Here is a 57,671-nt window from a genome sequence, read left to right on the forward strand (position 1 = left end):
TGGGGATAACAGCGATCGGAAGGTTGTTCTGTCATCGGAAAATAAAATTAATCTGCCATATGTCCTCTTTAAGCCTTCAAGAATCCCGCAATTCTGACGATGAATATACAATACATCAAGATAATACGCTCACATATATAGGAGTTGATCCAATTGAATATTGTTGAAGCACTTGTTGCAGCAAGCCCGTATTTTAAAATCATGCTCAAGGAAAATGATTTGATGATTGCCGTTACCGATATGGAGCAGTTCCGGTATTACGTACGGAGCGAAGATCTTGATCTGGGTATCAAGGCTGGAGATCCGATCTCGCTTGAAGATCCTACACTACGCCGGGCACTTATGCATGGTGAGACTTCAGCCAATCGTATTGAAGCGCATCACTACGGGACTCCCATTAACTCGGCGGCTACCCCGCTTCGCGATGAGGCAGGCCAGATCGTAGGCGCATTGGCCATTGGATTTTCACTCAAAAACGAGGAAAAACTGGAGCACTTCACCGAATTGATCGGGGAAATCAGCGGTAAGTTAACCGATATGGTTCAGACCGTAGCGGCTCAATCCCAGCAACTGACCGCTTCATCTTCACAGATTTTGGACAACACACGGATGGCGGTGCAAAATTCCAGTGAAGTCACCAAAGTGGCTTCATTCATTCGTGAAATTTCGGAGCAAACGAACCTGCTAGGCCTGAACGCTGCTATTGAGGCGGCTCGAGCAGGAGAAGCAGGCGCTGGCTTTGGCGTTGTTGCTACCGAAGTACGCAAATTATCCACCGGAACCAAAGAAGCTACAGTGAACATTGAACGCTCCTTGAAGGAAGTACAGCATTCCATTCGTCAGATGGAACAGGAGATTACATCCATCGCCCAATCCAGCAACCAGCAGGCCGAACTCGTCACCGAGTTCAGCGAGGTGATTGATCAACTGAACAACGCATCCAAGGATCTCAAGTCTTTCATTGAATCCATGCTATTGCAGGCAGAATAAGATAGAATACTCATTTGGCGCATTAACTATAAGGCCAGCATATAAACAATAGGGATGTCCCATAAGTCATGAATATGACAGGGACATCCCTTGTTCGTGTTATTTTGTTTGAATGAACCTGAGACACGCTATTCGCTTCCATTGGCCCAGATCTGAGATCTAACGAATCACAGAGACGTTATTTCGTCGATTTTTAGGTTTTGACAACGTGTTATGACGAAATAGCGTTACGGAGGTTCGTTAAATCTTGCAAACGTTGATGATCCGCCTTTTAAGGTACGGTAGGTTCGTTAGCGCTTGGAGCGAGGCAGAATTCCTTCTGAGACAGCCTCATTCTTTTCTATTTTTACGAGAAGATCAGCTTCCACAGCATCATGCCTGCCATTCCGACCATGACTACAGCGGACAATCGATTGAAGAAAATACTAATCCGGCCTGTACGATCTGTTCTACCTACTAGCCTGCCTGCACCTGCCAGTCCCAGAAACCATACCCATGATACCACTGCTGCCGTTATCGCAAAATAAAAGCGTGTCACCCCCTCGTATTGAAGTGAACTGGTGCCGATTACGGCTACTGTGTCCAGCAGGGCATGCGGGTTAAGCAAGGAAACGGAAGCAGCAAAAGCGATCTGTCTTCCCGCAGACAGCACTGCTGCTGAACTATTCGCAGTCCCGGATGACCGCCATATGCTCCATGCCATATAGAGCAAAAACACACTCCCTCCTGCATACAATACATTCGCCAGCAGCGGCCATTGCAGCAAAATGAGGGACACCCCTCCGACTGCTGCTCCAATCAACAACGTATCACTGAGTCCTGCGGTTACTATAGCTGGCAGCGCCCGCGCATAACTTCGCTGACTCATGCCCTGATTAAAAATAAACACATTTTGTACACCAAGTGGCAAAATCAGGCCAAACGCCAGCACCACCGCGTGAATAATTACCCCCATCGTTCATCCCCCTTAGACATGTCTCCATAGTAGTAGAGATAACGTCAGGCGTAACCAACCACTTGGATGGCATTGGACCCAACCAAATGATATAGTGTTCAAAATAAGAGAAAACGTATATCCCATCACTCATTCTATAAAGGAGGCAAACCTGCCTATGAATCGTTCCGATTCACGACAGGGGGGCAGCTGGAAGCCGGACCCCTCCCATTCCTTACCTCTGTACCGACAGATTGAAGTCTATATCAGCGAGAAAATTACTGCCGGGGAATGGACAGCTGGATATCGGCTTCCTTCACAACGAACATTGGCTCAATCCATGGGTGTGAATCGCAGTACGCTGGTTACTGCACTGGAAAACCTCGCGGCCGCAGGCATGATTGAAGGAAGACATGGTGGCGGAACCTATGTCTGCGGCTCCGGCTGGCATGCGCTGGCTCACGGAGCTCTACCCAACTGGGAGGAAGCCATCGAAGAAGGCTGGTATTATCCCAATCTGCCAGAGGTACAGCAGATTAACCGGGCTGAGTTCCAGCCAGGCATCATCAGGCTGGGTACAGGTGAGCTTGCACCTGAGCTGATGCCCCAGGAGGCTTTTAACGACATCCTCCATGCTCTATCCAGTCGTTCTCGTACACTAAACTACCTCGAACCTCAGGGTAGTCTGGAGCTCCGACAGGCTTTGTCCGTTTACTTGCAAGCAAAGTGCATCCAAGCCTCCCCTGACTCCATTCTGATCGTATCCGGCTCTCTCCAGGCACTGCATCTTATTTCAGTTGGGCTTCTGCCCCGCGGATCGGCAGTCCTGCTGGAGAAACCGTCTTATCTGTATTCCATTCATGCCTTCCAATCCGCCGGATTGAAAATGAGTGGCATTCCGATGGATGCCCAAGGATTACACACTCCGCGTCTGGAAGATGCCGTACAGAACAATGCAAACAGGGACAGCATCTCGCTGCTCTATACGATTCCGAGCTTCCACAATCCTACCGGCTCCGTCATGAGTGACAGCCGCCGGGAAGAACTGCTCGCCACAGCGCGGAACACCGGCATCTCCATATTGGAGGATGCCGCCTACAGCGACCTGTGGCTGGTCGAGCCCCCGCCGCCATCGCTGAAGGCGCGTGATAAAGAAGGAAGGGTGCTGCACATGGGCACCTTGTCCAAGGCGGTCAGCCCAGGTCTGCGCCTCGGCTGGCTGGTTGGGCCGGAGCCGGTCATCCGTCGCCTCGCAGACATCAAGATGCAGACGGATTATGGCACCAGCTCCCTCGCTCAGGAGGCTGCTGCACTCTGGTTTGCCGATGGATACCACAAGCAGCATATGGATCGCCTGCGGCCAGAACTGCGCAGACGCAGGGACTTTATGCTTGAGCTTCTGCAACGCAATTTCGGTGAACTCGCCGAGTGGAGCATACCTGCCGGAGGCTTTTATATCTGGCTCCGATTTACCGCCAGTCCTCTATCCATTCGCGAACTGTTCCATGCCTGTCTGGAGAATCATGTGCTGATTCATCCGGGTTATCTCTATGACCGCCTGGATGCAGAGCACATTCGTCTGTCCTATGCCTACGCTTCACCGGATGAGATGGAGCGTGGTCTTCACTTTCTGGCACAGGCAGTCAACAAGCTGATGTCATCATGAAATAAAAAACCGCCTTGACCGGAAGGAATATCATCCCTCAGATCAAGGCGTTTCTTTTGAGTTTTTGTATTCATAAGACAGATACGTCTCGTCTTGATCGCAAGTAGGTTTTCTTTACCCTTTTACCGCACCTTCTGCAATACCCTCCATGATGAACTTTTGGAAGAACGCATAGATGAGAACCACTGGAATCGCAGTCAGTACCAGAGAGGACAGGATCAACGGCCATTCCTTATTGTACTCGCCAAACAGCATGTTCGTGGACAGAATCAGCGTATAACGATTCACATCCGTCAGCATGAGCAGTGGCAGCAGGAAGTCATTCCAGATCCACAGGAAGTCCAAGATGGCGATGGTGACCGTAATTGGCAGCAACAATGGGAAGATGATCTGGAAGAACGTCTGGAACTCATTACATCCATCCATCTGTGCCGACTCTTCCAATTCACGCGGGATGGACTTAACAAACCCGTGATACAGGAAGATCGCCATGTTCACACCAAGTCCGATATAGATCAGGGCCAATCCGTATGTGCTTCCTTGGACATGAAGTCCTTTGGCAACCCGTGTCAGCGGAATCATGATCGAGTGAAAAGGAACGAGCATGGATGCCACGAACAGGAAGAAGATCAGGTTGCTCAATCTGCCTGAAGTACGCGACAGCTTGTATCCGGCCAATGAAGCGCAGAATACAATACCGCCAATCCCCAGGAAGGATACAATCGCCGAGTTCAATGAACTGCCCAGCAGGTTGATTTTGTTAAACGCATCGGAATAGTTTTCCCAATGAAATGTCGTTGGGAGAGCTATAAAAGACTGGAACATTTCGCCTTGTGTTTTGAATGAGTTCACAATCGCCATGTAGATTGGCAGCATTGCGACGAGGGAGCCCAGCACCAGCAGAAGTCGAATCAGGTAGCTGTTAATTCGTTGCATCCTCATGCTTCCACCTCTTTCTTCTTCATCACCGTAATCTGAATGAGCGTGAAGATGAGCACGATGACGAATAACACAACCGACTTGGCACTGGCATATCCGTATCTAAAATTGTTGGAGAATGCCTCTTCATAAATATTCATCGTAATGACCTGAGTGGCTCTGCCTGGACCGCCACCTGTCAGACCGTACACAACTTCAAATACTTTGAAGGCACCGTTCAGTGTCAGGAAGAAACAAATTGTCACGGCATGAGTAATCATCGGCAATACGACATTACGAAGTACCTGGAACGCATTGGCTCCATCAATAACAGCCGCTTCCTTCAGACTCTTCGGCACACCCTGGAGTGCTGCCAGATAGATGATCATCATATACCCCACACCATTCCAGAGCGATACGATCAGAATGGAGTAGAATGAAAATTTCGGATCACCCAGCCACTGTTGGTCCAAAAAGGAGACCGCCAACTTCTCGGCCAGCTGCGGCAGCACCTGGGAGAAGATGAATGTCCACATAAAGGCGCTGATGATTGTACTGATCATGTTCGGCATGAAAAACAGGGTCCGGAATAACCCCTTGCTGCGCGTCCGTGTCTCAATGAACACGGCGAGCAGCAAGGCAATTCCGTTTTGCAGTACCAGCATAAACACCACATATTTTAACGTGAACCACAGGGAATTCAGAAAGTCGGGATCTTCCTTGAACAGCTCCACGAAGTTTCCCAGACCGATAAAACTGTAATCCCGGTTCAGACCATTCCAGTCCGTCAAGCTGTAGAACAAACCGCTAAATGTGGGATACAGCAGGAAAATCGCATAGATGACAAAGGCAGGCGCAGTGAACGCTAGCAGCGACAGATACTTCTTGAATACATTCGTAGCCATTGGTTCTCCCCCTTTTCACTATAAGCAGACTCGCGGAAACGGGGGAACGAAGACCGTTCTGCCAGCCGTTTCATCTGCTTACTTGTTGACTTTGTTGTAGGATTTCCACGCCTTGTCGAGCGCATCGATCACCTGCTGCTGGTTCAGTTGTCCGGAGTAGTAACCTTGCAGCGCTTTGCCTGATTCATCTTTAACCGCTTGAGGAATGGATGGATCTTGATACGCTTTGCCTTCATTCACATATTTCAGGGCATCGTCTACCCAAGGGAAACTTTTGAAGTCATGAATTTTGGCAACCGGATTGAATTTCAGTGCTTCGTAGAATGCACTTGAATCCTTGTCATCGAGAATATAGTTTACGAAGTCGAGCGCCACTTCTTTGTTTTTGCTGGAGGAAGATACCGCCAGTGAAGTCGATGTGCTCAGGTTGATTTTGGTATCATCCGGGTTGTCATTGATCGGCAGTGGAGCTACGCCGAAGTTGATATCCGGATTGGACTTCAGGATGGTTTCCGCGAACCAAGGTCCTTGAATCCACATTGCTGCTTTGCCTGTTGCAAAGGCTGCTGAACCATCATCGCCGCCCACTTCAAGCGCTTTCTCCGTTCCATTGGCATTGACGAGATCGAAGATGTCGAACAAGGCTTTCATATCCGAGAAGGAACCTTGATCCTGATTCATCTTATCCAAGAAGTCTTTATGCTCTGACTGAGTCAGTGCACCTACGGTAAGTGGCAAGAACAGTTGCGGAATCCAGGCCTCTTTGTACGAAAGTTCAAACGGTGTGATGTTGGCTGCTTTCAGCTTTTCCACGACTGCTTTCATTTCCGTCAAAGTGGTTGGAACCTCTAGCCCCTGCTCTTTGAAAATATCCTTATTGTACAGGTATCCCCAAGATAACGTTTCCAAAGGAACGGCCACGACTTTGCCCGACGCATCTGTTACGGAAGGCTTAACGGAATCCAGTAATTTATCGACAAAAGGCTGACCCGACAGGTCTTCCAGATAACCTGCTTTGCTGAACGGTGGGATTTCATTGACCGCATGAAGTGCGAACACGTCCGGTGCATCATTGGAGGCAAGTCGTGTTTTCAGAATCTGCGGCGCATTATCTGCTGGCGGCATCTCCAGTTGTACGTTGACCTCAATATTCTTTTCGGCTTTCTCCTTGGCTTTGAACTGTTCTATATATTTATCGTAATGTTCTTTCAGCCGCGGCTGTGCAATGAATACTTTGAGGGACACCGTACTGCCTGATGCATTTCCCTCTTCCTTACCATCCGTACCCGCATTGGAACCGCAGCCTGCGAGCAGAACACTCACCAGTACCGCACTTGCTACGCTTTTCCATACTTTCATCTCTTATGACCTCCCGGTGTAACTGGTTTGTCTTTCATAGGATCATTATATATCACGAAATGAAAGCGCTTCATTGGACATTATTAGACTCGTTTATTGGATTATTTTAAACCTTAATCCAATAAGTAAACTGTCTGTGAACGAATTATTTGGGGCTGTTATCTGATTTACGAGGTTGTCCCTTTCGCATCTCTCCAGGCGAAATCCCGAAGTGTTTCTTGAATACCCGATAAAAGTACGATACATCCTCATACCCCGTCATCTCGGCAATATGTTTGAATGGAATCTGATCATCGAGCACCCACTCCCTGGCTCTTGCCATGCGTAACTGGACAATATAGTCGGTCACATTCACGCCGTATTCTTTTTTGAACACCTTGCTGAGATATTCTTTGCTGACAAAAAAGATCTGGGCAAGCTGCTCCAGTGTAATCATCTCCATGCAGTGCTGCTCAATGTATTGCTTCACCTCATCCAGGTTCAGCTTGTTCTTGAATTTGCGCTGCGCAATCAGCTGCTCCAACGAAGTATAATAAGGCGCTGATATCCAGTCCACTGCCGATGTGATGGACGCCAGAGCCGTTGGCGGCGGGAGTACAGCTGCTACAGGTTGCTCGCATAAGCCGTTGGAAACACACAGCTCGCCCAGCAGCGTCTGCAATTCGTATGCGACCCGTCCAAGCTGTTGCGGTCTTCGGATATCACTGGTATCAAGGCGGTGCTCCAGCTGCCCGAACAGCTCATGCAATCCCTGAACGTTCAAGTCGTTAAAACGTAAGCGCGCCTGCTGCTGAAACAGCGAGAACTCGCCAGAAAAAGCGGAAGGATAAGGTTCCCAGGATTCCGGCCCGGACTCGGTCTTTTCCAATTCACGTTTACACTTGGCCAGAACGTTATTCAATTCATCGGGATTCACCGGCTTGAGCAGATAATCAGCGGCACGGTGGCGAATGGCATGTTTCGCATAATTAAAATCATCATAACCGCTGACCACAATCACTTTGATATGCGGATATTTTGCACTCAGCGTCTGGAGCAGTTCCACGCCATCTTTACCCGGCATACGCATATCTGTAATGATAATATGGGGCTGATGCTGCTCAACCAGCCGGATCGCCTCTCCGCCATCCTCTGCCTCACCTGCTACCACCATGCCAAGCTCATCCCACGTGCCCAAATTGCGCAAAATATCTCTGTTCCATGGCTCGTCGTCCACTATTAGCACTCTATAATGATCCTTGTTCACGTGATCTCGCCTCCTGTATGGCAAGGAATTCGAACAGTGACACGGGTTCCCTGTCCTTCCCCACTCTCCATGTTCATACCGTATGCAGGCCCAAAGTGCATCACGATGCGTGATGCGGCATTGACCAGGCCAATGCTGGTGCCCGAGCTCCATACTCTGTCTCCTTGCCGGGACAGCTTGGACAGTCTCGATTGCATCTCGGCCAGCCTCTCTTGATCCACACCCACCCCATTATCGGAAATACGGATGGTTACCTCATGATCTAGTCGGACAACATGAATGTTCAATTTCCACTCTCCCTGCTTTTTCTCCAGACCATGGACAAATGCATTCTCCACAATCGGCTGCAGGGACAACTTCGGAATGTAGCAGTCACTGAGCACGCCTTCAATCTCCAGTTTATATTCAAGTCTGCTGCCAAAACGCTGCTTCTGGATGAGCATATAATGCTCCAGCTGGTCCAATTCGGACTGCAATGGCACGAGTCCATCCGGCGCTCTGACAATATATCGGAACATCTCACTTAATGCACGAATCACTTTATAACTGTCTGCCGGCTTCTGCGAGTACACCATACCTCCGATCATCTGCAGCGTATTTTGCAGAAAATGCGGGTGAATCTGAGACTGAAGCGCTTTGAGCTCGGCCGTCTGTTTCTCCAGATTCATGAGATAGTTATCCCGGATATGCTCCCGAATGCGGCTTGCCATACCATGCAGATTTTTCTCCAGCAGGCCAATCTCATCCACCCGACCACTGCGGACCACTTCCTTGTCCTTGATCAACTGGATTCCCTTCATGGAATTCGCCAGTCTGACAATCGGTTTGGATGTTCGCCAAGCCACAAATGCTGCCAACAACACCGAAACCACGGTAGCCAGCCCACCCACAACAAGACCATATTTCATCGTTTCCAGTGCACTCTCATTGATGACATGGGAAGGGACAATTTTGATCAGACGCATCCCTGACGGATCAATGGCATGATAGAATACATATTCCTTGGCTGTTCGAATGAAACCGGAACTGTCCTTCGTAACTGCAAGCTTTTCCAGTGCCTCTGCTGAAGGCTGTATCTCCTTGTTTGGCTGATAGACCGGACTTCCCGTACTATCCGCGATGTACACCGCATAATCCCCCCGGCTGTCCAGCAATTCCAGCGTCTGATTGAATTCGGCCCACTTGACTTCCAGACTGATTGCGCCAATCTGCGCCTGATCCTCGAAACGGTTCATGCTGCGGGTCATATGAAACTTCTCCGGATCATTCGGATCATTCATAATCGTAAAGTCCTTATGCTGCTCAAAAAGATCATGGTATGCCGCAGGAATGTCCGGCACCGATCGGATTCGGCTTTCCATCGAGTTGAAGGTGAACATTGTGTCCAGTTCCTTTAGGTATAATTCCACGCCAAATACATAGTTGCCAGCCGAATAATATACACTGTTCAGCATGTTGAACACGGCCTTCTGCTCATCGAATCGGCTGGCAGCTGGAGCATCCTGATTTAATGCCAAATACTGATGCAGCTCATCACTGATCTGAATGGAATAGATGAGATTGTTCATCCGCGCGAATTGTTCACCCAAATAGATAGAGGCCCAATTCATATTCGCACGGTTGGTCTCCATGATCTCTTCTTCCATGGAAGAGCGGGTATTTTCGGCCGCTACAACTGTCATGGCGATTACGGGCAGAATGGCCAGAAACGTCATGGTGAGGATTAATTTGTTGCGAATGCTGCGTTTGAACGGATCAGTAAGCTTCCGGTATAATTCGGTAAACACAAGGCATCCACTCCTGAGCTATGAGCTAAAATAAGATAAACGCCCCAGCATGAAGCCGAGGGCGCTTTGGTCTTTGTATTCTTTTTATAGTCATTGAACATGAACTTGTCAATTCATTTATGATTTCCCATTATTGCTCAATAATGCGCACACCCCAAGGTTCCAGGTCAATATTCTGCTCTCCGGACACCGCTGTTCCTGCCAGAAGTTCCGTTCCGTCTCCGTAGGCATTTACGAACGAAGTCGCATGATCGGAGTAGTTAAAGAAATATCGAATCGTATTCCCTTGCTCATTCACGCCGCTCTTCACGATGATTGGAAAAGCCAATTCCTGATCAGTTCCCCATAGTCCAGCTTCCTTCATGACTCGCTCCAGCACGCTGCGTATCACCGCGGAGCTGGTATAACATCCAACGTACGTTGCTTTGCCCTTGCCATAGGTATTCTGGGTAATTGCCGCATATTCTCCCCAGTGAGGATGATCATACCAGGCCAGCACTTCTGCAGTTGTTGGTGTGATGAGCTCCATCCAGGTGTGAATCTGATTCTGTTCCTCTCCAACCTCGAACGGATCATCTCGAAGCGAAACATTTTTCGGCTCTACAAAAAGGTTGTAACTGATGCCACAAGCCTCACTGATCAGTCCAGGCTGGCGGGTAGAGCGGACCTTAATATGCTCATTGGCGAATCCGCTCTTGAAGGAGTAAACGACATGCCCACCATCCTGTACGAATTGGTTCAGCCTCTCAAGCAAGACATCGGAAGCTGCGTACAAAGCAGGCACAACGATCACATCATAGCCTTCATAACTCTCCACGGACGGATCAATCAGATCACAGCCAATATTCATTTTGTATAATTCGTCATACATCCAGCGGATAACGTCGTTGTATTTTTTGTCACTCGTAAAATTAAACCCGAACCACTTGATCGACGTCAACGCCTCATTGCTGAACAGCACGGCTACCCGATTCGTTTTCTTCAAATTCACCAGTTGTGGGCTAAGTCTGGCAAAATCCCGGCCGATCGTTTTGGCCTCATTGTAGACCGGATTTGGTTCAAAATCATGGCTCAGCAATCCTTTCCAATACGTCTCGAATGAATTATGCAAGGAATGCCAGTGCCAATAGGCGACCATGTTTGCTCCCGATGCCAGGTGGCTAAACGCCTGAAGGCGAAGCTGTCCCGGGTAGGGAACCCAATGCCAGAAAGCCTGCGCTTCCGTCTCCAGTACGAGATAGTTCGATTGTTTGGTGGAACGTGCCACGTCACCGCCGAATGAAATCTCAATGCCGGTCAGATCATCCTGCGACGGATGGTAGATGTCCACACTGGTGATGTCAAAAGGTTTGGATGCGGCAAAATGGTCCACATCTCCCTGAATGCCGTACGAGTATCCACGCCAGTCGAAGTCAAAGTTCTGGGTGACGAACTGACCCTCCTGTTTGTACTCATTTACAATTCCGACCTGCCACGCTAGAAAGTTGGTTACCAGTTGGCGCTGGAACTTGGCAAATTCAGCTCCCAGACTGCCGTTGATTGTACCGACAACAGACGGGAAGTCCTCCCAGCTATTGATACGGTTACTCCAATAGTCGAGACCCAATTCCTTGTTCAGATCATCCAATGAGCTGAACTTGTTACGCATATATTTGACGAATTGCAATTGTACGTTATCACCGGCAGTGTTGTAATGCTTCGTTTCGTTATCCGTCTGATAGCCAATCACGGCAGGGTGTTTGCTAACACGGGAGATCAGCTTGCGAATAATGCGTTCCGCATAGAACAGATACGTTGGATGTGTGATATCCATGATCTGCCGCGCTCCATATTTCCCCGGTCCCTGTACCGTTGTGGCCAGAACATCCGGATGCTCCTTCACCATCCACGTTGGAACAGCATACGTAGGCGTACCCACAATAACCTGAATGCCCGCCGCATGCATGGCATCCAGTACACGATCTACTGAGGAGAAGTCGAATACGCCATTCTGTGGTTCATGCGTACTCCAGGTGGATTCCGCAATCCGCACCACATTGATGCCTGCATCTTTCATCATCTGGATATCCTTATCCAATCGCTCATAAGGCATATATTCATCATAGTAGGCTACTCCGTACAATAACTTGTCCATGTTAAAATCTCCTTTTCATCGCAAAGTATGTTACTCTTGGCATTTATACAAAACGAAATGATTCAATTGAAATATGATAACGTTTACATTAATATCTATTGAAGTACGTTAGATGCTCTGCAATCTGATCGAACGCCCTCCGTTCTGCCATTTTCCAATGTTGGCGTTAAACTGATTATAATGAAGTATACTACGGGTGCCGATTGTACAAGGCGAGTTGTTTTTACCCTTTTCCGAGGTGAATGTCATGGATATCCGATCGCAGCTTCGAGAAATGCCACATCATACACTGGCTCACTGGCTGCCTATTATCGACTGTAACATTAAATTCTATGGAGCGCACAGCCAACAAGTTCCATACGGTTGGGCGATGCCGGAGGAATCCCATCCGGGCTTTGAAATTATGCTGATTATAGAGGGGACCCAGGAAAGTGTGATTCATGGGTATACTTATACGGTTGAGGAAGGTTCCATTCTGCTGATTCCACCCGGATTCAAGCATACGAACCAATGTGTATCATCAGAGGGCATGACGTATTTCAGTGCTCATTTCAATGTGGATGATCCCGTATTTACCCTGAAGCTGATGTCACATCACAGCCGAATCTATGAGGCAGGCACCACAGATAATATGCAAATGCGCCCTGTCCTGGAGAACTGGATGAACATGATCAGAACATCGGAGGCATACACTTCCACAGACAAATTTATCATGCAGGCACGCATGTTTGAATTGTTTGCCCTGCTGTCCCAGGCGACCGACCGTGAACCACTGACCACCCGCTCTGATGCTTCGCCCAATGCTCCAGCTCCCGCAGCCATGCATTATGCAGGGGCCATCGCAGAAGCCATCAAGCAGGCGTTCCATACGCAGCTTCGAATCAAAGAGGGCAATGTATCCACCGTCAAAGTGGAGCAGATCATATCCTCGTTTGGCATCAGTCCGGGATACGGGCTGCAGATCTTCCGCAAGGTGTACGGACAATCTCCACGCGCCTACCTGTCCAGCCTGAAGCTGCAGGAAGCCAAAGTTCTGATCGAACAGCCGAAGCTCTCTTTGGGCGAAATTGCGTGGAAGCTGGGTTATACTCATCTGTCGCACTTCAGTCGGCAATTTAAACGATGGACAGGCCAGAGTCCGCTTCAATATCGCAACGCCGTTCAGGATCTATCCAACGGATCGGGTCCAGTGGACCAGAGTTGGGAGTCGGAATCAGAATGAGGAAGAAATGGGAAGATGGGCTATATGTTAAAAGAGGCCATGAATGAATGAATGAATGATTGAATTAATGTTATGGGTTAAGGGCCGTAACATCGGTTACGAATATGCTCGTACTCTTCCGGGGTATTCATATTACTAAGCTGAATGGCCACCTCATGGACGCCAGCGCTTTCCAGCTCATCGACGTCGACATATTGGCAGCGGATCTCTTCAAGCCATTGGGTTACTTTCAGTCTGTCATGGCGTAAACACTGTTCAAGTTCGGGGAGAACACGTTTATGATATGCACCTGCAAGCGGATGAACACGTCCTGCCAATCGTGGAACGATGGCATGATGCTCTTGACCTGACTCGGCGAGCCACTTCATCCCTTTGAAAAAGGAAGGCTCTAGCAGCGGCATATCACAGGCGCAGATGAGGTTCCAGTCTGTCTCCGAGGCATCCAGCGCGGCATGCAGCCCTGCGAGCGGCCCTTTCCCCGGGAAGTGATCCTGGACGCAGTTGTAGGGCAATGCGTTGTATACAGCTGTGTTGGTTCCTGCGGAAACGATAATACTATTCACAACTGGTGCCATCGCTTGAATGATCTGCTCCAGCACGCTGGAACCATTCCATTGCAACAATGCCTTATTGGAACCCATACGACGGGATAAGCCACCTGCCAGTATAATACCTGTCCATTCCATCGTGCTCATGGTCATCCTCCTCGTTCAATAAACTTATTCTATACATTGAATACCCTTTCAACAAATGATACATTGAAGAATATGATTCTGAAAGGAATGGCTCTAATTGGACAGATCTGCACCCGGAAGAGGCAATCCCTCTTTGGTTTCGCTGAAGCTATATAATTTTTTCATTTATGGAGCCATTTCAATCTTCGCCGGTTTTCTTCAGTTGTATTTGCAGGAAATCGGAATGACCAAATTGGAGATTGGCAGTCTGATGGCGATTGGTCCGTTTGTCTCCTTGTTTGCTAATCCGTTCTGGGGCTTCTGGAGCGATAAATCACGCAATATTCGCATTATTCTGATGATGATGATGGGTGGCACCTTTGTGCTTGCTCAGGCCGTATTTTATGCACCTACGTATGCCTGGATCTACGCAGCCATGATCTTTTTTTATTTCTTTCAAAGTCCGTTATTCGCCCAGACCAACAGCCTGATTCTCGGTTATATCGATGGCACGACTCAGAAATTCGGTACGTTTCGGCTATGGGGATCACTCGGCTGGGCTCTAACCGCGGTGGCTGCCGGACCGCTGATTGACCGCTTGGGAGCGGGCAGTGTATCGATTGTCTTTGCCTTTATGATTGTCATTGCCTTTATCTTTGCCTTGTTTCTACCCAGACAGCCAATCGCTTCAGATACACCTGTAGTGAGCTTTCGACGTTTCGGCAGGGTGATGTTCAATCCTTACTTTATGATCTTTATCGGGCTTGGGGTGCTCGTTTCCGTACCTAACGCCATGAACAGTACATTTATGTCATTATACATCGTGGAAATGGGTGGCGATAAACAGATGGTTGGCTGGGCCATCTTCACATCATCCATCCTTGAAGTGGGTGTATTCTTGCTCCTGGACCGTTTTCTTAAACGCAAAATGAGCATGCTTCTCTCATCGCTTGTCCTGATCAGTCTGTTGTTCGCCATCCGCTGGGAGCTCATGGCCTTAGCGAACAACCCGTTAGAGATTGTGTTAATTCAGCTCATGCACTCCATTACGTTCGGCGGGTATTTCTATGTAGGTACCCAACTGACGATGCTGTTCATTCCAAGGCCGTATCGCTCCTCTGGTCAGGCGGTGTATACGATGGCCTGGGGCGGCATATCCGGTGTCATTGCCGGCCTGTTCGGCGGCTGGCTGTTCCAGAGCTTCGGTGCTGAAGTGATGTATAACATCGGGGTATTCTTCTCCCTGATTGGTGCCGTTGGTTTTGCAATCATGTGGTTCTCGAACCGCCGCAATGGCTATCAGCCAACTGTGTTGACGGAAATGGGTGAAAGGTAATCTTTTGTTGGCAAAGGTTGAACCTTTCAAGATTTACACTGGAGCACTACGAGGACAGAACAATCTTTCGATCGCTGTTATCCCCGGATTTTTTTGGATTCCCTTTTTCAAAGGGTAAAATCCAGGGATAAAGGCGAACGCTACGCTTCTCCAGCTTTATTCTGTCCTCTCCGTTATGGTGTAAATAAAGTTCAAACAATCAAACAAAAGATTAAGAATAGTAGTAGTAAAAAGAAAGGCGTCTCCATGCGTTTGTCGCCCCTAACGAACCTTAGACGCCTTATTTACAGCAATTTCACGAAATTCTAAAGCTAAGGAATCTCATCCACGTTATTTCGCATAAGAGACGCTAAAAATCCAATAAAGACAGGCCAAACGAGGAAATAAGGTGTCTACGATTCGTTACGTTGCTGGAACGCCCGAATACACTTGAATAGCGTGTTCTCGGTTCGTTAGATTCTTACCTCATACGCACAGATACGCTTGTTCTCATGTTCATGCCGTATTGTAGGCTCAGTCTAAAACTGAACCTGACTGTACCTGAAAAACAAAAGGGCATCCTTCGCCATGAATCATGACGAAGGATGCCCTTCATTTAACTAATAACTTGGCTGCTTACCAGCACACTGATGAACAACCTTAATTTCATCCATCGACCTTATGCCTTCGGCAGTTGGAACGAGCTTTTCAGGGATACAACCCGGTTAAATACCGGACGGCCTGGCTCGGAATGTTTGGGATCAACGCTGAAGTAACCGTGACGGAAGAACTGGAATTTATCCTGTGCTTTCGCTTCCTTCATCTCTTGCTCCACAAACCCTTGAACCACTTCAAGAGAGTTTGGATTCAATTGATCCAGGAACGTTTTCTCCGGCTGCTCTTCCACAACCTCCACCTCAGCGCCTGCCACGGCCACTTCTGGCTCGGTATCGGCTTCCGGTGCTTCTGCGGAGATCAGAGGTTCATACAGACGGAATTCAGCCGGTACCGCTTGAGTCGCTTCTACCCAGTGGATGGTCCCTTTAACTTTACGGCCAGTGAAGCCACTGCCACTCTTCGTTTCCACGTCATAGGTACAATGGATTTCAGTCACATTGCCTTCTGCATCCTTAATTACATCGTTACACTTGATGAAATACGCATGTTTCAGACGAACTTCGTTGCCCGGGAACAAACGGAAATATTTGTTCGGCGGATTTTCCATGAAATCGTCTTGTTCAATATAAATCTCACGAGAGAACGGAATTTGGCGATTGCCCATCTCAGGGTTCTCCACATTGTTCTCCGCTTCGAGCCATTCGACTTGCCCTTCAGGATAGTTGGTAATGACCACTTTGAGAGGATGCAGGACAGCCATCGTACGCGGAGCTTTCAGCTTTAGATCTTCACGGACAAAGTGCTCCAGCGTTTGCAGATCGATAACCCCTTGGCTTTTGGAAATGCCTGTTTCGAATACGAAATCACGAATGGCTTCCGGTGTATATCCCCGGCGGCGCAGACCCGAAATCGTTGGCATGCGCGGATCATCCCATCCATCCACATGGCCTTCATCCACGAGCAGTTTCAGCTTCCGTTTACTTGTCACCATTTGCGACAGGTTCAGGCGCCCAAACTCATATTGATGTGGTTGGTTCTCCATCTCACATTCGGCAATAACCCAATCATAGAATGGTCGTTGGTCCTCAAACTCCAGGGAGCAGAGGGAGTGGGTTACTCCTTCAATGGCATCTTCAAGTGGATGTGCAAATGCGTACATCGGATAGATGCACCATTTGTCGCCCGTATTATGATGATGTGCATGAGCAATACGGTAAATGACCGGATCACGCAGATTGATGTTCGGTGAAGCCATATCAATCTTGGCTCGCAGCACTTTCTCACCGTTCTGGAACTCGCCTGCACGCATCCGTGTGAACAGGTCAAGGTTCTCTTCTACCGGACGGTCACGGTATGGGCTGTTCTTGCCCGGCTCGGTGAGCGTTCCACGCATAGCACGGATTTCGTCGGCGCTTTGATCGTCGATGTAAGCTTTGCCTTTTTGGATCAGCAAGACCGCGCGTCTGTACATTTCATCAAAATAATCGGAAGCAAAACGTTTCTCGCTCCACTCATAGCCGAGCCATTTCACGTCTTCCTGAATCGATTGGACATACTCTACATCTTCCTTGACCGGATTCGTGTCATCGAAGCGCAGATTTGTTTTGCCGCCAAATTCGCCGCCTAGCGCAAAGTTAATCCAGATCGCTTTGGCATGGCCGATATGCAGATAACCGTTCGGTTCCGGAGGAAAACGGGTAATGACTTCCTGGACTTTCCCTGACCGGAGATCTTCGGTAATAATATTTTTGATAAAGTTAGGTGGGGTTGTACGATTGTCCACAGGTATCAAACCTTTCATGAATTGATTGGAGCTTTCAGGAATTGCAGCAATTCCGGCTAAAATTCCTTTATAACGAAGTCATTTCCTGAAAAAATCTATTTTCTTGGAAAGTTTCGTACGCGTTTCATTTAAATATACCTTTAACGAGGGAGGAGTTCAATAAATAACGCCCCAAAATCAGGATCAGTTACACACAAGATAGGCCCAAAACCATTTTGACGGGTTCGCGCGAATCATGTAGCATGATAGAAAAACAGAATTTAAGGGAGGGTTTCCCATTGAACGCGCTAAAACTGTCCAAAGAACAACAGGATGAAGCCATACGTACCATCCAGTCGTATTTCGAAGAGGAACGCGGCGAAGAACTGGGCGATCTGGCAGCCTGGGGTGTGCTGGATCTTTTCATGACCCAGTTGGCTCCCTTCATATATAATCAGGCACTGGGTGACGCCCGTACTACGGTGAATCAACGCATGGCCTCGATGGAAGAAGACCTGTTTGCATTGGAGCGCAAGCTACCGAAGACTTCCCGATAATACATTATTTCAAAGAAAGAAGGTTGCACTCATGTTTACCTATTCATTGGATGAATATACCGAACTCCGCCCACTTGCCATGGAGCACACCAAACCGTTGTTCGAACTCACGGACCGCTCGCGGGATCAGTTGAGACATTGGTTACCGTGGGTGGACAACGTGACCGAGATTGAGCACACTTCGAATTTTATCAGCAATGCACTGAAACAGGGCGCGGACAACGGCGGTTTCACCGCAGGTGTCTGGCTGAAAGGTGAACTTGCAGGCATCATCGGCTTCCACGAAATCAACTGGACCAACCGCTCGGTAAGCATCGGATACTGGCTTGGCAAAGGTTTTGAAGGTCAAGGCCTGATGACCAGCGCATGCCGTGTTCTGGTGGACTACGCTCTCGTCACTCTGGATCTGAACCGTGTCGAGATTCGTTCAGCAACCAACAACAAGCGAAGCCGGGCCATCCCTGAACGGCTTGGATTCGTCCTTGAAGGCGTTATTCGTCAGGCTGAGAAGCTGCCTAAGGGCTATGTTAACCATGCGGTGTATGGCATGCTGCAGCATGAATGGGAACTTTTGCGCTGAATTAGACTTACATAATTTGAATGGTTGGAGGGCCTTTTCTATTGCGAAATATGGTCCTCACAATGGCATCAACTCTTAAAGCCCCTCCTCCTCCACAACACGTGGAGAATAAGGAGGGGCTTATCTTATTTGCGCATTTATGCATCCATATAGATTCGAATCTCTAGATCCAACTTCTTCTTAGAGCGCACGTACCATGCCACCGTCCACCACAAGAGATGTACCTGTAATGTACGTATTCGCTCCTGATAAGAGGAACACAACCGCTTTGGCGAACTCCTCGGGTTGACCATAACGTCCCAGTGGAATTTCCTTACGGAATTGCTCGGCAACCTCTTCCTCACTTATTCCGTTCTGCTCTGCACGCGCTGCGTCCAGTTCATGTATCCGATCCGTCCCGATTCTACCCGGTGCAACCGTATTGATCAGAATGCCATATGGCGCAAGTTCCTGTGACAAGGTTTTGGCCAATCCGAACACACCCGTACGGAACGTATTGGACAGAATCAGACCTGGAATCGGCTGCTTCACAGAGGTGGAGGCAATGTTCACGATATGTCCGCCGTTCTCCTTCATGTAAGGAAGTGCACCGCGAATCAGTCTGACATAGCTGAGTACATTTAACTCAAATGCACGTTCCCAATCTTCATCCGTCAATGACTCGAATGTTCCTGAAGGCGGACCGCCTGAATTGTTCACCAAAATATCAATCTGCCCAAACTGTTCGCCTGTCTTGCGAATCAGGGCATCAATATCCTCCTTGCTTGTCACATCGGTGGCACAATATTCGATACGTCCGCCACCACCGAGCGCCAGCAGCTCCTGCTTCACCGCTGCAAGCTTCTCTTCGCTCCGGCTGGCGAGCATGACATCAGCGCCTTCTGCCGCCAATTGAGCGGCTACCGCTTTGCCCAGTCCTCGACTGGATGCAAGCACCAGCGCCTTTTTACCCCGAAGTCCCATGTCCATTGTTGTTCCTCCTTCGACTCTGTTCTATCCGTTGGCCCGGATGAAGTAACTCATTAGAATATCGTCCACATACTTGCCTGCGATATAAAATTCCGACACCAGTCTGCCTTCCGTTACAAATCCGCACTGTGTATAAAAAGCAATCGCCCCTGGATTGCTGGATAACACCCGCAACCTAAGTTTGATGATCCCTTGTTCAAAGGCATGCTGTTTCATCGCATCCATCAGGGCTGTAGCAATACCACAGCGTCGATCATGGGGATGAACGGCGATATTAATCTCGTATACATGGCGGTTAACGGGCATTCCTGTTGGCAGATAAAAGCCCACATAACCACATACCCGCTCTCCCTGAACGGCAATCAGCTGACTTCCTGGCGGACAATGCTGCAAATATTGTTGTCTGGATCGCCACTGAAACGGGGCCGGAGAGGTATGCTTATCCCATACCAGTGCATCCAGTTCCATTAGTTGGGCAGCATCCTTGATTTCGGATGGCCGAATGGTATACGTATGGCTGATAAGCATAAAAATTCAACCTTTCGTGCAATAGTCGATAACACTGCGCAAAGCAGCGTTAGAAAAATGGCTTGTTCCTTACTCATTTCGACATTTTGCAGCTGAATACGTGCAAAATGCTCCTTTGCCTTATATTGTAGCATAGCCTCAGGTTTGACTAAAATTTCACTGTGTAGAATGAAATTCATGCTTAACCTTCACGTAACGTCATCGTTTATACTGATTCGATAAGGAGGTGTATGTAATGAACATCAAGGAAGCCGCGGACAGACTCGGCATATCGGCGAGAGCCATTCGCTTCTATGAGGAAAAAGGACTGATCTCCCCCGTCAAACAGACAAATAACGGATACCGTACATATACCGAGAATGATATCTGGCGGCTGCAAACCATTACAGCCCTGCGTGAGATTGGAATGTCACTTCAGGATATTACCCAAGCACTTGGAGAGATTGACCAGGGCAATCAGCAGCGGCTGGAAGAATATCTGGAGCTGCAGCAGGCAGTCATGTATGCCCAGTGGGTCGAGCTCAAACGCATGCTGGATACAACCCAGCGCATGATTGATCTCAACCGCCAGGAGGGGCCACTGGATGTCAGCCATCTGCATGATCTTGCAGACAGTGCACGCCGCCTCAGGGAAGCCCGTCAGAACTGGCATGATCGCTGGAACTACGATACGCAGGCGGCCATCCACGATCAGCGGGTGCAGGCGGCGAATGGCCGTATGACCGGTCAAACTGCTTCTAAGGGCAGCATTGATTCGGGGCCTGGAGCCATGCAAGCAACGGTTGAGTCAGATCGAGAAGGAGGACCAGATCATTATGGCGATGAAGTTCGCAGTCAGAAGAAAAATAGCCTGACAGCACACAGACCAAACAGCGATGCAACGTATCCAGAAGATGCAGGATCAGGATTGAAAGAATGCGGAGTAGGAGTAGGTACAGCACCTTTCAATATATATAACAACTATGACGAGGCGCTGGAGCAGACGGCAAGCTGGATATCTCCTGTGCCCGGCGAAAAAGGAATCGATATCGGTACAGGCACGGGGAATTTGGCAGGCAAACTGTTAGAGCGCGGCGCAGCAATGACCGCCATCGATCAATCCCGGGAGATGCTGCGTACATGCCGCACCAAATATCCAGAGATGCACGTGAAGCTTGGCAACTTTCTGGCGCTGCCTTTCGCCGACCATTCCTTCGATTTTGTTGTATCCAGCTTCGCCTTCCACCACCTGAGCCCAGACCAGCAGCTACTGGCTTTACAGGAAATGCAGCGGGTGTTAACTGCACGTGGACGGATCTGCCTGACAGATCTGATGTTTGCTGATGCAGCTCACCGACAGGCGTATATCCAACAGGCTGAGGCAGCAGGTCATGAGGACCAGCTGCAAACGATAAGGGAACGCCATTTCCCACTGCTGGACGGGCTGTGCGGCTCGCTGGAGGGCGCAGGCTATGTGACGAAGCATATACGCCATAATGCGCTTCTGCACACGGTACTGGCCGTTCCTTTGCGTTAGAATGATCATCCCACCGTAACAAGTTCCTCTGACCCGCCAATGAATCCTTCTCAAATAAAAAAAAGGTCACCCTGCCTGTTAAGGAGGATGACCTTCCACTCTAGTGAAACATCGAGCTTGTATTAAATTTACATATAAATTTCAACAATCGTGCGCTCCGAAGCATTACGCGCTTGTTTGAACTCATCCAGCGAGATACGAGCCCCACCTTGACGGTAACGGTTCGCCGTTTGCTCGGTGCGGATGTCCTTGCCATTTACCGTTACACGGTTAACCGAACCTTCGTTCAGATGGTAGATAAAGGTTACTGGCTCTCCTGCATATTCGAATTCGAATTGCATGCCATTCAGCTCAGCCGGCAGTACCGGGTCAATAACCAGATCTCCGCCTTCCTGACGAATGCCAAGTGCGTTGGAGATCAGTTGGTTCATGTAGATTCCAGGGCCGCTGGAGTAGATTCTCCATCCACCTTTCACCTGTACTGTTCCTTTGCGTAGTTGATCAAAGTGCTCCTGCGCCTCGTAGCGCGTGTTGAACTTGCCGTCGGAACTGCTGAAATACGCGTTCGCCTGACGAATCTCTGCATTAGGTACAACTTCGCCGATGCCAACCGGGTTAATCATGGCAAGACCATTCCACACCTGATCCGTCTTACCGAGCTTAGCCATCGCTTCCACGTAACGGATATGGGCGTGTACATATTGCAGACCAATTTCCCTACCGAAGTTGGACGCTTGCTCTGCCCGTTTGAAGTGGCTGCTCACACCGCCTGCATATTGAGCCGGACGATTCATCAGACGCACGCCATCCGGACACAGGAACTGCTCACGAATCAATGCGTAATGCGACTCTGCCTGTTCTGCATTCAGCAATTCACCGATCATGCTGCGCGTCATCGGCAGAAGGCGATATTGAATGCCTGTCTCCGTATCTGTTGGGTGAAGCATCAGCTTGGCCTGATCCGCTTCTTCCATGTATACGAAACCTGGGATCACATCTGTACCCAGCATGTAACGATTAAAGTCTTCACGGATGCCTTGAGCCAGAACGTCCAGCTCCTGTGCAAATGCAGCGTCTTTATGTTGCAGCGCCTGTGCGAGCACATTCACGGACTGATAAGTCAAAGCAACGGTCCAGCTGCTCACCATATATTGTTTGAGCTGTGCATTGGCTGGCTGGAGCGTATCATCCCAGTCGCCATCTCCGTAGGAAGACAGGAACGTATCATGCAGGAAGTGTGAACGGATATATTCGATCTCTTTTTTCGCGTGATCCAATACAGTTGCCGTTTCTTCCGTGAATCCGAAGCTGTGCTTTACAGTATATGGTACTTTCTCATCCAGAATCGCATAGTCACGAGTCGCTGTCAGGTAGTCCGCCAGCACTTTCAGCGGCCATACGATGATATCACCGTGGCTCTCTTCCTGCTGAATGGCAAAATACTTATCAAACATGAACCATTGCGGCCAGTTGCCATCATCTTCATATTGGTGGGTATATACCATTTTGATGATATCGCGAACCTGCTCATATTTTTGCGTTGCCATGAAGTATTCAACCGGACCTTGGCACACATCCCGTGTACCCCATGCCGCGCCGCCATACTGTTCCAATCCGTGAGGCACGGAGTAGTGAACCAGCATGTTGTGTGTGTACCACCAAGCCAGCGCATTTACTTTGAACAGATCCTCTGCACTTTGCCCTTCACCACGAGACAAACGGAAACCGTTCATTACGCCTGCGAAGAATTCGCGGTACGCCTGAACTTCCTCTTCAAAAGTAAGGCTGGAGCCTGCTGTTACAGAACCTTCTGCTTCTTTAGCTTGACCTTCCAATACGCCTTGTACCTTCAGCGTCCATTCTGCACTTTCTTCCAGACTAAGTGTAACTAGCGATGCAGATCCACTGCGGATGCCACTCGCCAGCAACGTTTCGTCTCCAACATTTACGGCTGCGCCATCCACCGACATGCGGTATTGCAGGTCAGGATACGTTCCGGCACTAATCGCTTGCGGATCAGCCTTGAAGATCAGCGTGTTGCCATCTTGCGTCATATGCAGCGGGTACTCGTATTCATTTACATTCATCGTAATTTGGTTGGTTACCAGGTAACGATATGCTTTGCCACTTGTCGAGCGTACGTTCATGCTCACTTCAGTGGTGTGTGCTCCGGTGTAGTTGGTCACGATAATGGTATCCGATTCGGTTTTGTAGATCCAACGTACATAGTTGAAGCCAATCTCGAACAGGGAAGGCATCGTCAGCAGACGATATTGTGCGTCCATTTCCACATAAATGCGTTGTCCAGCCGTCTTCGGCACGTTCAATGCGTTGCGGGCATTACTGATCATTTTATTAAAATTGGTGTTACCAATTACGAGTTGTGAGTTGAAAATACCGTACATATACGATGTCGTCGTAATAACCTGCGCACCAAGCTGCACATTGCCACCACTCATCAGGATATGGCCGTGCGGACGCTCTACGAGCAATTCTTTAGCTTTCAGGACAATATGTTCATAACTGCCTGTGAAGAAGGATAACAGCGAATCACCGCTACGTTCTTCCTGATGACGGTCAGGGAACAGATCATTAATTTCATCTTGCGTCAAATCAAGCGCAGCAAGCGGTTCACCCAAGAAGGATGACAGTTTCACCTGTTCCAACGTCTCGCCTTGCTGAGCAGTCAATGCTTGTACTTCGTTCCATGCTGCAGTCACTTCATCCCCGAATTCCAGAGCGGAAATTCCGGACGGATGATCTGCTTTGGCCAGTCCGTAGAAGACCACTTGGGCTTCCCCATCCAGGTTTACGCGCTCCGATTGCAATGCTGTGTAGGCAAATTCATACTGGTATGTCTCATTTGCCAGTGTATTATGGCTCAGGCTCTCAGGCTGGTTCGTTTCCTTGTAGGACAGACCGAAGAATTGGAATCCGTCTGTAGAGTAACCAACTGCCTTAGTCAAAGAACCTTGTTGCATGTAAGGGAAAGCACCACCCTGAGGCTGGTTTTGACGGGAACATACCACATATCCCTTCGCTTCATCCTCGAACACCGTATGGTCAATATACTGCGACAGATAGGCTTCATTGCTGCGTACTGCACCTGGATCAGCAAGACCTACATCTTGTCCATATACCACGTCAACGTGATGTTGCTGTCCTGTAAGCTTCACATCCCAGAACCAGACGCCTTGCGTTGTGGCTGTAAACACAACCTGATAGCCAATGCCTTGTTCTTTGCCTTCAAGCTGTACTGTACCTTCCCAGATCAGTTGATTTCCGGATTGCGCTTTGCTTGTGATCACTTTGCTGTTCGAACGCACACCCAGCAGTGGGAACGAGCTGATTTTCTCTCCCTCGTGTACACGCAGATACAGGTTATTCAAAGATCCATCAATCTGGTTGCTGAGCAATTGATTCAACATGGTCGTACCGGATTTAGCTTGGTACAGGTCCCCACTGTTCAAAAAGGTAAAGTCTAAATCCCCGGCAGTCAGCCGGATTGGTTCATTAATCATCGTTGTCATGCAATTCACTCCTTCAATTAGTATAAAATCGAAACGTTTCGATAAATCTGAAAAAGAATAGGGGTCCTCTGCGAAATGACCTTTGTCTGGCCAATTCGGACGGTGATCCCCATCATTCAACTCTCCATTCAAAGAGGGCTAATCCCTTTTACAACCATGTGAGTTGGAAAAGAACAACTTCACAAATTTAGACAGATCGGATATGGTATGACTTCTGTAAGCAGTATCCAAACCATATCCCATCTGAAGAGTTACTTCTTAGGCCGGCTGGTTTCCTGACTCTGCCTGTACCGATCGTACAGACTCACGCTCCACCAGATCAATGGTTAACGTATACGATGGATTCACAGCTTCGCCGTTCAGCATCTGGAAGAGCAAATGCCCTGCCAATGATCCTGCTTCATGCTTGGGCTGCCGTACCGTCGTAAGCGGAGGATGAACATATTCCGACAGTTGAATATCATCAAATCCGATGACCGATATGTCATTTGGTACCGAAATACCGCTCTCTTCAAATGCCTTTAGTCCACCAATCGCCATTTCGTCATTCCCGTAAAATACGGCTGATGGAAGCTCGCCCTGCATAACCATCATCTTGGTTGCACTATACCCGCCCTCACGTACAAAGTTACCGCTTAGGCGCCATTTGGACTTCTCTTCCAGGCCTGCCTCCTGCATCGCTCGCAAATATCCTTGATAACGCAGCGCATTATCATAAGAATTGGATGGCCCGCTGATATAGGCGATGGTCTTATGCCCCTTCTGAATGAGGTGACGTGTAGCCAGGTATCCACCCTGCTCCCCATCTACCAGCACGTTGACCAGATGGCTGCTCGACAGCTGCCGATCCATCACAATGATAGGGAAACGTTCACCTGCAGATTCAACCAGAATATCATCATGGATGTTATGAGCCAGGATAATAGCGCCATCTACCCTTTTCTCTCGCAAGAAACGAACTGCTGTAGAGTCGCGTCCTCCCATAGAACTGCAAGCAATCAGATCATATCCGTTAGCCAGCGCTACGTCCTGTACGCTGCGAATCAATTCGGAGTAATACGGACCCGACAGATCTGTAAGAATCAATGCAATCGTGTTCGTCCGGCTCCGTTTCAGGTCCATGGCAAAGCCGTTTTTGCGATAATTCAGTTCTCGTGCTGCCGCCAGCACTTTAGCCTTGGTCTTGGCACTTACCTTGCTGTCCCCATTCAGTGCATAGGAAGCGGTCGAGAGCGCCACGCCTGCCAGCTTTGCCACATCCTTAATCGTTGCCATTCCACGTTCGCTCCTTCTAACTTTCTTGTTACCTATCATTTTATACTGTAAATGGTTGCAACAACCACCCATTCCTATTCATTAATTCAATAGGAGTGACATCAATCCCTCATCTATCGAAACGTTTCGAAGTATTTTCAAAAAAAATCTCTCTTCACGTCTTTTAAGCATCAGTGCTGAATCATACACCCTTTAATTGTACATATAGCTTGGTCGATTGACAACATTTCAATATTAGACTAGAGGGAGAATTCATTATAAATCACAATGAACATGCCTGTAAACCATAGATTGAAACGTTTCGACATTTTCATTATAGTCGGTGTTGATAGCGATTTCAACCTCTTTATCCATTTTCCGCAGAAATATATGAAGGGAATGATTCCAAGGTCCCCATTCCACCTTTGTGGTATTATACTGCTTAATAGTCCAATCCTCTATAAGGAGTCCGTTATGTTATGAGCAATCTGGATCTAACCTTTCATAAATCATCCCTGAACAAGCTCGGCCGCTTGCATCAAATCACAACCGTGCCTCCGGCTATGTTCAGACTTTGTCATCTGGTGCAGCTCCATGATCGGGAAGCCTTCTCGCGTATCGATGAACTGTGGAGCAGCAAGCATGTTCTTTATGTCATCACCTCTGGTCAGTCAAGACTGATCAGTCCGAATGGTCAATTGATGGTAAATACCGGCTCCGCTGTTGTACGCCAAGCTGGAACCCTGCTTCAGCATGAAAATAGACGAGGCTCGCTATCTCCCGTCCAGGGCATAGCCGTTGCCTTTGATTACACCGATAACAGCCAACCAATCTGGCCGTTCGGACCTTCCGTTCCTATTACGAGCCGCGTCATTGCCGAACTGGTCTCCGACTTATTTCTGGCCTGTTCCAAAAGCGATGAGTCAGGACCATTCAAACCTCATATGCTGTTTTATCAACTGCTGGAAACGTTGCGAGATCATGCTGTGCGTTTGGCTCATGAGGATCATTCCTGGCTGGATCTCGTTATCACGCACATCCATAAGATGGTTACTCATTCCCTCACTCGGGAGCAATTAGCGAGAGAGGCTAATGTGAGTCCAGAGCATTTTTCAAGAGAATTCAAGAAGTACACCGGACTTACGTTTGTGGAGTATGTCACCCGACTAAGAATTCGAATTGCCCAGGAACACCTGCTATTTGACAATCCCACATTGCAGGAACTTGCGCAATTGACTGGATACAGGGACACTTTTTATCTAAGTCGAAAATTTAAACAAACGGTAGGTTGCGCACCGACCCTCTATCGAAAAATGCCAAAAAAAATCGTAAGTCTTACATACAACTACACGGCTTCCTTGCTGGCACTGGGCCATATCCCGCATCTGGGTGCCGTTGCAGGATGGATGAAAAGTAGACTTATTGAAAATGGACAAGACCAATTTGATCAGTGTTATGAGCATGATCTTATGAATCATCCGGATCTGATTTCAGAATCCCGCCCCGACCTCATCCTTGGATATGCACCTCATTCCGGCATGGATGAATTAAGGCAGATTGCCCCAACTATTTTAATGCCTTTTGAAGAACTTGACTGGCAGGAGCAATTCATTCATTTAGGACGCATCACAGGCCTGGAAGCCAAAGCTCGTGCGCTGTTAGACCACTATGATACGCTTCAGCAAGAGGCCAATCTTACACTTGATCAGATCATGGGTGAACGTGGTTCAGCAGTATGTATATTCATGATTGGTGAGAGTGGAGCGTACATCTATGGTCATGGATGGGGCAGAGCTTCTCATATTTTATATCAATCGTTGGGCTTCACGCCTCCTGCACGGATGAAAAAGGATGGCCAACTGCTCACAGGCTACATCCATGTTCCACTAAATGAAATTCATTTGTACGCTGCAGATCATATTTTTATTGATTATGACAGGGAATCATCAGAGCAGCCTGTGGACAAGCTGTTCGCTCAGGACTCCTGGAACACCTTGAGTGCTGTAAGGGAAGGGCGACTGTACGAGATTGATGCGGATATGTTTTATGGATTCGACCCCATCTCGGTTATGGAGCAATTACAGCACATCATGCACAAGCTGACATCACATCTGTCCATGCAATAGTCATCATAGATGTCCATGTACAAATGTTACGTCATCCTCTATGTTAGTAATGAGAATAATAATCATTATTGATTACATACACAGGGGGAACAATCATATGTTTACTGCAAAAAAACGCTTTTCCGGCTTGCTGCTCATGCTCGCCGTCATCATGATCCTGGCTGCCTGTAACAGCGGTACGGGTTCCGGCACAACGGAACCCACAGCGGCGGGTTCAGAAGCGACAACAAGTTCGACCGAAACAAATACCGACTCTTCGGGTGCTACGCGGATCTACAAGTCATTAAGTGGAGATGTGGAAATTCCGGCTGAACCGAAACGGATTGTTACGGATATGTACGTTAGTGATCTGCTCGCACTCGGTATAAAGCCCGTTGGATCTATTCAATATTATCTGGAAAATCCATTCTACGCAGATCAGGTAGAGGGTATAGAAAATATTGGTGATCGGGGTGCTGTATCTCTGGAGAAGGTCATCGCGTTGGACCCGGATCTGATCATTACCTACTCTGATCAAGCCGAAGAGATCGAGAGTTATCAAAAAATCGCACCTACTGTTGTCATCCCCTACGGTACATTTACAAACGTACATGATGAGATCCGGGGATTCGGTGAACTCATGAACAAATCGGAAGAAGCCGAAACCTGGCTGAAAACGTACGACGAACGTATTGAAGCCGCTCGCTCCAAAGTAAAAGCAGTCATTAAACCCGAGGAAACCTTCTCCATCCTCGAAATATCAGACAAGAGCTATTATGGTTATGGAGACAACTTTGGTCGCGGTGGACAGGCCGTTTATCGCGCTTTGGAACTTACACCACTCGAAATTACGAAGAAAGAACTGATGGGTGATACCCAGTGGAAAGAGATTTCGCGTGAAGTCGTTGGTGATTATGCAGGAGACCATATCTTCCTGACGGTAGGGGAGAACAATAAAAATTACCAAGGTGACGCCATCTGGAAATCACTCCCGGCTGTGAAAAACAATCAAGTGTATGAATTGCTGGAGGACCGTTACTGGTACTTCGACCCGATTGCGATTCAGGGTCAGGCTGAAGAATTTGCCGATATGATCGTAGAACGTGCACAGCAAAATCGTAAATAAGAGGATGGATTCAATGATCATTTCATAGGAAGAAACGTAATGTCCGGACAGGCCGATGAGCCTGCCTGGGCTTTTGCGTTAGAGAGGAGTGGCTACATATGCTTCGCCGTTTCATGGCTTATTATCGTCCTTATCGGGGACTCTTTATATTGGACTTCTCCTGTGCCATTCTGGCTGCACTGCTGGAGCTTGCGTTTCCCGTGGCTGTAAACAAAGTTGTCGATCAGCTGCTTCCCGCAGGCAACTGGTCCATGATTTTATCAGCCTGTGCCGGACTGCTGGGCATCTATCTGCTCAGTTCCTTTTTCCACTATGCAGTCACCTACTGGGGGCATAAGCTGGGTATTAACATCGAATCCGATATGCGGCGGGAACTGTTCCAGCGTGTGCAGAAGCAATCCTTCCGCTTTTTCGATAACAACAAGACGGGACACCTTGTATCACGCATGACCAATGATCTGATGGATATTGGTGAGATTGCGCATCATGGACCCGAGGATCTGTTCATTGCCCTGATGACGCTGGCCGGAGCCTTCGGCATTATGCTGGGCATCAACTGGCAACTGGCTGTGATGACGTTTATCATTGTGCCGCTGATGATCTACCTGTCACTGTACTTCAGTCGCAAAATGTCCAAGGCATTCAAACGTATGTTTGCAGATATCGCCGATTATAATGCACGGGTAGAGAACAATGTGAGCGGCATCCGTGTGGTACAGGCTTTTGCCAATGAAAAGCATGAAGTAGGCCGTTTCGTTGAGAACAACGAACGTTTCAGACTCACCAAACTGATCACCTACCGCATTATGGCCTGGAACTCTTCACTTAGCTTCATTCTGATGAAATTTGTATCCCTGTTTGTACTGGTATGTGGAACCTGGTTTGTCATTCAAGGAAGTATGACTTACGGGGAGTTCATCGCTTTTGTAATGCTGTCCAATGTATTCCTCGGACCGATCGAAAAGATTAACTCCGTCATTGAGACTTATCCCAAAGGCATCGCCGGTTTCAGACGTTATCTGGAGTTGCTTGAGGCTGTACCGGATGTAGAAGATACTCCTCAGGCGAAACCGATTACGAATGTCAAAGGCGATATTACCTTCCATAACGTTACCTTTTCTTATGGAGAACACAAACGTACGCTGTCTCAGGTCAATCTGGATGTTCAGGCAGGCCAGACGGTTGCTCTGGTTGGACCTTCGGGCGGAGGTAAAACGACGCTATGCAGTCTGATCCCACGTTTCTACGATGTGGATGCGGGACATATCTCCATCGATGGTATTCCAGTGAAGGACATGACCCTGGAATCACTGCGCTCCCATATCGGGATTGTGCAGCAGGATATTTTCCTGTTTGACGGAACGATTCGTGAAAATATTGCATACGGCAAGCTAAATGCTTCCGATGAAGAAATCTGGCAAGCCATTCGCCGGGCCCAATTGGAAGAGCTGGTACAATCCCAACCAGATGGACTGGACACCATGATCGGTGAACGTGGCGTGAAATTGTCGGGTGGACAGAAGCAGCGTCTATCCATCGCAAGAATGATCCTGAAAAACCCGCCTATTCTAATATTGGATGAAGCCACTTCCGCACTCGATACCGAGACGGAAGCCGCCATTCAGCTGGCCTTATCCGAGCTGGCGCAGGGACGTACAACATTAGTAATTGCCCATCGACTGGCGACCATTAGACACGCGGATCGCATCGTAGTCGTGGAGAATGGCAGCGTCACTGAACAAGGAAGTCATGAAGAGCTACTCGCGCGCAAAGGCTCGTACAGCCGACTGCATCAAGCCCAGTTTGGATAAACTAACATAGCAACCATCGAAAAAAGCAAATACGGAATGAAAACAACCTTCCCTCTGCAAACGAGGTGAAGGTTGTTTTATTCATTTCAGGTATCCTTTGGATTTCCAAAATCGTTTTGCAAATGATTCAGCAGCGTAAGGCAGCTCCCCATTCAGTAGATCCTCATTTGCTTGAATGAGCACTTGGCGTCCACGTTCGAGCAATTGAACGGCATGTAGTAATTGAGAGCCGCCAATATAATGAAGTTCAAGCAACAACGATTCTTCTTCTTCATCCTCGTTCTTCTGAGCCGAGTATTCGATCAACACACTTTCCGAGCCGTCCGCATGTTGGTGCAGGGTATAATAGTATTTCTCCACCTGCGTCTCCCCTTGAGCATCCACATACTCTCTTCCAATACGTAGCATGGCTGGCTGGGGAACACCATTAAACATCTGACCTGCTTGTCGAAATGCATAATATAACTCTCCAATCCACAGTCCGTGCCGATCATCATCATAATAATCGTCATATGGCTCCACGACAGGCAGTGCTAATAAATCATGGATCAGTTGTTGCGAAATTAAGGAACGGGCATACTGATAATTCGATACAGACTGCAACAAGGTGCTCCATCCTTGCTCGCTTAACTGCTGAATATCAGCAGGTGAGTTCTCCGAGAATACGCTCCATTCCGAATTCTCATTGTGCAGATAACGATATGCTCCTGAGATCATCCAGACAGGTTTACCCGATTGTACGATATGTTTATCAGGAGAGTTGGAACCTTGATCTGATGGCTCCATCTTAAGCAACAATGCACAATTGTGGTCATCCTGAAAATACAGACTGCGGAAATACCCCTCCGTATGCTCATCTCCATAGACCGATACTCGGCAAAATTGCTCATCCAACCAAAATTCATAGCTGTTCAGTAACTCATCGTCCTCTCTTACAGGTAACAAAGATGGGTGAGTAAGACGCTCTATGTTCTCAGCGGTAACCCGATGATCTTCGAACCAATCCGGCACATCTGGCTCTGATTCATCAGCATGAATGTAGTTTCGGTTGATTACAGGTTGTCCTTGCTGCAGCCTCCTTAACATTTCTTCTCGCCAAGGAAACGGCTCTGTATCTTCATCAATCACACATTCAGGAACCAATAACGCCAACATGTCAAAGCCCCGCCATGGTCCGAGATCCTCCCATTCTTCAAGCTGACGCTTCACATTACGCTGTCCTTGAACCTGAATCGTATATTGCTCGGTACTTATTAGCAATCCACCTTCTACATTCCCTCTCACTGTCAATTCTCCATGGTTATAATCCCCCCAGAACATATCCTCCACATAGAGATTACCTGTAATATATATTTCCTGCCCACCCACGATCATATAGGGCGTCACAAGATTCCCAAGTACAACCAGATTTGAACTGGCCGCGTCGGAACTTGTATTTCCAATATAACGATCCACTGTCAGATTTCCTTCAACCAAGATCAAGAAAGGTCCTTCATCCAACAACAGTTCACCGATATGAAGGTCACCAGAATGTAACCATACTTCCTCGGCTTCAAATTCACCGTTGTGCGCTTCATTATGAGTGTACATCCAACTTTCCTGAGGCAACTTCGTTTGTATATCTGCAAAAGAAACCTTGTGACCTATCTGATGTATGGACATGTCCTGACACTCCTCATCCAATAATATATGGATAGAATCTATCTAATCTACAGATAGGACGACTACCCATTTTTATTATACTAGAGGAAATATACACCATTCCATAACAAAAACCCTCACCCAAGTAGAATGAAGGTTGAGCCTGTGAACGACAACAGCTCCAAGCCTATTAAATACATATATGATCTAGTCCATTCTTATCAATTTCCACCCAGAATTGCGTTTGCCCGCTCACGAAAATCCTTTGCCGCCTGCTCAGGCGTAATTTTGCCAAACAACAGCAGATCATACAACTCCCGCAGCACCGCAGTGACCTCGGGTGCACCTACAGGATCAGGCGGGTCCATCTGGGTGCTGTGATCGGCAACCCAATCAATATAATCAAACACCTGCGCCAGCTCCGGTTCAACCACCAGCTTCATCCGCTCTTTGACACGGGACGAGACAGGCACCCCCCGCTCCCCTTTGAGCAACAGATTGGCATCCAAATCATTCACAAAAAAGTTGATGAACTTGGCAGCTTCTTCCTTATGTCTGGAATTGCCCGCGATGGAGAAAAACATGCCTGGCTTCAAAAACAACCCCTCCTGGCTGTTTGGCCCAGGCATCGGGGATATAGTTAGGGGTTTGCCATAACGCTGAGCGGTACTGATAAATTGGTTGGAATACCCCCAGCTAAACAAAGCCTCTCCCAGATAAAACGGGTCATTGTCGGGTTTGCCAATATCGGATGTCCAGATATCCGGTGCAAAAATAAGTTTCTTCTCCGCGAGCTGCTGCATCCTGCCAAAGTAATCAATAAACAATCCATCATCCTCATAACCCAATCTTCTGCCATCCTCGGCGTATAGCTTGGAACCATACTGTCTCAAGTAATACGCGAAAAACTGTTCCGGCGTGAAGTAGGTTCCCAGATAGATGCCTTTCCCCAGCAATTGCTCGCCCATGCGGTCAAAATCCGCCCATGTCCACATATCCGTTGGCAATTCAATATCATTGGCCTTCAACACTTCCGGATCATAGATGCTGAGCATGGCGTTAACCCCCAAACTGAGACCATAGGTTTTGCCATTCAGGCTTCCACTCTCCAGCTGTTGCTTCTCAATATCTGTCGTGTCAATCAGTCCGCTCTGCATGTACGGCGTCATATCCTCCAACAGTTGCAACGAACTGTACTGGGACAGATAGGAGATGTCCATCTGGATGATGTCGGGCAACGCATTGCCTGCTGCATGTGGGGCAAGTTTTCTCCAGTATTCGTTGAAACTGCTATATTCGTATTCAATGTTTACATGTGGGTTCAACTTCTCATACAGATCGATAACGGCAATCGTTGCATTGTTGCGAAACTCCCCACCCCACCAAGCGATGCGCAGCGTTATCGGTTCTTCGTCAACGATCATGCCTGGCCTTTTATCCAGTTGGCTCACACAGCCAGGAAGAGTCAGCAGAAGACAGATCATGCCTATGATTCGCAACAATCTTCTCATGGCCTATCCTCCTTACCTGGTGATGGGGGTGGCAGCAGCACCGTCACTCTCGTTCCAAGCCCCGGCCTGCTCTCCAGCAGAACATCATATTCTTCGCCAAAAGCCAGACGTACTCGCTCCCTGATATTCAGGAGGCCAATACCTGTTCCTCTCGTTTTCACTTCACCGCGCAGTACCTGTTCCACATATTCGGGTTCCATGCCGGGACCGTGATCCTCCACGATAAGGGCCAGCTTGCCACCTGATATCTCGGCATACACTCGAATTAGACATGAACCAACCTGTGGTTCCAATCCGTATTGAATGGCATTCTCCAGTAATGGCTGTAGGGTTAACTTGGGAATGGCACATTCCAGATAAGGAGCGGGCACATCCAAGCGGAAATCCAGCCGCTGCCGGAAACGGTAGGTCTGAATGGTGATGTAATGGCTGACGATCTCCAGCTCTTCGGCAAGGGTGATGATATTTTGCTTGAAGCTGATGGAGGAACGCAGCAAATACCCGAGTGACAGCACCATACTGGAGATTTGCTCCTGCCTGTTCTTTTTGGCAAGCCAATGGATTGAATCCAGCGCATTATACAAAAAGTGTGGATTGATCTGCGCCTGAAGCGCCTTAAACTCCGTTTCTTTAATGACCAGCTGACTTGCATAATTTTCTTTGATCAATGTATTAATATGTGTAATCATCAGTCGATACGTACGCTGTAGCAACCCCAATTCATCCATGTGCTGGTGGGTTGGAATGGACAGATTGGCGTCTATGTTCTCCAGATCCCCATACTGAACCTCCTTCATCTGACTGATAAGCTGCCTGATCGGCCTTGTCAGACTGCGTGCGAACACCATACCAAGCGCGAGAACAACCAGAATGGCGATAAGATAAACGACAATCAAACTATTTTTCAGCCATATGATACGTTCAAAAATCTCATCATAAGAGGCCATATTATAATAAACCCAGCCGGTGTAGGCGGATTTTTTCTGAGAAAGGAATATCTCCCTCCCATCCAGATTTTTAATCTCATATCCCCCACTGCCTGGAAGTGGATTGAGCCCCGCGGACACCGCTTCTGGAAGCTGACGATAAGGATAGACCACCTCACTGCCTGCTTTTAAAATAATGTCACTGTCCCGGCTATCCATGCCCGCATACTCCTCAACGAGTCGCTCAATATTAATACGCAGAAACAGTATGCCTACCGGTTCCAGGGTCATCGGTTCGTAGGCCCGCACCTGACGCACCATAACCAGCATCGGGTCATCGTCATCCGGGTATAGCCAGCGCACTGCACCATTGGCCTGCTCCGCAGCCGCAATCATCCGATCATATTTCTCAGGAGATACGGTTAGTGTTTCGCCATATTTATTCACTCTTCCCCTGGAATCAATCAGATGAACGGACTGCACATATCGTGCAGCCCCACTAATATGCTCCCATAGCCGATCTGTGATCTTCTTCCGTTCAATAAAGCTTGAATATGCGCTATCGTCATCCAGCAATGACTTCAAAGCCCTTTGAATCTGCGTATCAGAGATCATGTTTAATGATAACGCTTCCAACTTCTGAAGTTCAACATCCACTGTAGACGAGGAAAGGTTCAGAAGACGGGAAGACTTATCAAACAGCTGTTTGTCATACACCGAGTACGTATAATACAAGGAACCAAACGCAAGGATGATGATAAACGCCATCATGACCATGATCATCAGAAACATTTTCATTTTGATGCTGAGTTTGCGGTAGGCTTTCATGACCAAAGCGCTCCTTTGAACCACGTGATACTACTAGGTATATCACATGCAGGAAGGTTTTCCCAAAGTTTTAGCGCTCGATTTCTCACGGTTTATTTGGACTGATATCGGTCATAGGCCGCCTGATGAACCTCAATCGCACGCTCAATGTCCATGCTCTTGATCGTTTCGGCCATGGTGTCAAAATCGGAGATCAGCTTCTGTCCGCTAATGATTGCTGTCATCGTCTCATTTAAATACGTATTTACCTGGCTCATAATGGACGTACTTGTGCTTACCTCATCTGTTGACAAACGAATTGGCGGAAGCGTCAAGGCAGAGCTTGCTTTCATCCATTCCGCATTCGCTGCACGCTGTCCATCATCAAACAGTAATGCATCCAGATAACGGCTATCCTGATTGATTGGACCGTCCATAATGGATAAAGCATAGGAAGCCAGTGCCTGGTCATAGGTCAGACCGTTCGGATTATTAATGATGGTATCTGAGAATTTGACACCGTCCCCATCGCGAACATAGCTATCATTTTCGATACCGAAGTTGAACAGATCACTACCCTCTTCGCTATAGTTGTAGTCCATCCACTGCACAATATATTTCAGTTTGTCTTCGTCTGCGGAAGCCGTAATGGCCTCACCATAACTCAACACTTTGGTGTCCATATTAAATGTCGCATAGGAAGTCCCATCCGGAGACACAGGCCACGGCACGCCGGTCACATTAAAGCTCGGATCGGTATCTCTCATCAGATTGAAATATTTACCCATACCGCTGAACACACCGCCCTGATACGCTCCTGCGAGATTGCTGGTGATCTTATAGTCGAACGCCTTGCCATCATTGGTCATAATCTCGGGATCAATTAGCCCTTCCTTATACCACTTGGCCATCGTCTCCAAAAAGTCACGGTAGCCCGGCTGGATGGGTCCAAACTCCACCTGGTCTCCATTCAGCTGGAAGCCCCCAATCACGCCAAAGGCTGCAGCAAAATCATGGAGCTTGGTCAGGTTGCCCGGCCCCCAGTTTCCGGTGAACGGCAGCTCATCTGGCTTGCCATTACCGTTAGGGTCCTGTTCCTTGAATGCCTTGAGGACCGTATACCACTCATTGATGTTGGTAGGTACCTTAAGGTTGAGTTTATCGAGCCAATCCTGGCGGATAATCAAACCGGATGTGGCATTCAGCTTCAAAGCATCCAACTTCAGGAGCGGGAACATATAAATCGTTCCATCGTCGAGAGCAATCTGCTTCTTCACATCCGGATCGGATTCTATGATCCGCTTCAAATTCGGTGCATAACTGTCAATCAATTCATTCAATCGGATGATCCGGCCGTCCTTGATCATTTTTTCCGGTCCGCCAACGGCATCTGCCCAGTTATAATAAATCACATCCGGCAACTCCTTCGTGGAGATCAACAGATTAAACTGGTCACGCTGTTGTCCAAGCGGAGGATGTGTGAACTTTACTTGGATGCCCGTCCGCTTCTCCTTCTCCTTGTAAGCCGCCATATCGCCAAAATTATTCAAGGAAGCCGTCAGTTTGGCATCACTCGCGCGCCAGTAGTCAATGGTAAATGGCTCGCTTGTAATCGGTAGCGGAATCTCGGTTAATGCCTGAACCGCAGGTTCTGTTCCTTCTACTGGCTCTGTGTTACCTGGCTCCTTATCCCCCGTACAGCCGGCTAGTAAAGACATCGTAAGTAGGGATGACAACAGGATGGACCCCATTCTCTTTTTCACGTAATTCGCCTCCATAGGATACATTTTTTATTGTTTCACAGCACCGATTAGAGCGCCCTGAACAAAATAACGTTGGATGAACGGATATACCAGCATAATCGGCAGCGTGGAGATAATGATGGTCGCATATTTGATGTTCTCTCCAATGGCAAAGCCGGTATCGGCTCCAGCGCCCATGGCCTCTGTACTGCTGCTGATCAGAATATCGCGCATAATAATCTGGATCGGATATAGCTCCTGACTGCGCAGGTAGAGCATCGGTCCGACATAATCATTCCAATGGTCCACCGCATAATACAGCATCATGACCGCCAGGATTGGCTTTGACAAAGGCAGTACGATTCGGAACAAAATCAGAAAGTCATTGGCGCCATCAAGCTTCGCCGATTCGATCAGACTGATCGGAATGCCCTCAAAGTTTGTTTTCATAATGAGGAAATAGAACGTACTGATGGCACCCGGAATAATAAGCGCGAAACGGGTATCCACCATGCCCAGATTCTGAATTAACAGAAAAGTCGGGATCATTCCCCCGCCGAAAAACATCGTGAACGTAATTAATTTCATCAGCGTTTTTCTGCCCATCAGATCACTGCGTGATAAGCCATAGGCTGCCAGCGAAGTCATGAGCAGATTGATGGCCGTGCCGACCACAACATAGAACAAGGTGTTCATATATCCGGTATAGATGCGAGTATCCTGAAATACCGACTTGTACGCTCCCAGCTGGAAGCCTTCAGGAATGAGCATCAGTGACCGGGAACGCAGCATCTGATCCGGATCACTAATCGAAGAATTGAACACGTACAGCATCGGGTAAAAGCATAAAATCATGATCACCACGAGCAGCAATGTATTGAATGCATCAAAAAGTCGTTCCCCTATAGACTGTTTCATCGCTTCACCTTCCAATTACCAGAGACTGGTTGAGTTAAGCTTTCTGCTAATCGCATTGGCCATAATAAGCAGTGCGAAATTAATGACGCCATTGAAAAGTCCGATGGCCGTGGAATACGTATAATTGCCCTCCAAAATACCGGATCGATAAACAAAGGTGGAGATGACATCCGATGTCTCATAGGTCGGTGCCGTTTGCATCAGCAATATTTTCTGAAAATCAGCGTTCATCACCGCCCCCATGCGCAAAATCAACATGATCACAATCGTTGGCATGATTCCCGGCAGTGTAATATGAAGCAGCTGTCTCCAGCGGCCTGCGCCATCAATTTTGGAAGCCTCATACAGCTGTGGATCAATCCCGCTGAGCGCTGCCAAAAAGATAATCGATGCCCAGCCCGCCCCCTGCCAGATGTTGGACAGGATGTACATCGGACGGAACATATCCTTCTCCGCCAGAAACATGATGGGTTGCAGGTCGAAAAAGTCACGAATGACGTTAAATAGTCCGCCATCCAATGCGGAGAACGTTTTCAACATTCCGACCACGACGACAACCGAGATGAAATGTGGCATGTAACTAATCGTCTGCACCGTGCTTCTGAACCACTTTTTCCGTACTTCGTTCAGTAACAGGGCCAGGATGATTGGAGCGGGGAAACCAAACACAATGCTGTAAAAACTCAAAATCAGCGTGTTCTTGATCAGTCGCCAGAAATAATAACTTTCAAAAAACATGGTGAAATTATCAAAACCAACCCATTCGCCTGCCAGGATTCCTTTGACCGGGCTGTAGGATTCCTGAAATGCCATCAGCAGCCCGTACATCGGCCCATAGCTAAAAATCAGATAGTAGGCTACAACCGGAACGAGCATCAGATACACGTATCTGTTGCGGACAAGCTCCTTTTTCATCGAACTCCATTTGCCAGCTGGCTTCAAACGCCCAGGTTCGATCCCCCGGCTTCGATTCAGCTCCATCCACTCAACCTCCACTCTCGATGTTCATTCACTAACATGACACCTCTAATAATAGAAGCGAGCGCCTTTTCTTCCCATGCTCATTTCCGTTAAATGGATGTTCAAAACCGAGTTCCGTCCGACAAAAAAAGACCCTGCTGCCGATGAAGGCAAACAGGGCGAGGTATGTAGATAAGGTACAAGTGAAATATGCCAGTGAGATATGTTCATGCGACAGTAACGCTGTTCTAGGGCACTTTCTTGTACTCGGAAGGGGAGAAACCCGTGTATTTTTTGAACATTTTGCTAAAATACGGCCAATTGGAGCCAAAGCCCGTCTGTTCGGCAAGCCAGGATACGGTACAGTTTCCGTCCTGCTCCAGCAGCTCCAATGCTCTTTGGATGCGGTAACTTAACACATAATTGGTGAATTTCTCACCTGTTTCTTTTTTGAACATTTTACCAATGTAGTCCGGATTCATATATATTTCTCCGGCGATGGACTGGAGCGTCAGTGTTTCGTCCCTGTAGCGCTTCTCTACGATCTGCTTCACACTGCCCACCATCTGTGATTGTCTGGAGCGGTGTTGTTCGTAGCGGCGAAGCGTAATTTCCTTGGCAACGGCAAGCAGAAACTGTTGAAAGGAATGCAACGTGCTGGATTCAATCATACCTGGCAATTGGTCCATATACCTTTTCATCTCGGTAGAGCCGCTGAGCCGAATCATTTCCATAAATATTTGAATAAGATAGGACTTCGTTTGAGATATATCGTATCGCAAGTCAGCGAGCAGCTGAAACACTCTGTTCAGCTCTGTTCCGGCTTCTTGCCAGTGTCCAGCCTTGATCGCCGTAGCCATCCGCTCTGGATCATATTCGAATTCAGGAAGAGTCCGCTCGCCTGGCGAGTAGACATCCCGCTTCATAATAAGACTGCCTTCACCGAGGTAAAAGCGGTAATTGAGATAGACTAGCGTCTGCATGTACAATTGCCGTGCCTGTGGAAGATCTCCTGGTTCGCTAAGAGCAATTGTGAGATCATCATGATAGTATCGGGTAAATGTGGCGCGGATCTCATCAATATTATGGAACAACTGCGTTTCAGACAACTTGTCCTCCATCATCAGTAGCACATGACCTCCAACCGTGGTACTTAAGATCGGATTATGAAAAATATCCTCGGCGATGTTCTTGACCGCGAACAAGTGCAAATACTCATGATCTCCCTCAATCTCTACCAACAGCAACCGCACACGCTGATCCTGAATTTTTACATCGAACAGCTCTCCGAAATACTTCCATTCCTTGACCCCATAAGTTCTGTTACTGACCAGCTCCTTTAGAAAATATTCCTTGGCATGCGGCAGTACACGCTCCAAATTATATTGGATCGATTGTACAAAACGCTCCTGATCCGTCCACTCCCGCTTCTCACTGACCAATTCACTGATAGCCTGTACAAGGTGCTCTTCGCTGCAGGGCTTGAGCAAATAATGCTTCACCCCATACTGCATGGCGGTCTTCGCATATTCAAACTCCGTAAAACCCGTGAGCATGATAAACGAAATATGTTGATACTTCTCTGCCACAGCTTCAACCAGCTCTAACCCATCCATTCCCGGCATGCGAATGTCTGAGATGATGATATCCGGGCATTGCCGCTCGATCATAGCAAGCGCTTCCAATCCATCTTGAGCAATGCCGGTCAGCTCTGTTCCTAATCGCGACCAGTTCACAACACTTGCGATCCCGTCCGAGATCATAAATTCATCATCGACCAACAAAACCTTGTACATCGTATGCAGCCTCCTGCCTTTTACCAGATCCATTCTATTATATGAGCATTATGCACAAATAGAGGGGAGAACGATGATTGACATGGTTATGAAGCATAACAAGTCTGATTTCTGAACAATCCTGTCTCATCTCATCGAGAAAAATCATCCACTAGCCGGCTATTGGAGCTGGTCCCTTCAAAGACAAGAAAACCCTCACCCCGCTATAGGGTGAAGGTTAGCCTCGCTTCATTTTTAAAATAACCAGGGTGCAGAAGGCGTACTTACGTTACAACGTTACGTATCCATCCCATACTCCTTCACTTCACGATTACGGTTCAACACTGCGTGCAGTACAAAACCAAGTACCGCAATCGCCGCTGTGCCAGTCGCCAGCCACGCTACAGGGATCAATCCCTGTTTGTCGTACATAACCCCCATTGCATACGGCCCGATAACCCGTCCAACCGCACCGATACCACCGGAGATCCCGATGTAGAAAGGTGCCGCTCTTCCGGCATGCTCTGAGATGAATGCAGGCGTAGCAGGTGAGATCAGCATTTCCCCAAAGGTAGCCAGTACCATTGCAAGCACCATGCCCGGATAGCTATACATGGTGATCATGACGATGTATGCCATGCCGTAGAACACGGCACTTGCAGTCATCTGAGCAGTCGATGTACGGGCCATCGTGCGCTTAACCCAGCTGGTAAAGGGTTGTCCTACAAAGATCAGCACCCCATTCAGGGTCCAGAGCAGACCGTACATTCTTTTCTCCATACCCTCGGAAATAATATACGGAGACACACCCGTATTCCAGATGGAATTACCGAACAGCAGGAACAGCACGCCCAGGCTCATGAACAGATATAATCTGGTGTTGCCCAGCAGCGCCCAGACGCCCGGCCCATCGGGAACTGTTTTGCGTTTGGTCAGATGTACTTCGCCCTGATCCGGTTCTGCCCGCGACAGATAATACCAGAAGAAAATCGCAAACCCGGCGGAGGTCACCCCGTTCAGTACAAAGCTGAGGTGATAGGAAAAGTCAGCGAGAAAACCACTCAGTGCTGTACCAATTGCCACACCGATATTGTTGGCGACATAGATCACATTGAACAGTTCCCCGCGTCGCTCCGCAAACCGGAAACCGATAAAGGCTTGAATCGCTGGTAACGACAATGAACTGAACAGGCCGATCCAGCCCATGGCACATATAAATACAACCCAATACGCGCTAATCCACGGCAGAGCAAACAGCCCTAGAGCGTTCAACGCCAGCGATCCGATGATCAGCTTCTTGACCCCCACCCGGTGGTACAATGCACCGCCGAGCAATTGCCCGAAGATGCCGCCCAGGGACTGGATCAGAATAACAAACCCCGCGTTCGCCATCGTGCGTCCAAGCTCGTCAAATACATACATCGTGGTCAGCGGCCACATCAAGGCACTGCCTGTCGCATTGACCAAACTTGCCAGCAAAAATATTTTCACTTCTTTTGGATACGTATCCAGCCATCTCATCATTGTGTTTATTCTCCTTAGTACCTTCAAAAAGCATATTGCCATAAAAAATAGACCCTTGCCCTGACAGCATGATTAGCCAGAGCGAAGGCCATTTGAACTTAGAAATTTAGAATGTAGTACTTTGAATTCCGAATTTTGCTCTTTATCATTCTGCTTACGATCTATCCTTTGTTCATCTTACCTGAAAAGATCCGATCTGCAAGCACATTCATTGACGCTTCACTTCGACAGTGGCCGAGAAGAATGTGGCCCCGTTCCCCATGTCAGACAGACGATTGGACGTGAGCGAATTCGCCCGCTGTTTTTTGCCATTGCCATCCCACCATAAGCCTTGACTGATCACCGTTCCTGGCAGCATGGATTCACTCACCTTGGCGGTTAATTCGATCCGGCCACGGTCGTTCCATACGACCACCGCATCCCCGTCTTCCACCTGTCTGCGGGCTGCGTCCTCCGGATGCATTTGCAATAATGGCATCTTCTCCAGACGTTGATGTTTAGCCGAATTGGCAAAGGTGGAATTCAGAAAATTATGATTTGGCGGCGACAGAAACATCAGCGGATAAACATCTCCAGGTCCAGCCGGGTTTTCCCCGTCATACCCCTCCACGAGAGCACTATACGTAGGCAAAGGAGGCAATCCCTTCTGTGCCATCGTTTCCGAATACAGCTCGATTTTCCCCGAAGGCGTGGGCAACTGATCCAAATAGGAGTCATGTGCCGACATATCCAGCTTGACGAAATGATGCTGCTTCAGCCCCTCCAAGGTTACTCCGTTCATGTAGGGATTACCCGTACCCTGAAGTGCTTCCTCAATCATCTGTTCCGGTGTCTCACCGAAAATCTCTGGGTCATACCCCATCGCCTGTCCAAGCAAAGAGAACAATTCAACATTGCTCTTGCTCTCACCCAAAGGCGCAATGACGGGCTCTTGCAAATGAACATACTGGTGCCAGTAGGACGTATACAGATCCGTCGTTTCAAATGAAGACGTCGCAGGCAGCACAATATCCGCGTATTTCGCCGTATCCGTCATGAACAGGTCATGGACAACCGTAAACAGATCCTCCCGTGCAAAACCTCGCTCCACCCGCTCGGTATCCGGTGCCACCACCAGTGGATTGCTGCAGTAGACCATCAACGCCCGGATCGGCTGCTCCGCTTCCAGCAGCGCTTCGCCAATCCGGTTCATGTTCACCACGCGCGGCTCCGGGTTCTGCCGCAGCTCCGGGCGCTCCAGCGCATCGCTATTGGTGCTCGCGTAGCTGTTGGTACGAATGGCGCCACCGCCGCGCTTCAGCCACTGCCCTGTAATGGCAGGCAGACAGGCTACGCTGCGTACGTTCATGCCGCCGTTGTCGTGATGCTGGAGGCCATTGCCGATATGAATATGGGCTGCCTGTGCGTTGCCATACAGTTCAGCCAGCTTCACAATGTCCGCTTCCGGCACGCCTGTAATACGTGCAACGCGCTCAGGGGTGTAGCTGCGGACATGATCACGCAGTGCCTCATGGCCGACCGTATACTTTTGCATAAAAGCTTCATCCGTCAGTCCCTGCTCGAACAGTACATGCATTAATCCGAGTGCCAATGCACTGTCTGTACCCGGGTAGAGTGGAATGAACCAGTCTCCCCATTGGGCGGTCCGATTGCGATGGACGTCGATGACGACGATTTGGGCTCCCTTTTTGCGGGCTTTCTCGGCCAGAACAACCTGATGCATATTGGTGCTGACGATGTTGCCTCCCCACACCAGAATGACATCCGCATGCTCTGTATCCTCAGGCAATGTTCCCCGGTTCGCACCCATCGTATATTTCCAGCCGGTATTTCCCGCTGCATTACAGATGGTCTGTTCCAGCTTGCTCGCACCTAGCGCATTGAAAAATCGACGATCCATGCCGTCCACACCAAGAATGCCCATGTTTCCATAGAAGCTGTAGGGCAGGATGCTTTCTGGTCCGTAAGTATCTGCCAGTGAACTGAATTTCGCCGTAATCTCGCCGATGGCTTCGTCCCAACTGATTCGCTCGAACTGGCCTTCGCCCTTGGCTCCGATGCGTCGCAGCGGATATTGCAGCCGCTCGGGGTGATACACCCGCTCCGTCATATTTCGAACCTTGTTACAGATGGCGCCTTTTGTAATCGGATGGTCCGGATTGCCCGCTACCTTCACGATCTTACCGTTCTCCTTATGAAGCAGCAGGCCGCAAGTATCCGGACAATCGAGCGGGCAAACCGCCGGGAATACGCCATTTTCCTGATCGATCATATACAAGTTCCTCCCCCTTCAAAGCTATCCTCATATCATATCCTCTTCCTGGTAATCGAGTAAAGAGAACAGTCTTTTTTTACCGCCACAACCGCTCCACATTTTTTTCAAAAAATCTTTTTTCCCCTTGATTCAATCTCGAAATTCAGGGGTAAATTAAAAATAAGGCATTAGGCTAGTGTTTCCCCACTTCCTCCTCATGCCATATCATGGACCACTCCCGAAATTCGCCATGAACAGGTTTCGTTCCCCCGAACCTTGTCATGGCGAATTTATTTTGCGTGGATAATTTTTCATTAAAAAAAGCGATTCCTCTCCCGCCCATCACAGCAAACAACCATGACTTGAGCGAGATCAGAATCGCCTCTCCTGTTTAATTTTGCAATCGTCTTTCCACTCGTTTTCGCACTTGTACCACGGTTACAACGCTACTCGATTACTCGTAAAATGCCGCTACGCCTGCTTGCTCCACATCGGTCTGGCTTCCGTCTCCACAGGCTGGGCCGCCGCCATGGCCACTTCAGGCTTCGCTTCCGGCTCATGCTTGCGCAGATACACCATCCAGTAAGCAGCCGCCACAAACAGCGCCCCTCCCGTCAGGTTGCCAAGCCATACCGGAATGAAATTGATGATGTATTGCCCCCACGAATAATGCCCTTCGAAGATCGCCGCAGGAATCAGGAACATGTTGGCGACAACGTGCTGGAATCCAATAGCCACAAAGGCCATCGTTGGGAACCAAATGCCCAGTACTTTTCCACTCATCGTATCCGATGCGTAGGACAGCCATACTGCGAGAGCTACCAGCCAGTTACACCCGATCCCGGATATAAAAGCCTGAAGGAAGCTATCGTCCAGCTTGTGTCCAGCCATATCCACCACCTTCGTCAAATAAGCCCCCTCTGCCGTCAGTCCGAGCACATGCCCAAACGCGTAGGCCACAAAGATCGCCCCAAGGAAATTACCTATCGTGACTAAGGTGAGATTCTTCAGCATGTTGCCTGCGGACAGTTTGCGTGCAATCGTCGCGAGTGGAACGGCCATCATATTACCTGTCAGCAGTTCCCCGCCGCCAATCAGCACCAATATCAAACCTACCGGGAACACTGCTGCACCAATCAGATTAACCAAGCTGCCCCACTCGGCCGGAGCAGAGGCAATGACCCGAATATCCAGCAGAAATCCGAGCGCAATAAAAGCGCCTGCCAGAAAACTGAGTATCAATACGGAGGACACTGGATTCCGGGCTTTCTTCATCCCCGTATTCGCCGTATATTGTGCAACCTCAAGAGGTGTTTTTGCTGCCATAACGATCCTCTCCTTCACAGTTCATGAACATCATAATTCAACTTGTTTGGTTGATATATTCATTGTATCGCGAAGGTTTCAAGAGGTTTGTTACTTTTATCACAAAGTCTGAAAACTACATTTTAATATTTCCGTTGTATCTTGCTTGATGTTCAGAAAAAGCAAAAAAGAACTACCGCAAAATGAATGCGGCAGTTCTCAGATATTATGGTTACACCATCGCTGGTGCTTTTACTTCTACTGGTGGCAGTGCTTGCAGACCAGCCGAGTTCAGGAAGTTCCACGGTTTGTTGTAATGTGGTTGGAAGAAGAAGTCGACGAAGGCCAGCTCATCTACCGTCATGTTGTTCTGGATGCAGACAGAGATTGTATTGATCGACTGTGTCAGATCAGCCTGCGACATGACCTGCGCACCAACAATGCGGCGTGTAGCCTGTTCATAGATTACTTTGAGCAGCAGCTTCTCTGCCGTTGGCATGAACTCCGGACGGTAAGCATCTTCAAGCGTTACAGCTTCAACGACCAGACCCTCATCCGCAGCAGATGCTTCCGTCAGACCTGTACCTGCAATATTTTGCTCATAAATTTTGATACCTGATGTGCCTTGTGTACCCATATACGGTGTCGTAGGACGAACCAGGTTCCGTGCTACGAGTGTGCCCATCCGCACGGCGTTGGTTGCCAGAGGAATGTACGCTGCCTTGCCGGTTGGGTTGTAATGAATTGCACAGCTGTCTCCAGCAGCGAAGACGTCTTTTTGACTGGTTTGCATATATTTATCGACGATGATTGCGCCGTTTGGAAGCATATCCACTTGCCCTTTGAGCAGCTCGGTATTTGGACGGAAACCAATGCACAGAATAACGAGGTCTGTCTCGAACTCTCCTTTGGATGTAATGACCTTGTTCACTTTGCCATTCTCTCCGGTAAATTTCTGAACCGTTTGGCCCAGCGCCAGCTTGATGCCGTGTCCAGTCAACGTCTCTTCAATGGCATCCGTGAACTCGGGGTCGAGATATTTATTCAAGATCCGGTCCACGCTATCGATCAGTGTAACTTCCTTGCCGTTCATTTGGAAAGCCTCCACCAGCTCAATGCCGATATAACCTGCTCCTACCACGGTAATACGTTTGGCATGTTTGGCTTTCTCAATAATCGTGTTGGAATGGTTGTAGTTTTTGCATAATAAAATGTTGTCCATCTCGATGCCTTCCAGCTTCGGTACGACAGGCCATGAACCCGTGGTCACGATCAGCTTGTCGAAGGTATCTTCGAATTCTTCCCCTGTTTTCAAGTTTTTAGCCTGAAGTTTGTGACCCGCAGCATCTACTGACGTCACTTCATGAAGCATTTTGGTAACGACACCGAGCTCAGCCAGTTGATTTGGCGAAGAATAGAACAGTCCGTCCGGATCTTTCACCACGCCACCTACATAAAGCGCAATCCCACAGGATAAGAAGGAGATGTTGTCATTGCGCTCATACACTGTAATGGTAGCATCCGGGTACAATTTGGCGGTGTTAACGATGGCTGCGGTTCCTGCGTGTGTACATCCGATAACTGCGATTTTCATGATAAGGTCCCCCTTGGAGTATATAAATAAAAAATTGAATTTAACGTCATTGCGGTTGTGAAATATTTCACTTCTAAGTGGATACTGATCATGTGATTTATTTCACTTTGTACACTTATTATAATGTGATATTTTTCACATTGCAAGAGGTTAATCAAAATAAATTTATCGGATGTGGTTTTCTTTACGATCAAGCGAGTCATCAACTCATCTTCATTGACTTCAGTTTTCCCTGCTTATGGCTGGTTTATGCTCAAAATAAGCGTAGTAACTACCGAGGAGACACGTATATGGAGAGGATATTTGGTACTAAAAATTGTATCAAAAAAAGCCTGTCCTCCAATCTGGAGGCAGGCTTCTTCGTTCATTTTATACGCCAAGCAGCTTTTCAATCTCAGCAGACATGGCTTCAGGGGATTCTTTTGGTTCAACACGCCCTACAACTTCACCATCACGATTTACGAGGAACTTGGTGAAATTCCATTGGATGCTGTTGTCTTCGCCAACACCAGGTTGCTGCTCACGCAGATACTTGAATAATGGATGCGCATCTTCACCATTTACGTCGACCTTGGCAAACACCGGGAAATTAACGCCATAGTTGATTTGGCAGAAGGATTCTGCTTCCTCACTGGTACCCGGCTCCTGGCCGCCAAACTGGTTACAAGGGAAACCCAGTACAACCAAGCCTTGATCACGATAGCGATCATAGAGCTTCTGCAATTCACCGTATTGTGGAGTCAGTCCACACTTGCTGGCTGTATTGGCGATCACCAACACTTTGCCTTGATACAGATCGAGTGGAACTTCCTGATTTGCGGTCGTTACCGCCTGATACGAATATACGGACATGACTGATTCCTCCCATGAGTATGATGTAGGTTGGGCTGCTGTATGTACTGTACCGAATGATCATGCGGCACACAGCCTGTCTCTATATTATAGACCTGAGGCGATCAATTACCAAATCTTTGATTACACCCTGCTCAAGTTTATTTGCAGAACCACAATTCCTCCATCAACATGGACAGACCTTTCGCCAATCATCCCGGTTGTTACTCGTCCACATTCCCGTAACCAGGTGTAGCTGATTGCTCCCATCCTGTAGACCTCCTAGAATGCGAATGAGCCGCGTGCATAACGCACAGCGGCTTCATTCTATCGTTTAGGACCACATACGGCCCGTTTCATTTAAATTCCTGTCGCGTGACGAACGCGTTGCTCTGTCCGTGCTCCAGCATGAACCATTGCACTGTTCATGACCACTTGTTCTGGAGGTGCTGGTTGCTGACGTTCACCCGCAAGGGCGTAAGGCAAGCAGAGCGGTACACCGGAACGTGGATCAATCACGATATCAGCTTCAATGTTAAATACTTCGCGAAGCACATCGGAGTTCATAACCTCTACAGGTGAACCTGTAGCGATGGCTTTACCTTTTTTGATACCGATCATGTGATGCGCATAACGGGAAGCATGGTTCAAGTCATGCACAACCATTACGATCGTACGGTTTGCTGTGGCGTTCAGCTGCTCCAGCAATTGCAGTACTTCAAGCTGGTGAGCCATATCCAGGAACGTTGTCGGCTCGTCCAGGAACAGAATGTCTGTCTCCTGTGCAAGAGCCATGGCGATCCAGGCACGCTGACGCTGTCCACCGGACAGTTGATCGATTGGACGATCATGGAACTCCGTCATGCCTGTCACTTCAATAGCCCACTCAATCATGCGTTTGTCTTCAGCACGCATTGATCCAAAACCTTTTTGATAAGGGAAACGTCCGTAGGACACCAGTTCGGTTACGGTAAGTCCTTCGGGCGCTGTTGGATTTTGTGGCAAAATCGCAAGCTGCTTGGCTACTTCACGCGTGGACTGCTTATGGATGGACTTCCCGTCGAGCAATACACTACCTGCTTTTGGATTCATGATCCGTGCCATCGTTTTCAGGATCGTAGACTTCCCTGAACCATTGGCTCCAACAAGTGCTGTAATTTTTCCTTGGGGAATTTGAATATTCAGATTATCAACAATCAGTCTTTCCTCATAAGCGATATCCAACTTGGACGTCTCCAGACGAAACATGCGATCATCCCTCTCTCATTTATCCCGGTTATGTATTCCGGCTATGACAACGAAAACGAAATTGTAGTTCAGCGTATTTCCGGCGCAACAAGATCTTATACTCTAAAGATACTGATAATCATTATCATTTGTCAACAGTAAATACTAAATTCCTTGACGGTTAAGAGCTATTTTTGAGGTGTTTTACTAGAAATCGATCAGATTGTCCGCACTTTATGTGAGAGCTTTTCTCATCGTGTACGTGCATTTCATCGCTTTGCGTTGGCCGAATTTACCCAGTATCTTAATAATGTGTCCGAATTGTGAAAAATAGACCTATATTGATTCATTTTGTAAAACTCACATCCATCGCTTGAACAAAAAAATACAGCCCCTACGAAATTCTTCGAGGTGGCTGTATTCACATTAATAGTATATTCACGTAATACCGCTTAGAGCTTCGGTTCCGGGACTAGGTTAATCACAGTCGTTCCACTCTGAACACTTACGATGTCCTTTAGATCAAAATCGGCCGGAAGTTCGACTTGGTGCCCATAAGGATACAGACGATCTGCTTCGGCAACAGTCAGGTTTTCCACTGAAGATGAATCTGCTCCTGTAGACTGAGACGAATCAGAAGGCGTGCCATCTACATCTCCCTGTCCTGTGCCTTCATCCGCAGTGTCAGAGGCTGTGCCAGTACCTGCATCCGTCGATGTGCTCCCTGCTGCTGGATCTGAAGTGTTGCCCTCCGTTGAGGCTGAATCTGCTCCTTGCTCGGTTTCTCCGCTCGGCTGAGTATCATCCGCAGTATCGGTAGAAGAACCTGCAGAGCTGCCTTCAGGCGTGCCTTCTGAGCTGTTCCCAGCAGTAGCTCCCCCATCCGGCTCCTCATTTCGGTTGAAACTCTCCCATTCACCCTCAGCATGGAGCTCCTGTGTCGTACCATCTTTCAAGTTCCATTGGAGAGTGCCCGTTTGCAAAGCATTGCTGTCCGTTTCATTTCTGTACCGGATCACCAACTGGGCAGGTGTTTGTGTACCGTCGTCCCCTTCGGATGCCGGAACGAGGTAGGCGATCTGTTCAGCGAGCTCCACCTCAGGTTCAGCAGGAACAACGGGCTCCTGTGTCGGTGGAGGTGATGCCGCAGGTGTCTCCGCCTTATCCCCTATCAAGGCATACGTGCCTCCTGCAATACCAAGAATCAGGATGATAATGACCAATCCTAGAAAAAGATTCTTCCTTTTACCTGTCAGTATGCGCACCAGCGGCGAAGACAACTCTGTTTTGGCGCGGTCGTAGGCCGGCTTCATCGTCTTGCTTGCTCTGGCATAATAGGGCTTGAAAGCTGCCTTTGACTTAAAGGCTTCGCGATCATGGGCCTTGAAATAGGCCACGATTGCATCCGCGTATCCCTTATGTGCGTTGGAGCCGCGAATAAACATGCGTTGATTCCCTGACCACTCCATAAATTGATACAAAACTTCTGTACGTCCTGAACTACTGTAGATAAATTCAATCAGGCCTGGATAATCGAGTCTGTTGCTGCCACTGCCACCGCGATAGAAAGCCAGCGGCAGTGCTTCAAATGAAGCCGTATCTGGGCGATCGCGAAGCTCTCCGGCAAGCCAGCGACGCGTCCAGCGCTGGAGCTCATTACGTTCGGCCAAAGAGAGGGATTCCAGTTCCTCTTCGTCACGCCCCTCACCGCTAAGCCATGCTCTCGCTGCCAACATCATGTTTGTACGCGCAGATACATCTGAGCCCTGGCGAGCAGCCCAGTCCCGAACCTCGTTTCCGTGCAGCAAAATATCAATGCTTAACAGCTGCTCACGGTTAACCCGCTCCAGATCGAGATCCTGGATCATAAATAAGTTAATGACGTAAGCCAGCTTATCTGCGAGCCGGGTTAAATCCTCCTGATACGCCGGTGGTTGGACAGCGGACCCAGGTCCACCTTTCCGATTAGCGCGTACTGCAGCTCCAGACTGCCCAATTCGGGCGGTAATACCTGTATCTAAGGAGCCTGCAGCTGGTACACGATCCAATATACTAACCCGCTTAAGTGCCTCATTGGCAGACTGAACGGGGTTGGGCGCCGAACACAAACGTTCACGCAGTTCGGTTGCTGTCCGTTCCAGCAAGAAGTTATTGTGAATGGCAGACGGGTGAGATGTAATCCATCTCTGGATCACTTCCACGACGTCGGCAGCTGATTCCGTGCGTTTCAACTGATTATCCAGATAGGGCTCGAACAGCAGCTTGGTCAGTGAGTCGTTCGCCAGCACTTTGTCGAAGAAAGCACGGCTTAACAGGCTGTCCCGATCCAGCAAGCCATACAGTTCCTGTACAGCACGCATACGTTTCTGCGAACGGGCGTTATTGACGCCATAGATGAAATAATCCACGATTCGGGACTGTACGAGTGGCGCAGCGACCCGGAAATACTCCCCGATGCGTGCTGCAACCGATTCTTCAGGTACATTCTCCCGTTTGACGCTGTCCAGCTCACGACTGAGCAGCGTCAGGAACAACTCATTCAAACGTGAACGTTGCTGCGCTCCACCTTCCGGTTTCAAGTAGGTGAGCAAGCCACTCAGGATCTCGCTTTTGTTATTCAGGTACAACTCTTCCATACCCTGCTCCAGACGATAGAACATAGAAAGTTCCCCGTACGCTTCAATGGAGAGCTCCCGCCCAGGCTCCATTCCGGACAGCATCTCATCCGCAAAAGTATAAAATGAATCGCCGGCCGCAGGTTCGTGCAGCAGTGACCAGGCGAATTCGGCATAAGGAAGCTTCGCCACAGATGCATCTGCATGGGTAACTCTGCCCGATACCAGATCAAAGGTGAAATCCTTCTCCGTGTTCCGATCTTTCGGACGCAGCGTACCCCGCTCCACAAACTGGAGGTGGATGCCTTTCTTCGCCTGCGGCTCCTTCGCAAACGTCATAAAGCCGAGCTGCCGCCGAAACGCGTAAGGCAGCGCCGTATATAACAAACGCAGCAGTCCCTTGGCTCCGGTTGTAACTTCTTCAGCAGGCACATCAAGTGCAATATATACCTTCCGACGTGTCGCTACAGCTTGCATGACAGCGTAGAGCAGACGCTTGAATACGACCTCGTCCATTTTCAGAGCGCTAAGAATCTGGCTTGGAGAGCTTTGTCCAACACCAGCTGCTCGTGGTAATTCATTAAGCGATGGCAGCACTGTACCTTGTTCGATGTCATATGACGTGGCGAACACAGCATCCAGCCAGCCGCCTTGCTTCATCTGCTCTTCCGAGCGTTCAGGAGACAAGACATAGTTATGAGCGAAAAAGGCACTGCGCAGCCCAGTAAAGTCAGCAGACTGGTACACATTTTGCCCAAGGATCGTCTCTCCACTCTCCAGTTGCAGCAGATGAATGGACGGGGGAAACTTCGTCTCATCCTTCTCACTCCGGCCCGTCAGCTCCGCTGGAGCGTCATAGACGCAGTAGGGATGAAGCACTTTTTTGATAAAAGAAGGGTCCAGTCCCGGCGATGCGGCAACCGTATCGAACCCCTCCGTTGTGCGGAACACCCCGCGCCGCTCTCGAGTATACAGCTGTTGTTCAATTGGCGGGGTTACGGAAGAACGCATCATCCCACTCTCCCCTCAATGTACTTCAGCTTGTACAGCAGCCAGAGGAATGGCTCATCGACACGGATTGGGCTGACCACACCTTGCAGCTTCATATCCACCGGATTGCTTCCCAGCGCAGACACCGCAAAGTAAGCTGTATCCTTAAAGTACACATCCATCGTGCCTTTAAACGGACGGTCCACCTTCTCGATAAAACGCCGGATCTCCCCGTCGATATTCTCGAATTCGGTAAGATCAAACCAGTCGCGGTGCACCATGTTGCGGAACACATTGCTGTTGGATTTGATATAATCACCCTCTTCGTCCTTGAGGGAATGCAGCATGTCGCTTTTGGTGAGTACAACGGCTGTTGGAATATTCGTCTTGGCTTTGTCCTGGTACGCGATAAAGTCACCGAACATCGTTAACACCACGTCACGCGGCTCATCGTATCTTGGCGTCCACTCGCCTGGCTCGTTGCCAAGGTTGATGCGGATTTTGTCCCGGATGGAACGAATCTGAAGCGGGTCCACCATAAACAGAATGCCTGCCGAGTTCTTGATATGCTGCCCGTGAAGTCCCAGATAGTCCTGCTCCACCATACCTTCACCAGCGACGTCAAAGAACACCAGTGTCAGCGGAGCTTTATCTTCATCCTTGAATACAAATTGGAAAATAAACGGCTCCTGCAGCTTCTCCTTCTGCGTTGAATCCAGCAAATCGCCCCGCTCGAACAGCGGTTCTTCATAATCGGCACGGAACCGGCGGCTAATCTCCGCGTTCAGCGGCATGCAGGCCGCATCAAAATGATCGGCTGTGTAATGCTGCAATGTATGAATTAATGAAGTCATGTAGACGGATTTACCCACCTGGGATGCCCCGATAATGGAAATGATATTGCTTGGTGCTTTGCCTGCTGTGACAGGCAGCTCGTTGTGGCACTGTGGACATAGCCGACGCCGCGTAACGACACCGTAACGGTCGTTCAGGCCCATTACAATGTTATCCGAATAGATGCGATGTTCCTCCGGTACATCATGCGGAGCCAGCACGGCCTCCATATCAAACACCGTATCCAGTCCAAACCGTTCGCGATATCGATTGAGCTTCGCATCTTCCCCAAGTGCGTAGTCCTCATCGTCGTCGCGATGATGCGCAGCCCGGAACACAACCTCCTCCGGTGAAAACTTGCTGAAACAATACGGACATACGATATCGTAAAACAACGGCCGCTCTTCCGGCTGCTGTCTCTTCAAAAACCGACTAAAAAAGCTCATAGCCACTCCCCTCCCCTGATCCGTTAGACAACGTTGATTTACACTTGCACTACGATGACAGAGTTTCTGTGTAAGAACTCGCCTAACTATCTAGTCTGATATAAGCCGATAGGCGGCTCCATATTTCGGTCCATCCGTGAAGAACAACCTTACGTAATCGTCCTTGGCGACCTCGACGGGCGGCATCTCATTTCTCCCGGGAGCAAAATCACTCACAAAAGGGTACACCGTGCCATCTTCCTTATTCAACGGAACCCCGCCTTGCTTGCGGACATAACAGAGCGCTTCCTTCGGAACAGGTGCTTCCGTTGTGACGGTCATCAGTACACTTTTTCGTTTCTGAAAAAAACCGCTCTTGTACCGGATCGAAAAGCGAATATCCGCCTTGCCTGCACTGGCAACGACCGTGTTGTCCCCATCACGCTGACGCACCAGAACTGGCCCGTCCTCCTCCATCTGACACACATACACTGTATAACGGATGGCACCAAAACCCGTGATTCGATCCATATATCCATTGCTCGCCTTATATTCTTCTTTTGTGTATAACTTCAGCTTGCCCTGTGCAGCCTGTTCCCCGGTACGATCATCACCCATCATATCGAGCTCCAGCCGTTCAACATATACAGCTTCCACGCTCTCTGGCCAGAGCCAGCGAAGTGTACACTGGCTCTCGTCCACTGCAAGTGTCAGTCTGCGAATCAGGGGCGCTGAAGGGTCTGCATCCATAAAACGCATCTATCGCCTACCTCCAGACGTCAAAATCCTTTGCTGCGCGAATCTCTTGCCCGCTGACCGAATCCTTCCACCGAATTGGTTCCTCCACCAGCATCGCGGCGCCCACGCGTCTTCCGCGGTGTATTCTCCTTGATCGGAATGATCCAGCTGAACAGGGTTAACACACCAGATAAGATGAGCATCGCTCCAAATCTCACAAATGTATCACCAACTGTTGATCCGTCCAGACCCCATTCGAGCAGAAGTCCAGCCAATAGACCAGACACGGCACCCCCAATTCCGAAACTGAGTGCAAGATGACGGTTATCGAATACCAGTCCAAGCGACACGCCTAGTGCGACACCAATCAACAGTAAGGCAGCCACTCTAAAGATAGCCAGATACGTACTATGCTCCATCATGCCTGTACGTTCGGTCACCAGCGTTCGTTCATCAATCGTATCGTAAATTTGCTGGAATGCCAGATTAAGTCCACCGGAATCTGGTACATCATAGTACATACCGCCCGTCTGCTGGGCGATATGACGCAGCAAGTCGGTTCCGGAAGGGTCCACCAGACTCAGTCCCACCGTATTGACGGCAATCTGTTCATTCGCATACTCAGACAAAATGCCGGATGTGTCTGCATCACTGAATCCATCGGATAACAGGATCGCTACCGTTCCACGTTTCGGGTCCTGTTTGCCCTTAATCTGTTCCATCGCTTCCCGCAGTGCTGCATCGAAATTAGTTCCGCCCGAGGTCGTCACGATGCCGTCTATTTTGCTGTACACCTCATTTTTGGCAGCTTCGCTGTCCAACGGGGTGAACGGCTGAAGCAGCTCGGGGTGATCATCAAAGGTAATCACCGCCACCTGTTTGTCGCTTTCCATTTGGCTGATCAGTGTTTTGGCCGCTTCAAAGCGACCGTTATCCGGGTCTGTCTCACTCATACTGCCTGAGTTATCAATCATCAGTACGATGTCTTTGACTTGTTTCACACCGCCTGGGTTAATCTGATACAGCAATTGCAGGGCAAGTCCAACGACAAACAACAGCGCCAGCGTTGCTGGAACAAGCAGTTTCCAAGATAGTCCTAGATATCGAAGCTTCCAGGAAGCTCCGTTCAGCTTTGGCGAGATCATCTCTGCGAGTAAACAGAATAATCCAACACTAAGCGCCAACACGCCAAAGTATAATCCCATCAGCAATAGACGGGGCATTTCCCCGAGCCACTGACGCAGCATGATTTCTCCAGCCGCAAAGCCCACAGCTCCGCCAATTAGGCTGAACAGGACCAGGAGAAGATTGATTTTTCGCTGCATGTTTGCATGCATCCTTTCCAAACCAGCCGTTGAACAGCTGAATTAATACGAAACCGGATGAAGAAAAACAAGAATCTTCATGTTCATGAACGGAAAACAGATCGACGACGTCAAGCCACTCCCGGACACAGCGAGCCAATGAGATGCACTGTGCCCGGCTTTAGGCCCCTGGTTCCGTCGTCCATCTGTACCTCCCTCCCTTCCGTCCATATGAGATACAGCC

41 protein-coding genes are annotated in these 57,671 nt (G+C 48.7%); 11 read left to right on the forward strand and 30 right to left on the reverse strand.

Annotated features, from left to right (window positions below; translation table 11 throughout):
- Positions 1–153 precede the first annotated feature (153 nt).
- Positions 154–990: a methyl-accepting chemotaxis protein gene (locus tag MKY42_RS29985; protein WP_090903467.1), complete on the forward strand. Its 837-nt coding sequence runs from the start codon at positions 154–156 to the stop codon at positions 988–990.
- A 346-nt stretch (positions 991–1,336) separates the two neighbouring features.
- Here MKY42_RS29985 and MKY42_RS29990 read toward each other — a convergent pair whose 3' ends face one another.
- Positions 1,337–1,945 (reverse strand): LysE family transporter, encoded by a 609-nt coding sequence (locus MKY42_RS29990; protein ID WP_339846895.1) that lies wholly within the window; start codon positions 1,943–1,945, stop codon positions 1,337–1,339.
- Positions 1,946–2,102: 157 nt separating this feature from the next.
- On the opposite strand from MKY42_RS29990, the gene MKY42_RS29995 reads away from it, so the two are divergent.
- Positions 2,103–3,590, forward strand: a complete 1,488-nt coding sequence (locus MKY42_RS29995; protein ID WP_339846898.1) for a PLP-dependent aminotransferase family protein — start codon at positions 2,103–2,105, stop codon at positions 3,588–3,590.
- A gap of 114 nt (positions 3,591–3,704) precedes the next feature.
- Here the strand turns inward: MKY42_RS29995 and MKY42_RS30000 are convergent, their stop codons facing one another.
- The 6 genes from MKY42_RS30000 to MKY42_RS30025 all read right to left on the reverse strand — a co-directional run bounded on the left by MKY42_RS30000 (position 3,705) and on the right by MKY42_RS30025 (position 11,939).
- On the reverse strand, positions 3,705–4,532 hold the full coding sequence (locus MKY42_RS30000; RefSeq protein ID WP_024632759.1) for a carbohydrate ABC transporter permease: 828 nt from the start codon (positions 4,530–4,532) through the stop codon (positions 3,705–3,707).
- Entirely contained in the window at positions 4,529–5,413 is an 885-nt protein-coding gene (locus MKY42_RS30005) for a sugar ABC transporter permease (RefSeq protein ID WP_339846900.1), read from the reverse strand. The genes MKY42_RS30000 and MKY42_RS30005 overlap by 4 nt, the downstream gene beginning before the upstream one ends.
- 78 nt (positions 5,414–5,491) lie before the next feature.
- Positions 5,492–6,772 carry an extracellular solute-binding protein gene (locus tag MKY42_RS30010; protein WP_339846903.1) on the reverse strand — a complete coding sequence of 427 codons (1,281 nt, stop codon included), beginning with the start codon at positions 6,770–6,772 and terminating at the stop codon, positions 5,492–5,494.
- A gap of 145 nt (positions 6,773–6,917) precedes the next feature.
- On the reverse strand, positions 6,918–8,018 hold the full coding sequence (locus MKY42_RS30015) for a response regulator (protein WP_339846906.1): 1,101 nt from the start codon (positions 8,016–8,018) through the stop codon (positions 6,918–6,920).
- Positions 8,015–9,805, reverse strand: coding sequence for a sensor histidine kinase (locus tag MKY42_RS30020; protein WP_339846909.1), 1,791 nt, complete (start codon positions 9,803–9,805; stop codon positions 8,015–8,017). The genes MKY42_RS30015 and MKY42_RS30020 overlap by 4 nt, the downstream gene beginning before the upstream one ends.
- Positions 9,806–9,935: 130 nt before the next feature.
- Entirely contained in the window at positions 9,936–11,939 is a 2,004-nt protein-coding gene (locus MKY42_RS30025; RefSeq protein WP_339846912.1) for a beta-galactosidase, read from the reverse strand.
- Positions 11,940–12,186: 247 nt separating this feature from the next.
- Between MKY42_RS30025 and MKY42_RS30030 the strand changes: the two genes are divergently transcribed.
- A complete protein-coding gene (locus MKY42_RS30030) occupies positions 12,187–13,161 on the forward strand; it encodes an AraC family transcriptional regulator (protein ID WP_339846914.1) in 975 nt (324 codons plus the stop codon).
- Positions 13,162–13,238: 77 nt separating this feature from the next.
- On the opposite strand, the gene MKY42_RS30035 is transcribed toward MKY42_RS30030, so the two are convergent.
- Positions 13,239–13,856, reverse strand: coding sequence for a molybdenum cofactor guanylyltransferase (locus MKY42_RS30035; protein WP_339846917.1), 618 nt, complete (start codon positions 13,854–13,856; stop codon positions 13,239–13,241).
- Positions 13,857–13,989: 133 nt separating this feature from the next.
- Between MKY42_RS30035 and MKY42_RS30040 the strand changes: the two genes are divergently transcribed.
- On the forward strand, positions 13,990–15,171 hold the full coding sequence (locus MKY42_RS30040; protein WP_339846920.1) for an MFS transporter: 1,182 nt from the start codon (positions 13,990–13,992) through the stop codon (positions 15,169–15,171).
- Positions 15,172–15,829: 658 nt separating this feature from the next.
- Here MKY42_RS30040 and MKY42_RS30045 read toward each other — a convergent pair.
- The gene (locus MKY42_RS30045; protein WP_090903457.1) at positions 15,830–17,569 is read right to left on the reverse strand and encodes a glutamine--tRNA ligase/YqeY domain fusion protein; all 1,740 of its coding nucleotides are present in this window, start codon (positions 17,567–17,569) and stop codon (positions 15,830–15,832) included.
- Positions 17,570–17,829: 260 nt separating this feature from the next.
- Between MKY42_RS30045 and MKY42_RS30050 the strand changes: the two genes are divergently transcribed.
- Both MKY42_RS30050 and MKY42_RS30055 read left to right on the forward strand, forming a co-directional pair.
- Complete coding sequence (locus MKY42_RS30050; protein WP_024632769.1) at positions 17,830–18,087, forward strand: DUF2164 domain-containing protein; 258 nt, start codon at positions 17,830–17,832, stop codon at positions 18,085–18,087.
- Between the two features lie 31 nt (positions 18,088–18,118).
- Positions 18,119–18,667 (forward strand): GNAT family protein, encoded by a 549-nt coding sequence (locus MKY42_RS30055; RefSeq protein WP_090903456.1) that lies wholly within the window; start codon positions 18,119–18,121, stop codon positions 18,665–18,667.
- 180 nt (positions 18,668–18,847) lie between these two features.
- Here the strand turns inward: MKY42_RS30055 and MKY42_RS30060 are convergent, their stop codons facing one another.
- A complete protein-coding gene (locus MKY42_RS30060) occupies positions 18,848–19,636 on the reverse strand; it encodes an SDR family oxidoreductase (protein ID WP_099857441.1) in 789 nt (262 codons plus the stop codon).
- Between the two features lie 24 nt (positions 19,637–19,660).
- On the reverse strand, positions 19,661–20,164 hold the full coding sequence (locus tag MKY42_RS30065) for a GNAT family N-acetyltransferase (protein ID WP_111619367.1): 504 nt from the start codon (positions 20,162–20,164) through the stop codon (positions 19,661–19,663).
- A 235-nt stretch (positions 20,165–20,399) separates the two neighbouring features.
- Here MKY42_RS30065 and MKY42_RS30070 point away from each other — a divergent pair, with 235 nt between their 5' ends.
- Positions 20,400–21,680: a methyltransferase domain-containing protein gene (locus MKY42_RS30070; protein WP_339846934.1), complete on the forward strand. Its 1,281-nt coding sequence runs from the start codon at positions 20,400–20,402 to the stop codon at positions 21,678–21,680.
- Positions 21,681–21,808: 128 nt separating this feature from the next.
- Here the strand turns inward: MKY42_RS30070 and MKY42_RS30075 are convergent, their stop codons facing one another.
- Together MKY42_RS30075 and MKY42_RS30080 are read right to left on the reverse strand one after the other, a co-directional pair.
- Entirely contained in the window at positions 21,809–25,210 is a 3,402-nt protein-coding gene (locus tag MKY42_RS30075; RefSeq protein WP_090903452.1) for a cellobiose phosphorylase, read from the reverse strand.
- A gap of 258 nt (positions 25,211–25,468) precedes the next feature.
- Positions 25,469–26,485, reverse strand: a complete 1,017-nt coding sequence (locus MKY42_RS30080) for a LacI family DNA-binding transcriptional regulator (RefSeq protein WP_110000688.1) — start codon at positions 26,483–26,485, stop codon at positions 25,469–25,471.
- A gap of 458 nt (positions 26,486–26,943) precedes the next feature.
- Between MKY42_RS30080 and MKY42_RS30085 the strand changes: the two genes are divergently transcribed.
- The 3 genes from MKY42_RS30085 to MKY42_RS30095 all read left to right on the forward strand — a co-directional run bounded on the left by MKY42_RS30085 (position 26,944) and on the right by MKY42_RS30095 (position 31,506).
- On the forward strand, positions 26,944–28,590 hold the full coding sequence (locus MKY42_RS30085; RefSeq protein ID WP_339846938.1) for a helix-turn-helix domain-containing protein: 1,647 nt from the start codon (positions 26,944–26,946) through the stop codon (positions 28,588–28,590).
- 97 nt (positions 28,591–28,687) lie between these two features.
- A complete protein-coding gene (locus tag MKY42_RS30090) occupies positions 28,688–29,695 on the forward strand; it encodes an ABC transporter substrate-binding protein (RefSeq protein WP_339846941.1) in 1,008 nt (335 codons plus the stop codon).
- 98 nt (positions 29,696–29,793) lie between these two features.
- Complete coding sequence (locus MKY42_RS30095; RefSeq protein WP_339846944.1) at positions 29,794–31,506, forward strand: ABC transporter ATP-binding protein; 1,713 nt, start codon at positions 29,794–29,796, stop codon at positions 31,504–31,506.
- Between the two features lie 81 nt (positions 31,507–31,587).
- On the opposite strand, the gene MKY42_RS30100 is transcribed toward MKY42_RS30095, so the two are convergent.
- From MKY42_RS30100 to MKY42_RS30155, 12 genes are all read right to left on the reverse strand, one after another.
- The gene (locus MKY42_RS30100) at positions 31,588–33,168 is read right to left on the reverse strand and encodes a hypothetical protein (protein ID WP_090903446.1); all 1,581 of its coding nucleotides are present in this window, start codon (positions 33,166–33,168) and stop codon (positions 31,588–31,590) included.
- 200 nt (positions 33,169–33,368) lie between these two features.
- Positions 33,369–34,658, reverse strand: a complete 1,290-nt coding sequence (locus tag MKY42_RS30105) for an ABC transporter substrate-binding protein (RefSeq protein WP_339846948.1) — start codon at positions 34,656–34,658, stop codon at positions 33,369–33,371.
- Positions 34,655–36,412, reverse strand: a complete 1,758-nt coding sequence (locus MKY42_RS30110; RefSeq protein ID WP_179262705.1) for a sensor histidine kinase — start codon at positions 36,410–36,412, stop codon at positions 34,655–34,657. The genes MKY42_RS30105 and MKY42_RS30110 overlap by 4 nt, the downstream gene beginning before the upstream one ends.
- Positions 36,413–36,504: 92 nt before the next feature.
- Positions 36,505–38,154 (reverse strand): ABC transporter substrate-binding protein, encoded by a 1,650-nt coding sequence (locus MKY42_RS30115; protein ID WP_339846950.1) that lies wholly within the window; start codon positions 38,152–38,154, stop codon positions 36,505–36,507.
- A gap of 27 nt (positions 38,155–38,181) precedes the next feature.
- Positions 38,182–39,051, reverse strand: a complete 870-nt coding sequence (locus tag MKY42_RS30120; RefSeq protein WP_090903442.1) for a carbohydrate ABC transporter permease — start codon at positions 39,049–39,051, stop codon at positions 38,182–38,184.
- Between the two features lie 15 nt (positions 39,052–39,066).
- The gene (locus tag MKY42_RS30125) at positions 39,067–40,032 is read right to left on the reverse strand and encodes an ABC transporter permease subunit (protein WP_090903441.1); all 966 of its coding nucleotides are present in this window, start codon (positions 40,030–40,032) and stop codon (positions 39,067–39,069) included.
- Between the two features lie 227 nt (positions 40,033–40,259).
- The gene (locus MKY42_RS30130; RefSeq protein WP_339846953.1) at positions 40,260–41,807 is read right to left on the reverse strand and encodes a response regulator; all 1,548 of its coding nucleotides are present in this window, start codon (positions 41,805–41,807) and stop codon (positions 40,260–40,262) included.
- A 276-nt stretch (positions 41,808–42,083) separates the two neighbouring features.
- Positions 42,084–43,307: an MFS transporter gene (locus MKY42_RS30135; protein WP_339853162.1), complete on the reverse strand. Its 1,224-nt coding sequence runs from the start codon at positions 43,305–43,307 to the stop codon at positions 42,084–42,086.
- A gap of 211 nt (positions 43,308–43,518) precedes the next feature.
- Positions 43,519–45,582, reverse strand: a complete 2,064-nt coding sequence (locus tag MKY42_RS30140; protein ID WP_339846956.1) for a molybdopterin oxidoreductase family protein — start codon at positions 45,580–45,582, stop codon at positions 43,519–43,521.
- A gap of 453 nt (positions 45,583–46,035) precedes the next feature.
- Complete coding sequence (locus tag MKY42_RS30145) at positions 46,036–46,890, reverse strand: formate/nitrite transporter family protein (protein ID WP_339846959.1); 855 nt, start codon at positions 46,888–46,890, stop codon at positions 46,036–46,038.
- A 211-nt stretch (positions 46,891–47,101) separates the two neighbouring features.
- The gene (locus tag MKY42_RS30150) at positions 47,102–48,463 is read right to left on the reverse strand and encodes an FAD-dependent oxidoreductase (protein ID WP_090903436.1); all 1,362 of its coding nucleotides are present in this window, start codon (positions 48,461–48,463) and stop codon (positions 47,102–47,104) included.
- A gap of 369 nt (positions 48,464–48,832) precedes the next feature.
- Positions 48,833–49,315: a glutathione peroxidase gene (locus tag MKY42_RS30155; protein WP_090903432.1), complete on the reverse strand. Its 483-nt coding sequence runs from the start codon at positions 49,313–49,315 to the stop codon at positions 48,833–48,835.
- Here MKY42_RS30155 and MKY42_RS30160 point away from each other — a divergent pair.
- The gene (locus MKY42_RS30160) at positions 49,314–49,550 is read left to right on the forward strand and encodes a hypothetical protein (RefSeq protein ID WP_143067066.1); all 237 of its coding nucleotides are present in this window, start codon (positions 49,314–49,316) and stop codon (positions 49,548–49,550) included. The genes MKY42_RS30155 and MKY42_RS30160 overlap by 2 nt on opposite strands.
- Positions 49,551–49,654: 104 nt before the next feature.
- On the opposite strand, the gene MKY42_RS30165 is transcribed toward MKY42_RS30160, so the two are convergent.
- The 5 genes from MKY42_RS30165 to MKY42_RS30185 all read right to left on the reverse strand — a co-directional run bounded on the left by MKY42_RS30165 (position 49,655) and on the right by MKY42_RS30185 (position 57,448).
- A complete protein-coding gene (locus tag MKY42_RS30165; protein WP_090903431.1) occupies positions 49,655–50,542 on the reverse strand; it encodes an ABC transporter ATP-binding protein in 888 nt (295 codons plus the stop codon).
- Between the two features lie 431 nt (positions 50,543–50,973).
- Positions 50,974–54,150, reverse strand: coding sequence for a hypothetical protein (locus tag MKY42_RS30170; protein WP_339846967.1), 3,177 nt, complete (start codon positions 54,148–54,150; stop codon positions 50,974–50,976).
- Positions 54,147–55,406, reverse strand: a complete 1,260-nt coding sequence (locus tag MKY42_RS30175; protein WP_024632789.1) for a hypothetical protein — start codon at positions 55,404–55,406, stop codon at positions 54,147–54,149. Before MKY42_RS30175 ends, MKY42_RS30170 begins: the two co-directional genes overlap by 4 nt.
- A 90-nt stretch (positions 55,407–55,496) precedes the next feature.
- On the reverse strand, positions 55,497–56,144 hold the full coding sequence (locus tag MKY42_RS30180; protein ID WP_090903429.1) for a beta-mannanase: 648 nt from the start codon (positions 56,142–56,144) through the stop codon (positions 55,497–55,499).
- A gap of 20 nt (positions 56,145–56,164) precedes the next feature.
- On the reverse strand, positions 56,165–57,448 hold the full coding sequence (locus MKY42_RS30185) for a vWA domain-containing protein (protein WP_090903428.1): 1,284 nt from the start codon (positions 57,446–57,448) through the stop codon (positions 56,165–56,167).
- Positions 57,449–57,671: the final 223 nt, after the last annotated feature.

This window comes from Paenibacillus sp. FSL W7-1088 (genome assembly GCF_037969855.1).
Lineage (GTDB): Bacteria > Bacillota > Bacilli > Paenibacillales > Paenibacillaceae > Paenibacillus.

What these genes read in the sequence shown, in the direction of transcription:
- MKY42_RS29990 (WP_339846895.1), bottom strand. Translation starts at nt 1,945, where the DNA reads ATGGGGGTAATTATTCACGCGGTGGTGCTGGCGTTTGGCCTGATTTTG.
- MKY42_RS29995 (WP_339846898.1), top strand. Translation starts at nt 2,103, where the DNA reads ATGAATCGTTCCGATTCACGACAGGGGGGCAGCTGGAAGCCGGACCCC.
- MKY42_RS30000 (WP_024632759.1), bottom strand. Translation starts at nt 4,532, where the DNA reads ATGAGGATGCAACGAATTAACAGCTACCTGATTCGACTTCTGCTGGTG.
- MKY42_RS30005 (WP_339846900.1), bottom strand. Translation starts at nt 5,413, where the DNA reads ATGGCTACGAATGTATTCAAGAAGTATCTGTCGCTGCTAGCGTTCACT.
- MKY42_RS30010 (WP_339846903.1), bottom strand. Translation starts at nt 6,772, where the DNA reads ATGAAAGTATGGAAAAGCGTAGCAAGTGCGGTACTGGTGAGTGTTCTG.
- MKY42_RS30025 (WP_339846912.1), bottom strand. Translation starts at nt 11,939, where the DNA reads ATGGACAAGTTATTGTACGGAGTAGCCTACTATGATGAATATATGCCT.
- MKY42_RS30030 (WP_339846914.1), top strand. Translation starts at nt 12,187, where the DNA reads ATGGATATCCGATCGCAGCTTCGAGAAATGCCACATCATACACTGGCT.
- MKY42_RS30035 (WP_339846917.1), bottom strand. Translation starts at nt 13,856, where the DNA reads ATGAGCACGATGGAATGGACAGGTATTATACTGGCAGGTGGCTTATCC.
- MKY42_RS30045 (WP_090903457.1), bottom strand. Translation starts at nt 17,569, where the DNA reads ATGAAAGGTTTGATACCTGTGGACAATCGTACAACCCCACCTAACTTT.
- MKY42_RS30055 (WP_090903456.1), top strand. Translation starts at nt 18,119, where the DNA reads ATGTTTACCTATTCATTGGATGAATATACCGAACTCCGCCCACTTGCC.
- MKY42_RS30060 (WP_099857441.1), bottom strand. Translation starts at nt 19,636, where the DNA reads ATGGACATGGGACTTCGGGGTAAAAAGGCGCTGGTGCTTGCATCCAGT.
- MKY42_RS30065 (WP_111619367.1), bottom strand. Translation starts at nt 20,164, where the DNA reads ATGCTTATCAGCCATACGTATACCATTCGGCCATCCGAAATCAAGGAT.
- MKY42_RS30070 (WP_339846934.1), top strand. Translation starts at nt 20,400, where the DNA reads ATGAACATCAAGGAAGCCGCGGACAGACTCGGCATATCGGCGAGAGCC.
- MKY42_RS30075 (WP_090903452.1), bottom strand. Translation starts at nt 25,210, where the DNA reads ATGACAACGATGATTAATGAACCAATCCGGCTGACTGCCGGGGATTTA.
- MKY42_RS30080 (WP_110000688.1), bottom strand. Translation starts at nt 26,485, where the DNA reads ATGGCAACGATTAAGGATGTGGCAAAGCTGGCAGGCGTGGCGCTCTCG.
- MKY42_RS30085 (WP_339846938.1), top strand. Translation starts at nt 26,944, where the DNA reads ATGAGCAATCTGGATCTAACCTTTCATAAATCATCCCTGAACAAGCTC.
- MKY42_RS30090 (WP_339846941.1), top strand. Translation starts at nt 28,688, where the DNA reads ATGTTTACTGCAAAAAAACGCTTTTCCGGCTTGCTGCTCATGCTCGCC.
- MKY42_RS30095 (WP_339846944.1), top strand. Translation starts at nt 29,794, where the DNA reads ATGCTTCGCCGTTTCATGGCTTATTATCGTCCTTATCGGGGACTCTTT.
- MKY42_RS30100 (WP_090903446.1), bottom strand. Translation starts at nt 33,168, where the DNA reads ATGTCCATACATCAGATAGGTCACAAGGTTTCTTTTGCAGATATACAA.
- MKY42_RS30105 (WP_339846948.1), bottom strand. Translation starts at nt 34,658, where the DNA reads ATGAGAAGATTGTTGCGAATCATAGGCATGATCTGTCTTCTGCTGACT.
- MKY42_RS30110 (WP_179262705.1), bottom strand. Translation starts at nt 36,412, where the DNA reads ATGAAAGCCTACCGCAAACTCAGCATCAAAATGAAAATGTTTCTGATG.
- MKY42_RS30120 (WP_090903442.1), bottom strand. Translation starts at nt 39,051, where the DNA reads ATGAAACAGTCTATAGGGGAACGACTTTTTGATGCATTCAATACATTG.
- MKY42_RS30125 (WP_090903441.1), bottom strand. Translation starts at nt 40,032, where the DNA reads ATGGAGCTGAATCGAAGCCGGGGGATCGAACCTGGGCGTTTGAAGCCA.
- MKY42_RS30130 (WP_339846953.1), bottom strand. Translation starts at nt 41,807, where the DNA reads ATGTACAAGGTTTTGTTGGTCGATGATGAATTTATGATCTCGGACGGG.
- MKY42_RS30135 (WP_339853162.1), bottom strand. Translation starts at nt 43,307, where the DNA reads ATGAGATGGCTGGATACGTATCCAAAAGAAGTGAAAATATTTTTGCTG.
- MKY42_RS30140 (WP_339846956.1), bottom strand. Translation starts at nt 45,582, where the DNA reads ATGATCGATCAGGAAAATGGCGTATTCCCGGCGGTTTGCCCGCTCGAT.
- MKY42_RS30145 (WP_339846959.1), bottom strand. Translation starts at nt 46,890, where the DNA reads ATGGCAGCAAAAACACCTCTTGAGGTTGCACAATATACGGCGAATACG.
- MKY42_RS30150 (WP_090903436.1), bottom strand. Translation starts at nt 48,463, where the DNA reads ATGAAAATCGCAGTTATCGGATGTACACACGCAGGAACCGCAGCCATC.
- MKY42_RS30160 (WP_143067066.1), top strand. Translation starts at nt 49,314, where the DNA reads ATGACTGATTCCTCCCATGAGTATGATGTAGGTTGGGCTGCTGTATGT.
- MKY42_RS30155 (WP_090903432.1), bottom strand. Translation starts at nt 49,315, where the DNA reads ATGTCCGTATATTCGTATCAGGCGGTAACGACCGCAAATCAGGAAGTT.
- MKY42_RS30165 (WP_090903431.1), bottom strand. Translation starts at nt 50,542, where the DNA reads ATGTTTCGTCTGGAGACGTCCAAGTTGGATATCGCTTATGAGGAAAGA.
- MKY42_RS30170 (WP_339846967.1), bottom strand. Translation starts at nt 54,150, where the DNA reads ATGATGCGTTCTTCCGTAACCCCGCCAATTGAACAACAGCTGTATACT.
- MKY42_RS30175 (WP_024632789.1), bottom strand. Translation starts at nt 55,406, where the DNA reads ATGAGCTTTTTTAGTCGGTTTTTGAAGAGACAGCAGCCGGAAGAGCGG.
- MKY42_RS30180 (WP_090903429.1), bottom strand. Translation starts at nt 56,144, where the DNA reads ATGCGTTTTATGGATGCAGACCCTTCAGCGCCCCTGATTCGCAGACTG.
- MKY42_RS30185 (WP_090903428.1), bottom strand. Translation starts at nt 57,448, where the DNA reads ATGCAGCGAAAAATCAATCTTCTCCTGGTCCTGTTCAGCCTAATTGGC.